This window comes from Bacillus sp. JK62 (assembly GCF_053663455.1).
Genome location: NZ_JBSJQA010000004.1, coordinates 1 through 55,877 on the forward strand (window position 1 = coordinate 1; position 55,877 = coordinate 55,877).

At 45.5% G+C, this 55,877-nt stretch carries 60 protein-coding genes and 2 pseudogenes (1 of these 62 running past the window's edge); 37 read left to right on the forward strand and 25 right to left on the reverse strand.

What is annotated here, in order from left to right; all coding sequences use genetic code 11:
- The coding region (locus ACWJJ4_RS11135) for a ribonuclease YeeF family protein (RefSeq protein WP_454021650.1) at positions 1-781 on the reverse strand (781 nt) is incomplete at its 3' end.
- Between the two features lie 519 nt (positions 782-1,300).
- Between ACWJJ4_RS11135 and ACWJJ4_RS11140 the strand changes: the two genes are divergently transcribed.
- From ACWJJ4_RS11140 to ACWJJ4_RS11170, 7 genes and pseudogenes are all read left to right on the forward strand, one after another.
- Positions 1,301-1,663: a hypothetical protein gene (locus ACWJJ4_RS11140; RefSeq protein WP_454021651.1), complete on the forward strand. Its 363-nt coding sequence runs from the start codon at positions 1,301-1,303 to the stop codon at positions 1,661-1,663.
- Between the two features lie 2 nt (positions 1,664-1,665).
- Positions 1,666-2,096: pseudogene (locus ACWJJ4_RS11145) on the forward strand (hypothetical protein).
- Positions 2,097-2,404: 308 nt separating this feature from the next.
- Entirely contained in the window at positions 2,405-3,178 is a 774-nt protein-coding gene (locus ACWJJ4_RS11150; RefSeq protein WP_172614600.1) for a hypothetical protein, read from the forward strand.
- Positions 3,179-3,464: 286 nt separating this feature from the next.
- Positions 3,465-3,836, forward strand: coding sequence for a hypothetical protein (locus ACWJJ4_RS11155; protein ID WP_326360145.1), 372 nt, complete (start codon positions 3,465-3,467; stop codon positions 3,834-3,836).
- 196 nt (positions 3,837-4,032) lie between these two features.
- Positions 4,033-5,361, forward strand: coding sequence for a Kelch repeat-containing protein (locus ACWJJ4_RS11160; RefSeq protein WP_454021652.1), 1,329 nt, complete (start codon positions 4,033-4,035; stop codon positions 5,359-5,361).
- 319 nt (positions 5,362-5,680) lie between these two features.
- On the forward strand, positions 5,681-6,601 hold the full coding sequence (gene bla / locus ACWJJ4_RS11165; RefSeq protein ID WP_454021672.1) for a class A beta-lactamase: 921 nt from the start codon (positions 5,681-5,683) through the stop codon (positions 6,599-6,601).
- A 110-nt stretch (positions 6,602-6,711) separates the two neighbouring features.
- A complete protein-coding gene (locus ACWJJ4_RS11170) occupies positions 6,712-6,993 on the forward strand; it encodes a putative quinol monooxygenase (RefSeq protein WP_077722075.1) in 282 nt (93 codons plus the stop codon).
- Positions 6,994-7,092: 99 nt separating this feature from the next.
- Here the strand turns inward: ACWJJ4_RS11170 and ACWJJ4_RS11175 are convergent, their stop codons facing one another.
- The 9 genes from ACWJJ4_RS11175 to lacG all read right to left on the reverse strand — a co-directional run bounded on the left by ACWJJ4_RS11175 (position 7,093) and on the right by lacG (position 17,738).
- Positions 7,093-8,505 carry an MDR family MFS transporter gene (locus tag ACWJJ4_RS11175; RefSeq protein WP_454021653.1) on the reverse strand — a complete coding sequence of 471 codons (1,413 nt, stop codon included), beginning with the start codon at positions 8,503-8,505 and terminating at the stop codon, positions 7,093-7,095.
- A gap of 132 nt (positions 8,506-8,637) precedes the next feature.
- The gene (locus ACWJJ4_RS11180; protein ID WP_146283625.1) at positions 8,638-9,111 is read right to left on the reverse strand and encodes a MarR family transcriptional regulator; all 474 of its coding nucleotides are present in this window, start codon (positions 9,109-9,111) and stop codon (positions 8,638-8,640) included.
- A gap of 285 nt (positions 9,112-9,396) precedes the next feature.
- On the reverse strand, positions 9,397-10,509 hold the full coding sequence (locus tag ACWJJ4_RS11185) for a glycoside hydrolase family 53 protein (RefSeq protein WP_454021654.1): 1,113 nt from the start codon (positions 10,507-10,509) through the stop codon (positions 9,397-9,399).
- A 51-nt stretch (positions 10,510-10,560) separates the two neighbouring features.
- Positions 10,561-12,060: a UDP-glucose--hexose-1-phosphate uridylyltransferase gene (galT, locus tag ACWJJ4_RS11190; RefSeq protein ID WP_454021655.1), complete on the reverse strand. Its 1,500-nt coding sequence runs from the start codon at positions 12,058-12,060 to the stop codon at positions 10,561-10,563.
- A gap of 1 nt (position 12,061) precedes the next feature.
- A complete protein-coding gene (gene galE / locus ACWJJ4_RS11195) occupies positions 12,062-13,054 on the reverse strand; it encodes a UDP-glucose 4-epimerase GalE (RefSeq protein ID WP_173612660.1) in 993 nt (330 codons plus the stop codon).
- 3 nt (positions 13,055-13,057) lie between these two features.
- Complete coding sequence (locus ACWJJ4_RS11200) at positions 13,058-14,227, reverse strand: galactokinase (protein ID WP_326243595.1); 1,170 nt, start codon at positions 14,225-14,227, stop codon at positions 13,058-13,060.
- 15 nt (positions 14,228-14,242) lie between these two features.
- Complete coding sequence (locus ACWJJ4_RS11205; RefSeq protein ID WP_454021656.1) at positions 14,243-15,949, reverse strand: PTS lactose transporter subunit IIBC; 1,707 nt, start codon at positions 15,947-15,949, stop codon at positions 14,243-14,245.
- Positions 15,950-15,960: 11 nt separating this feature from the next.
- Positions 15,961-16,275 (reverse strand): PTS lactose/cellobiose transporter subunit IIA, encoded by a 315-nt coding sequence (locus ACWJJ4_RS11210; protein WP_007407323.1) that lies wholly within the window; start codon positions 16,273-16,275, stop codon positions 15,961-15,963.
- 62 nt (positions 16,276-16,337) lie between these two features.
- Positions 16,338-17,738 (reverse strand): 6-phospho-beta-galactosidase, encoded by a 1,401-nt coding sequence (lacG, locus tag ACWJJ4_RS11215; RefSeq protein ID WP_454021657.1) that lies wholly within the window; start codon positions 17,736-17,738, stop codon positions 16,338-16,340.
- A gap of 252 nt (positions 17,739-17,990) precedes the next feature.
- Between lacG and ACWJJ4_RS11220 the strand changes: the two genes are divergently transcribed.
- Together ACWJJ4_RS11220 and ACWJJ4_RS11225 are read left to right on the forward strand one after the other, a co-directional pair.
- A complete protein-coding gene (locus tag ACWJJ4_RS11220) occupies positions 17,991-18,752 on the forward strand; it encodes a DeoR/GlpR family DNA-binding transcription regulator (protein ID WP_003154937.1) in 762 nt (253 codons plus the stop codon).
- Between the two features lie 17 nt (positions 18,753-18,769).
- On the forward strand, positions 18,770-19,453 hold the full coding sequence (locus ACWJJ4_RS11225; protein ID WP_070081657.1) for an HAD family hydrolase: 684 nt from the start codon (positions 18,770-18,772) through the stop codon (positions 19,451-19,453).
- 189 nt (positions 19,454-19,642) lie between these two features.
- Here the strand turns inward: ACWJJ4_RS11225 and ACWJJ4_RS11230 are convergent, their stop codons facing one another.
- Both ACWJJ4_RS11230 and ACWJJ4_RS11235 read right to left on the reverse strand, forming a co-directional pair.
- Positions 19,643-19,990 carry a DUF3147 family protein gene (locus tag ACWJJ4_RS11230; RefSeq protein ID WP_015388376.1) on the reverse strand — a complete coding sequence of 116 codons (348 nt, stop codon included), beginning with the start codon at positions 19,988-19,990 and terminating at the stop codon, positions 19,643-19,645.
- Positions 19,974-20,399, reverse strand: coding sequence for a MarR family winged helix-turn-helix transcriptional regulator (locus ACWJJ4_RS11235; protein ID WP_063636830.1), 426 nt, complete (start codon positions 20,397-20,399; stop codon positions 19,974-19,976). Before ACWJJ4_RS11235 ends, ACWJJ4_RS11230 begins: the two co-directional genes overlap by 17 nt.
- Before the next feature lie 359 nt (positions 20,400-20,758).
- Between ACWJJ4_RS11235 and ACWJJ4_RS11240 the strand changes: the two are divergent.
- Positions 20,759-21,155: pseudogene (locus ACWJJ4_RS11240) on the forward strand (MgtC/SapB family protein); the annotation flags it as partial.
- A 283-nt stretch (positions 21,156-21,438) separates the two neighbouring features.
- Here the strand turns inward: ACWJJ4_RS11240 and ACWJJ4_RS11245 are convergent.
- The 4 genes from ACWJJ4_RS11245 to ACWJJ4_RS11260 all read right to left on the reverse strand — a co-directional run bounded on the left by ACWJJ4_RS11245 (position 21,439) and on the right by ACWJJ4_RS11260 (position 23,020).
- On the reverse strand, positions 21,439-21,621 hold the full coding sequence (locus ACWJJ4_RS11245) for a hypothetical protein (protein ID WP_071543315.1): 183 nt from the start codon (positions 21,619-21,621) through the stop codon (positions 21,439-21,441).
- 113 nt (positions 21,622-21,734) lie between these two features.
- Entirely contained in the window at positions 21,735-21,908 is a 174-nt protein-coding gene (locus ACWJJ4_RS11250) for a YjfB family protein (protein ID WP_012117340.1), read from the reverse strand.
- A 43-nt stretch (positions 21,909-21,951) separates the two neighbouring features.
- A complete protein-coding gene (locus ACWJJ4_RS11255; protein ID WP_014304825.1) occupies positions 21,952-22,353 on the reverse strand; it encodes a ribosomal maturation YjgA family protein in 402 nt (133 codons plus the stop codon).
- Positions 22,354-22,450: 97 nt separating this feature from the next.
- Complete coding sequence (locus ACWJJ4_RS11260; protein WP_454021658.1) at positions 22,451-23,020, reverse strand: YjgB family protein; 570 nt, start codon at positions 23,018-23,020, stop codon at positions 22,451-22,453.
- 121 nt (positions 23,021-23,141) lie between these two features.
- Between ACWJJ4_RS11260 and fdhF the strand changes: the two genes are divergently transcribed.
- The 4 genes from fdhF to ACWJJ4_RS11280 all read left to right on the forward strand — a co-directional run bounded on the left by fdhF (position 23,142) and on the right by ACWJJ4_RS11280 (position 29,243).
- Positions 23,142-26,099, forward strand: a complete 2,958-nt coding sequence (fdhF, locus tag ACWJJ4_RS11265) for a formate dehydrogenase subunit alpha (protein ID WP_454021659.1) — start codon at positions 23,142-23,144, stop codon at positions 26,097-26,099.
- Entirely contained in the window at positions 26,092-26,634 is a 543-nt protein-coding gene (locus tag ACWJJ4_RS11270) for a DUF1641 domain-containing protein (protein WP_012117344.1), read from the forward strand. The genes fdhF and ACWJJ4_RS11270 overlap by 8 nt, the downstream gene beginning before the upstream one ends.
- A gap of 207 nt (positions 26,635-26,841) precedes the next feature.
- The gene (locus tag ACWJJ4_RS11275) at positions 26,842-28,062 is read left to right on the forward strand and encodes a cytochrome P450 (RefSeq protein ID WP_063636825.1); all 1,221 of its coding nucleotides are present in this window, start codon (positions 26,842-26,844) and stop codon (positions 28,060-28,062) included.
- Entirely contained in the window at positions 28,059-29,243 is a 1,185-nt protein-coding gene (locus ACWJJ4_RS11280) for a macrolide family glycosyltransferase (RefSeq protein WP_077722087.1), read from the forward strand. The genes ACWJJ4_RS11275 and ACWJJ4_RS11280 overlap by 4 nt, the downstream gene beginning before the upstream one ends.
- Before the next feature lie 38 nt (positions 29,244-29,281).
- Here the strand turns inward: ACWJJ4_RS11280 and ACWJJ4_RS11285 are convergent, their stop codons facing one another.
- Positions 29,282-29,467, reverse strand: a complete 186-nt coding sequence (locus tag ACWJJ4_RS11285; RefSeq protein WP_003154919.1) for a hypothetical protein — start codon at positions 29,465-29,467, stop codon at positions 29,282-29,284.
- A 175-nt stretch (positions 29,468-29,642) separates the two neighbouring features.
- On the opposite strand from ACWJJ4_RS11285, the gene ACWJJ4_RS11290 reads away from it, so the two are divergent.
- Positions 29,643-30,461, forward strand: coding sequence for a uroporphyrinogen-III synthase (locus tag ACWJJ4_RS11290; protein ID WP_077722088.1), 819 nt, complete (start codon positions 29,643-29,645; stop codon positions 30,459-30,461).
- A gap of 24 nt (positions 30,462-30,485) precedes the next feature.
- Here the strand turns inward: ACWJJ4_RS11290 and ACWJJ4_RS11295 are convergent, their stop codons facing one another.
- From ACWJJ4_RS11295 to ACWJJ4_RS11305, 3 genes are read right to left on the reverse strand one after another with little or no spacing between them, the layout of a single operon-like run.
- Positions 30,486-31,247, reverse strand: a complete 762-nt coding sequence (locus tag ACWJJ4_RS11295) for an ABC transporter permease (protein WP_003154915.1) — start codon at positions 31,245-31,247, stop codon at positions 30,486-30,488.
- 1 nt (position 31,248) lies between these two features.
- Positions 31,249-31,986, reverse strand: coding sequence for an ABC transporter ATP-binding protein (locus tag ACWJJ4_RS11300; protein ID WP_077722089.1), 738 nt, complete (start codon positions 31,984-31,986; stop codon positions 31,249-31,251).
- A gap of 25 nt (positions 31,987-32,011) precedes the next feature.
- Positions 32,012-32,995: a DMT family transporter gene (locus ACWJJ4_RS11305; protein ID WP_232213426.1), complete on the reverse strand. Its 984-nt coding sequence runs from the start codon at positions 32,993-32,995 to the stop codon at positions 32,012-32,014.
- 129 nt (positions 32,996-33,124) lie between these two features.
- On the opposite strand from ACWJJ4_RS11305, the gene ACWJJ4_RS11310 reads away from it, so the two are divergent.
- From ACWJJ4_RS11310 to ACWJJ4_RS11345, 8 genes are all read left to right on the forward strand, one after another.
- Complete coding sequence (locus tag ACWJJ4_RS11310) at positions 33,125-33,622, forward strand: cupin domain-containing protein (protein ID WP_024085183.1); 498 nt, start codon at positions 33,125-33,127, stop codon at positions 33,620-33,622.
- 387 nt (positions 33,623-34,009) lie between these two features.
- Positions 34,010-34,426 (forward strand): DUF1641 domain-containing protein, encoded by a 417-nt coding sequence (locus ACWJJ4_RS11315; protein WP_003154908.1) that lies wholly within the window; start codon positions 34,010-34,012, stop codon positions 34,424-34,426.
- 39 nt (positions 34,427-34,465) lie between these two features.
- The gene (locus tag ACWJJ4_RS11320) at positions 34,466-35,644 is read left to right on the forward strand and encodes an NAD(P)/FAD-dependent oxidoreductase (protein ID WP_003154907.1); all 1,179 of its coding nucleotides are present in this window, start codon (positions 34,466-34,468) and stop codon (positions 35,642-35,644) included.
- 188 nt (positions 35,645-35,832) lie between these two features.
- A complete protein-coding gene (gene uxaC, locus ACWJJ4_RS11325; protein WP_095318164.1) occupies positions 35,833-37,230 on the forward strand; it encodes a glucuronate isomerase in 1,398 nt (465 codons plus the stop codon).
- A 24-nt stretch (positions 37,231-37,254) separates the two neighbouring features.
- Positions 37,255-38,646, forward strand: coding sequence for an MFS transporter (locus ACWJJ4_RS11330; RefSeq protein ID WP_049589350.1), 1,392 nt, complete (start codon positions 37,255-37,257; stop codon positions 38,644-38,646).
- Between the two features lie 70 nt (positions 38,647-38,716).
- The gene (locus ACWJJ4_RS11335) at positions 38,717-39,715 is read left to right on the forward strand and encodes a LacI family DNA-binding transcriptional regulator (RefSeq protein WP_003154904.1); all 999 of its coding nucleotides are present in this window, start codon (positions 38,717-38,719) and stop codon (positions 39,713-39,715) included.
- Between the two features lie 75 nt (positions 39,716-39,790).
- Positions 39,791-41,236 carry a tagaturonate reductase gene (locus ACWJJ4_RS11340; protein WP_454021660.1) on the forward strand — a complete coding sequence of 482 codons (1,446 nt, stop codon included), beginning with the start codon at positions 39,791-39,793 and terminating at the stop codon, positions 41,234-41,236.
- On the forward strand, positions 41,233-42,726 hold the full coding sequence (locus tag ACWJJ4_RS11345; RefSeq protein ID WP_146283613.1) for a UxaA family hydrolase: 1,494 nt from the start codon (positions 41,233-41,235) through the stop codon (positions 42,724-42,726). Before ACWJJ4_RS11340 ends, ACWJJ4_RS11345 begins: the two co-directional genes overlap by 4 nt.
- Before the next feature lie 33 nt (positions 42,727-42,759).
- Here the strand turns inward: ACWJJ4_RS11345 and ACWJJ4_RS11350 are convergent, their stop codons facing one another.
- Together ACWJJ4_RS11350 and ACWJJ4_RS11355 are read right to left on the reverse strand one after the other, a co-directional pair.
- A complete protein-coding gene (locus ACWJJ4_RS11350) occupies positions 42,760-43,524 on the reverse strand; it encodes a sulfite exporter TauE/SafE family protein (protein WP_015388360.1) in 765 nt (254 codons plus the stop codon).
- Between the two features lie 148 nt (positions 43,525-43,672).
- Entirely contained in the window at positions 43,673-44,140 is a 468-nt protein-coding gene (locus tag ACWJJ4_RS11355; protein ID WP_017417598.1) for a DinB family protein, read from the reverse strand.
- A 204-nt stretch (positions 44,141-44,344) separates the two neighbouring features.
- On the opposite strand from ACWJJ4_RS11355, the gene ACWJJ4_RS11360 reads away from it, so the two are divergent.
- The 3 genes from ACWJJ4_RS11360 (at position 44,345) to ACWJJ4_RS11370 (ending at position 46,699) form a co-directional block, all read left to right on the forward strand.
- Positions 44,345-45,481 (forward strand): Rap family tetratricopeptide repeat protein, encoded by a 1,137-nt coding sequence (locus ACWJJ4_RS11360; protein ID WP_087920760.1) that lies wholly within the window; start codon positions 44,345-44,347, stop codon positions 45,479-45,481.
- Positions 45,471-45,605 (forward strand): PhrA family phosphatase inhibitor, encoded by a 135-nt coding sequence (locus ACWJJ4_RS11365; protein ID WP_003154881.1) that lies wholly within the window; start codon positions 45,471-45,473, stop codon positions 45,603-45,605. The genes ACWJJ4_RS11360 and ACWJJ4_RS11365 overlap by 11 nt, the downstream gene beginning before the upstream one ends.
- A 140-nt stretch (positions 45,606-45,745) precedes the next feature.
- Positions 45,746-46,699 carry an N-acetylmuramoyl-L-alanine amidase gene (locus ACWJJ4_RS11370; RefSeq protein WP_003154880.1) on the forward strand — a complete coding sequence of 318 codons (954 nt, stop codon included), beginning with the start codon at positions 45,746-45,748 and terminating at the stop codon, positions 46,697-46,699.
- A gap of 38 nt (positions 46,700-46,737) precedes the next feature.
- Here the strand turns inward: ACWJJ4_RS11370 and ACWJJ4_RS11375 are convergent, their stop codons facing one another.
- The gene (locus tag ACWJJ4_RS11375) at positions 46,738-47,115 is read right to left on the reverse strand and encodes a PH domain-containing protein (RefSeq protein ID WP_007610770.1); all 378 of its coding nucleotides are present in this window, start codon (positions 47,113-47,115) and stop codon (positions 46,738-46,740) included.
- A 109-nt stretch (positions 47,116-47,224) separates the two neighbouring features.
- Between ACWJJ4_RS11375 and ACWJJ4_RS11380 the strand changes: the two genes are divergently transcribed.
- Complete coding sequence (locus ACWJJ4_RS11380) at positions 47,225-47,830, forward strand: poly-gamma-glutamate hydrolase family protein (protein WP_146283612.1); 606 nt, start codon at positions 47,225-47,227, stop codon at positions 47,828-47,830.
- A 153-nt stretch (positions 47,831-47,983) separates the two neighbouring features.
- On the opposite strand, the gene ACWJJ4_RS11385 is transcribed toward ACWJJ4_RS11380, so the two are convergent.
- Together ACWJJ4_RS11385 and xre are read right to left on the reverse strand one after the other, a co-directional pair.
- Positions 47,984-48,574, reverse strand: coding sequence for an ImmA/IrrE family metallo-endopeptidase (locus tag ACWJJ4_RS11385; RefSeq protein ID WP_003154873.1), 591 nt, complete (start codon positions 48,572-48,574; stop codon positions 47,984-47,986).
- A 148-nt stretch (positions 48,575-48,722) separates the two neighbouring features.
- Positions 48,723-49,061, reverse strand: coding sequence for an HTH-type transcriptional regulator Xre (xre, locus tag ACWJJ4_RS11390; RefSeq protein WP_003154871.1), 339 nt, complete (start codon positions 49,059-49,061; stop codon positions 48,723-48,725).
- A 191-nt stretch (positions 49,062-49,252) separates the two neighbouring features.
- On the opposite strand from xre, the gene ACWJJ4_RS11395 reads away from it, so the two are divergent.
- From ACWJJ4_RS11395 to ACWJJ4_RS11440, 10 genes are all read left to right on the forward strand, one after another.
- Positions 49,253-49,432 (forward strand): hypothetical protein, encoded by a 180-nt coding sequence (locus ACWJJ4_RS11395; RefSeq protein ID WP_104843288.1) that lies wholly within the window; start codon positions 49,253-49,255, stop codon positions 49,430-49,432.
- The gene (locus tag ACWJJ4_RS11400) at positions 49,422-50,249 is read left to right on the forward strand and encodes a phage portal protein (RefSeq protein WP_167860068.1); all 828 of its coding nucleotides are present in this window, start codon (positions 49,422-49,424) and stop codon (positions 50,247-50,249) included. Before ACWJJ4_RS11395 ends, ACWJJ4_RS11400 begins: the two co-directional genes overlap by 11 nt.
- The gene (locus ACWJJ4_RS11405; RefSeq protein WP_167860069.1) at positions 50,149-50,949 is read left to right on the forward strand and encodes an ATP-binding protein; all 801 of its coding nucleotides are present in this window, start codon (positions 50,149-50,151) and stop codon (positions 50,947-50,949) included. Before ACWJJ4_RS11400 ends, ACWJJ4_RS11405 begins: the two co-directional genes overlap by 101 nt.
- Complete coding sequence (locus ACWJJ4_RS11410) at positions 50,949-51,116, forward strand: hypothetical protein (RefSeq protein ID WP_095836059.1); 168 nt, start codon at positions 50,949-50,951, stop codon at positions 51,114-51,116. The genes ACWJJ4_RS11405 and ACWJJ4_RS11410 overlap by 1 nt, the downstream gene beginning before the upstream one ends.
- Before the next feature lie 97 nt (positions 51,117-51,213).
- Entirely contained in the window at positions 51,214-51,555 is a 342-nt protein-coding gene (locus tag ACWJJ4_RS11415) for a hypothetical protein (RefSeq protein WP_039251797.1), read from the forward strand.
- Positions 51,545-51,748: an XtrA/YqaO family protein gene (locus tag ACWJJ4_RS11420; RefSeq protein ID WP_003154859.1), complete on the forward strand. Its 204-nt coding sequence runs from the start codon at positions 51,545-51,547 to the stop codon at positions 51,746-51,748. Before ACWJJ4_RS11415 ends, ACWJJ4_RS11420 begins: the two co-directional genes overlap by 11 nt.
- A gap of 113 nt (positions 51,749-51,861) precedes the next feature.
- Complete coding sequence (locus tag ACWJJ4_RS11425; protein WP_017417605.1) at positions 51,862-52,374, forward strand: sigma-70 family RNA polymerase sigma factor; 513 nt, start codon at positions 51,862-51,864, stop codon at positions 52,372-52,374.
- 112 nt (positions 52,375-52,486) lie between these two features.
- On the forward strand, positions 52,487-53,284 hold the full coding sequence (locus ACWJJ4_RS11430; RefSeq protein ID WP_025851819.1) for a terminase small subunit: 798 nt from the start codon (positions 52,487-52,489) through the stop codon (positions 53,282-53,284).
- Positions 53,281-54,579 (forward strand): PBSX family phage terminase large subunit, encoded by a 1,299-nt coding sequence (locus tag ACWJJ4_RS11435; RefSeq protein WP_025851817.1) that lies wholly within the window; start codon positions 53,281-53,283, stop codon positions 54,577-54,579. Before ACWJJ4_RS11430 ends, ACWJJ4_RS11435 begins: the two co-directional genes overlap by 4 nt.
- A 48-nt stretch (positions 54,580-54,627) precedes the next feature.
- Positions 54,628-55,877, forward strand: the 5' portion of a protein-coding gene (locus ACWJJ4_RS11440) for a phage portal protein (protein ID WP_454021673.1). 142 nt of this gene lie beyond the right edge of the window; only the first 1,250 of its 1,392 coding nucleotides appear in the window; its start codon is at positions 54,628-54,630; its stop codon lies off the right edge, out of view.

Here is a 55,877-nt window from a genome sequence, read left to right on the forward strand (position 1 = left end):
TTTCCAAATACTCATCCGGATCGGTGACACCATCGGCCAGCTTTTTCTTCAGATCCTTGATTTCACGCTCTTTCGCCTCTTCCTTTTTAATCGTCAAATAAGCATCCGAATGTCTTGCAATCTCGCCTTTTTTCTTATGGGTGTCGCTTTCACGGTACGCCTTGGCGTTGTAGTGAAGCGGCGTGGCGTTTTTTCCTTTGCCCGTAGCGTTTTGAAGCTGCTCAAAGTCGGCTTGGATGAACTGTTCGTTCGCTTCGGTTTCTGCGTATTCTTTCGTAAGATCGTGATCAAGTTTGCCGAGTTTATGTATCGTTTCGCTTCTTTTTTTGTCAGCTGAAGACAGCTTTTGATCCGTGCTTTCCGTTGAAAACAGATCAAGCGAGATGATGTCTTCGATCTCTCTGAGGATGGACCCCATGTCCTTTTTTTGCCCTTCCATCATCGCCTTTGATTTGCTGAGGGCGTGGGTGAGTTCATGCTCCAGGAAAGATTCCTCCACATGTGAACTGGAAAGTCCGGCATCTTCGACCTTGCCGGGAAGGCTTGTGAGAAATGCGATTTTCATGTCGATCAGATCAAGCCAGCTGTCTGTGACGCCGGCGTGGTCTTGGAAAAAGGCTTTGATGTTGTCAGCGCCCCGGCCTGAAAAGTCGCTGTCACCGAGGTCAGCCATACCTTGAAACGCTTTTTTCAGATTGACCATCTGGCCGCGCAGTTCTTTGTATTCACTCGCACGCTGTTTGGCGGCGGCGAGGAGGGTGGTTGCTTCGAAAACTCTCATGACCATATCCTTTCATACGAAATACTTTAACAAGATATTACCATGGAAGAATGAAGGAAAAGCCAAATAAGTATTTTGAAAGTGCAAAATGATTAATTTGTTCTGGGTAAATTTACTTATTTTAAGATCGGGAATTGGGGTAGAGTTAGCTTTGGGTTGAATCGGTTGTTAGAACATCATGTGACGCACCTCCTTTGAAAAGCATACACACATATTAGAGGGCTGAAATTCACCCGAATGAATTGGGATACGGCGGCCCAAACGGCTTTCCGCATGGAACCAACCTGGGCAACTGGTCAACAGCTTTAAAAACTTCATCTTAACAGGGAAGTGCGGCGGGCATTGGGAATATAAAGGAATATAGGCTTACAGCTATGTAGGACGTAGGAAAATCTGTCAGACGGCGAAGGAAAGGCAATCTCCATGTGTTGTGACAGTTCGAATGCGGGTGTATGGAACTTCCCATTCATCCGAGTTATGTCAGAGGGACGAAAAGACTTTTTTTGAGGAGGAAGCGGAATGATTGAATTTACACGGCCATCGCCTATGAAGAAAACATGCACGATGCACCCGGGAAAGGAATCTGTCAGATCGGTTTCGTTTACTGATTTTAACGGCAATTCTGTAACAGTAACCCTTTGTCAAATGTGTCTGGCTGAATTAAAAATGAAAGCCGCGACTGAATACAGGAGCATGACCGAGGAGCGGGCCAAACTGAATCGTTTCAAGATTGGTGATCATGTGTATTTAGAGCATTTGGGAGTCGTCAGCGAGATAAAAAACATGGAAGGCGCTCAAGTGGCAAACAGGACAGACACAGACGGAGTCCGAAAGGCTACCCCTAAGGAAATAGCAGAATATAAAAAGCAGGAGGAGCATTAAAATTGAAAAAACAATTCAAATCAATCATTCTATCAGCAGTATTACTTCCGGGAGCGGCGGCCGTTGCGCCGCCTGCTTCCGCCGCATGGTCCAGATGGCAAAATGAATTCGGGTGGAGCGGCCGGCCATGTATACCGCGACATACAAGGCCGGCGCCTCCACTGTGGACTGGAAAGCCGAGAAAAAAGGATCAAGAACACTTTATTACACGGCCGGCGTATACAAGAAGCGCAGTGGCAGTGGGCTGACTGATACGAATTTAGTGCAACGGGGTAGCTTCAGAACGGCAACGCCTCTGAAATCATTCAACGTGAAAACGATCCGGAATAAGACCGGGAAAGGAACCTATGTCATTCAGTTGGACTGTTATTCTGATTCCGGCAAGAGGAACTATATCGGAACATTTGAATCAGCTGAATTTCAAATCAAATAAGGGGGATTCGATGGCGCTGAGAATAGTTTTTCTGCTGATGGGGTTAGGATTCTGGTTTTTATTTTCAGTACGAATATAGGCCGGACATGAAAGCGAACATCACATTAATAGGTGCAATCATTGCATTCACGGCCCCGGCGTTTTTTCAAGATATTGATAAGTATACGGAGAAAAAGAGGTGATTATTGCTGGCTTCTAGGTTCTGTTCCCATAAGGAATAGGATATCACTAACCTTGGTCACTTCCTAAAAAAAGTGAATCTTTTTAATAATTCTCTTCGTAAGAATGTACAGAGGTGGTGTGACATTATGATAGATGTTGAAAATGAACTGTTCAAGCTTTATCAGGAAGTGAGTAGGGTTAAGAAATTTAAATACTTTTATATTGATTCACCCTTTTTAAAAGAAGAAGAAGAAAAAGTCCAAAAGAATAGGATTTTTGTTGTACTAATTTGTAAATTAATATTTTATTTAATCGCTTTAATATTATGTGTTTTTGTCTTATATCATTACCTTCAGGGAAAAACGTTCTTAATTGGATTAGTAGCTAGTTCCTGGGTTTGTTTAATTATCGCTTTTTTTAGTATAAGGAAGGCCTTAACTAAGTTTGCATTGTTATCTGGCTATAGTAAAATCTATCTTTTAAGAAGAGCAAAAATTTATGAAGCTTTTAAAGAACATCTGGAAACTCGTAAATTTAATATAAACCAAATAGAGAAGTATCTTTTACCTTATTTGAAATCAAGTAATGAAGATAGACAAGCAGGTTCTGTAACAACTTTTTTAAAAATTATCATTCCTACTATTTTTGTTTCAATGATTACCAGTTTTTTTACACTTATTATTAATAGTGCTGTTGAAGAGACATATTTTAGACAAGAAGAATTTAATCAAGCCATGTGGCTATGGGTTATATTAGGGATTAGTACAATTGTATTAGGATCTATGGTTTTTACAACAATACATTCTTTTCACAACAAATCAAGTTATAATAAAAATTACAAATTGCTGGAAACACTTTTTTATAATTATCTATTAGAAAAAGGTAAGCGATCTATAAAAAAACCAAAGAGAAGATCTTAATATCTAAGTCCAAGACGGAAAGCCTGCGTACACTGAACTTACAGCATTAGCGCTGTTTGTTTGGTGTCCGTTTTTTATTTGAGCGGAGGGATGACATGAAGCAGAAAAAGAACAAGCCCAATAATAACACGCAGAGCGCTCAGATCGTTTCTGGCAACAAATGATGAGACGAACATGCAAATACTTAAACGAGGCAAGGGCGGCGCATTTAAGCGCAAATAAGGGAGGAATCAGAATGCAGGATTTAATCATTGAGTACAAATGAGCATTAAGAGAAATAAGAAAAATGTACCGGCTCTACAAAGATACGGCTGAAGTCAATCTGACGGCTGAACAGATCAACGACAAAAAGATGATCAGTAGCATGATCAGCGATATTGCATTCACTCTTGAATGGCTGCAGAACGGAAGACAGCCCGGCGCCCGCCGAGGTGCTGACAGAAGAGACGCATATCAAAGGACGATTCTTACTGATCCTCGCTTAATTGATGCGCTGCCAGAAGAATACGCAATCGTTCAAGAAGCTGAGGGAGAGGTAAGTGTTGGGATAAGGAAAGAATTGCTGACGCCCTTTTTTAAAGTGGAAGATTGTTGGTCAGCTGTTGTCCAAACAGATGCAAGCGGGTGCGCTGGCGGCTATCTATCCCAATCCGAATAAAAAGGTAAAGAATTTGGATTGCTGGTGGTAATGTTCCGAAAAACGGAAAAATGCGTATAGAAGGTTTCAGGTCTATAAAAAGGTAGGTAGCTGAACTAATACTTTACAAAGTAAAGATCAAAGATCATTCTTTATAAATAAATTTAAAAATTTACCGATAATAGTATTGTTCTTTTCTAGATTAACTTTTCGGAGAGTGATTTTTTTGAAGAAAAACATACTTATAGTTTTGTTTCTTATTTTTTTAAGTGCGTTACTCACTACTACTGCATCAGTAGAAGCTCAAAATGCAGATCAAACTGAAGTGAAAACTTGGGAAGGTAAAGAGGATTTACCAAAGGAACTATCTCTTTTTAGTACTGCGGTTATTGACGGTAAAATCTATGTAATTGGTGGTAATAATAACGGCAAAGTTCAAAACCAAATTTATGTATATGATCCTAAACAAAATAAATGGATTGAAAAAGTTTCTATGAATGAAGGGAGAGAAGGTGCAGCTATTGCAGTTGTTGATCATAAAATCTATGTAATCGGAGGTTATGGCGAGGATAATTCTGGTTCGAAGACCTATTTAAAAACTGTTGAAGTATATGACATTAACACAGATTCATGGACAAAAGGTATAGAATTACCTAAACCTCTAACGGGATCATCTGCAACAGTTATAGGGAAGGATATTTATTTAATAGGTGGATTTAATCCTAGTGAAGGTCCAACTTCCAACACTTATATTTACAATACTGATACTAAAACCTGGTCTGAAAAAAGTTCTCTGCCGATTCCATTAAGAGCTTTAAGCACAGCAACAGTAAAAGAGAAAATTTATGCTATTGGTGGCGAAAATAAAAGTGGTTTTAGTAATAGCATTTTTGAGTATGATCCCAAAACTGATAATTGGACCTTTAAATACTCTTTGAGGGATAAATTAAGCTATATAGCTTCTACGGTTTACAATAATAAAATTTATTTAATGGGAGGATCAGATTCAAGTAAAAAAGCATCAAATAGTTCAGTAATTTATGACCCTGTTGCAAATACAGTTAACGATTTTCAAAATCTAACCAGTTCTCGAGTAGCTGCAGGTGCGGCGACAATAAAAAATAATATTTTTATTATCGGGGGAACTACTAAAGGTGGCTCTATTGCTGTAGATACATCAGGTATGGTGAAAACAGTTCAGGTGTATACAGAGAAAAACCCAGATGACAACTTGGGAGATCCGAGTTCTGGTGGCAATATTCCTGAGGAAGGGCACGCTGATCGAGCTATCCTTACTATAACAATGACAAACGGACTTGAAAAAGAATTTGATCTTTCGATGGAAGAGTTAAATAGTTTCGTTAACTGGTACGATCAAAAAGACTCGGGAACAGGCCCTTCTAGATACGAGGTGGACAAACACGACAATAATATTGGTCCGTTTGAGAACAGAAAAGATCATGTTATTTTTAAGAATATCCTTACTTTTGAAGTGAATGAGTATTCAACGAATAAAAGCAGTAATCAGAGTAACAAAACCTCTTAACAAAAAACAGATTTACATAAAATCACCTCAAATTATTTGTTAAATGGTTAATGCTCTTTTGAGCCGAGGATCTTTCCTGTTAGAGTATTATCTATTAATCTAACGTTAAATTGCGGGCTTTGACCGCCTTCGTGGGGGCAGTAAACATTTCTGCTCGATTGATTGACTCTGGTTGTTTACCGTCAGCGAGTGTTTTAATTGAAAATTTCAGCTGATTTCCTAACTGTCACGGAAAACATCTCACAGGAAATATATTGACTTTCATCCTGTTTGTAATGTTAATTAGAAGATGTATACAAAAACATTATAATGAGGAGGCCTGAGTGTGAAAAATAAAGCGAGAATACAAGTTGGACTATGCATTGGACTTTTATGTTTAAGCTTTACCGGTTTCAGCCCTTTATTCGGCTCTACGCACGCTGAAGCAAAATCCATAGAAGACACAAAAATGACAAGCTGTACAACGAACAAAAAATTTGTTCAGCTTGAGAAAAAATTTGATGCCAGGATTGGGGTTTATGCGATTGATACAGGTTCAAACAAGACAATCGCCTATCGGCCGAATGAACGGTTTGCTTACGCATCAACCTATAAAGTTTTGGCCGCAGCTGCTGTTCTGAAGAAAAGCTCAAATGAAAAACTTAATGCCATCATCCGCTACAGTAAAGACGATTTAGTTACATATTCTCCAATCACAGAAAAACACCTGGATACAGGCATGAGCCTGAAAGAAATCTCAGAAGCCGCTGTCCGTTACAGCGATAATACTGCCGGGAACCTATTGCTGCAGCAGCTTGGCGGCCCTAAAGGTTTCGAAAAATCACTGAAACAGATCGGGGATCATGTAACGAAAGCGGATCGATTCGAGACGGATCTAAACTCTGCGATTCCCGGGGATCGTCGTGACACAAGCACAGCAAAGGCACTGGCAACTGATCTTAAAGCGTTCACTTTAGGTAACACTCTCACGACTGACAAGCGCACGATCTTAACGGATTGGATGCGGGGCAACGCTACCGGCGACGAACTGATTCGGGCAGGCGCTCCTGCAGGATGGGAAGTCGGCGATAAATCCGGAGCCGGAAGTTACGGGACGCGAAACGACATTGCGATCGTGTGGCCGCCTGACAGAGCTCCAATCGTTTTGGCAATCCTGTCAAACCGATTTACGGAAGATGCCGATTATCATAATGCTCTTATCGCTGAGGCTGCAAAAGTCGCTCTTAATGATCTTAAATAAACATTGCCGTTCATTTTTTATGGACGGTTTTTTATATGTTGAGAATGCGGTATGCCGGTTTCGATGTTATAATGTAAAGCCATAAAATGATGGGAAGAGGGGGAGTTTCGATGCATTACATAACGGCATGCTTAAAAATCATCAGTGATAAAGACCTTAATGAAATAATGAAGGAATTCAAAAAACTTGAGGAAGAAACGAACAAAGAAGAAGGCTGTATTCAGTTCCATGCTCATCCGCTTGAACCATCAGAACGCAAAATTATGCTTTGGGAGATTTGGGAAAACGAAGAAGCTGTTAAAGTCCATTTTACGAAAAAACACACAAAAGACGTTCAAAAACAAGAATTAACGGAAGTAGAATGGTTAATGAAAAGCAATGTGAGTGAGTAAAAGGCTTTGTCTGTTGTTGGCCGACTCTGCCGGTAACAATCATCAGTTTCATTCATTAAAACCCTTGCTGCGCAAGGGTTTTTTTCTTTGAAAAGTTCTTTATATCACAGTCTTTTTATGGGTAAGGAACAGACTTGGAATGAAGATGGCCGCAAGGATGATGACGGATACTAAGAATCCGGCATGGTAGCCTTTTAAACTGTTCGGAATCGTTGGCTGCAATCCTTGTATGACAGTTGCGGTAACGGTTGCGATCACAGCTGACCCAAAGCTGGAACCGAGGTTTTCAATCATATGAATACCGACACCTGCTTCCGGAAGCCGTTTGCTGTCAAGACCTGTATAAGCGTCACTCATTAATGGGAGCATAATTCCTCCAAAACTGGTGCCGCGGATAAATAATACGACGGAAATCCAAATCATACTTGTGTTATCGGTGATAAAAATAAGCGGGATAGATCCGATCAGCGAAAGAACAAGACTGACCGTAACCACGTATTTCGCACCGATCTTATCAATCATTTTTCCGATCAGCGGACGAGTCACGAGCATTCCGACTCCTTGAGGGATTAAAGCGAGTGCTGCTCCGACTGCCGTGAAATGACGAATGTCTTGAAAAAACAGCGGAAGTATTAACATCGGCCCCATGATGGCAACATTCGCTAAGAACAACCCGATCGAAGATGCTAAGAAGCTCTTGTTTGCAAACAAATTCATAGGCAGCACGGTTTGGTTTTTCTTGATCATATTATATACAAGATAAATGACTGCTGAAACAAGACCGATGCCCGCCCATAAAATGGTGTCGCTATTGTTAAATGATGCATGATCCGCCGCTTTCGTAATACCGTACATCAATGCCGCGCTCATTAATGACAAATTGATAATCCCGAAAATATCGAGTTTACGATCTTTGTTGAATGGTTCAAAGTCTGGAATGGTTTTCATCATAAGCGGTGCGGCAATCAAAGTGATGAACACGTTGATGTAAAAAATCCAATGCCATGAAGCGCCTTGGACGATGAAGCCTCCGATGACAGGTCCTAAGATCGGGCCGAAGATCATAGGGGTGCTGACAATTGCCATCACTTTTCCCAGGTTTTCCGGACCTGCCGTTTTAACCAAGAGTGTTGACATAAGCGGAGTGATAATGCCGGCGCTGAATCCTTGAAGCAAACGGAAGAAGATGAAGCTGGAAACGTCACGGCTCATTCCCGCAAAAACAGAAATGACACCAAAGGCGATGACTGAGCCGATGAAGATTTTCTTACCGTTATATTTATTCATAAGCCAGCCGGATACGGGTACTGCAATCGCAAGTGCTAACATATAGCCTGTAACGGACCACTGAATGGTATCCAATGTTGTGTTGAAGTCTTTGGTCAGTTTGGCGATGGCGATGTTTACCATCGTAGAGTCAAGCATTGGAGCAATTGCTCCCAGTGCAATAGCCCAGGCGGCTGTGAGAACTTCTTTTGGCAGCCGAAGTTCCTTTCTTTTATGTGTTGACATATTATTCTCCTCTCAAAATTGCTGTATTTGTTTCCTTGTCAACAAAATAATAGAGTGATTTTGTTTCTTTGTCAACAATAAGAGGGATATAAAAAGGCAGCCCGTTTTCATGGAGCGGGGCTGCCTATGGTTTTATTCCGATTTGATGTCTGCACCAAGTTTCTTTATTTCTGAATCCAAATGCCTGCTGTATGTTTCCACGAAGCTCAGCATTGTGTCAAATTGTTCATCAGTTACTTGTTCAAACACGATTTTGTCCCGTTCTTGAAACTCTTTGTGCAATTCCTCGTGAATTTTATAAATGACTTTTCCTTGCTCGGTAAGCCTGAAATAGATTTCTTTCTTGTTAAGCGGCTTCTGATAGCTTTCGATAAGGCCTTTATTGATAAGCTTCTTCGTTAATTTACTTATAGCGCCTCTTGTCATATAAAGGGACTCCGCAAGTTTTGTCACATTGGCGTCTTCAATTTTTTCGATGAATTCGATGCAATGCACTTCAGAAGGTTTATGCCCCTTGAGGCTTTCTTCCATCTTCAGCCTATTCAGCCACACCATCTTGTTAAAAAAGTCCCTGAAATCCGTGAGGAGCTGTTCTTTTTTGTTCATGGCCCGTCCTCCTGCTCGGTGGTGCTTACACAATATTATAAAATGTTTGTTTCTTTTTCAACAATCGTAAAGTTATTATTTAGGAACTGAGAGATAGTGCGCAGAAATAAGAAGGAGGGGGAACAGAAGAAGTTTTTTATTTAAAAAGCGGTTTTTTAACCGAAACGTGGTTTTTCGGGTATGTTTCTTTCCGTATTCGTTACTTGCTCTTTTTCATAACAGGCCAACTCTGCAGCCTTACAAAAAAGCAGGCTGCGAAAAGAGCCTGCTTTAGAATTGCATCAATCATTTTCCTGTTGCGGCGTCATGAAAAGCGTCAATTGCGGTTGTGTATTTCAAGACGTTTTTAGACACTTTGGCGGTTGCGCCTAATGGATACGCGTCTGACAGAACGCTGGAGTGAGCTTCGGGTTCCCAGTAAAATACGCCGGTTCCTTTGCCGTTCGGAACGGCTTTCACCAGTTTTATGGTGTCTTTTATGGTCCAGTAGGAATCTTTCGGATTATTTTCATCTCCGCCCAGTTCAACCACCATGACTTCCTTGTTATAGCGTGAGGCGATATCATTCAAATTAGATGATAAATGGCCGGTGAGCTCCCAGTACGGCTTACCTTCCCAATAGGGATAGAACGAAACGCCGATGATGTCGGTTTTTCCTCCGTTTTTAAAGAATTGATCAAACCACCATCTGAATAGGCTGTTGTCCGTGCCGTGTGCCAAATGGCTGATGACCTTGGTGGCCGGGCTGACGGATTTCACGGCGTCATAGCCTTTGTTCAGTAAGCCGGTCAATTTGCTGAAATCTCTCGTGCTGCCGTCGGGCAGTAAAATTCCTGAATTCATTTCATTTCCTACTTGCACCCAATCAGGGGAGATGCCGTGATTTTTAAGTTCTTTCATGACATCGTACGTATGGTTATACACGGCTGCCTGCAGCTGGCTGTTTGAATAGCCGGTCCATTGGTTCGGCTTGATCTGGTGGCCGGGATCAGCGAACACGTCACTGTAATGGAAGTCAACCATTACTTTCATTCCTAACGCTTTTGCCCTTTTGGCCGCCGCAAGTACGCCCGCTTTGTCACTATAGCCGAGCATGGTCCATGTTGTGCCGTCTTTCAGCCAATAATAGCTGCTCGGCGGATTCACAAACACTCTCAGTCTCACGGCATTTATTCCGTGATCTTTAAGAATCTGCAAGGCATCTTTCTGTTTCCCGCCGTCATCCAGCCAGCGCACACCTTCATCCTCCATTTGTTTCAGCCATCCTATATCCGCGCCATAGGCAAACGAGGCATCCGCTTTTGCTTTAGGAGACTTCTCAAGAAATGTAAAAGCGGTGAAAATGAGAGAAAGACAGATTGCGTTTACAAATACACGTTTCAATCGGTTTTTGAACATCACAATACCTCCTGATAAAAAAGATTGTTGATTGATTTCACTCTGAATGTTTCAGCTGTCATTCTCCAATAACGTCGTGAAACGCTGAAACGCCTGAATTCCTTCGGGTGTCATTTTAAAAACGCCTGCATCGGTCAGCGCGCGTAAAAATACATTCGCGGTTTCTTTTTGTAAAACAGCGGCTGCATTTTCCGGTGTCACGTCTTTATCCGCTTTGATGTTTTCAGCCCACGGAAGATGAATGTCTTTGATGTCATGAGGTTCATTCAGTAAATACTTTTTCACTTCTGCCAGCTCATCTTTCAGGCGGGGAGGTAAAACGGCGAGCCCCATCACTTCAATCAGACCGATATTTTCTCTTTTGATATGATGAACGTCTTGATGCGGGTGAAAAATGCCATCCGGATATTCTTCGGAGGTGCGGTTGTTTCTGAGAGCGAGATCAATTTCAAAATCCGTTCCCCTGCGTCTGGCAATCGGGGTGACGGTATTATGGGGTTCATTTGTCTTCGCGATGATGCTGACGGTTTCGTCTGAATATTCCCGCCACTTTTCAAAAACATACGCAGCGGCATCTGTCAGCAAATCCGGATCTTTTGCGCGAAGGCGGATCACTGATACCGGCCACTTCACGGTTTCGGCCTGAACGTCTGGAAAATGACGCATATGAAAAGGGTAGAGGGAACCCGCTTTTGCCATCGGAAACTCATGGGCGCCGCCTTGATAATGATCGTGAGAAAGAATGGAACCTCCTACGATCGGCAAGTCTGCGTTTGATCCCGCGAAATAATGCGGGAAAATTTCCGTAATGGCCAGAAGCCTTCTGAAGCTGTCGCGGCTGATGTTCATCGGCTTGTGCACGCTTGAAAGAAAGATGGCATGCTCGCTGTAATACGCATAAGGAGAGTATTGAAACCCCCACTGTTCTCCCGCTAAGTCAAGCCTGATGATGCGGTGGTTTGAACGGGCGGGGTGATGCGGTGTTCCGGCATACCCCTCGTTTTCCATACAGAGCAGGCATTTCGGATACCGGTTTTCCGGACTGTTTTTTACCGCGGCGATGTCTTTGGGGTCTTTTTCGGGCTTTGATAGATTAATGGTGATGTCCAATTCCCCAAAAGGTGTTATTGAGCGGTACACGATATTTTTTCGAATGGCCCGCGTCTTAATATAGTCGTTGTTTTGGCTCAGTCGGTAAAAATAATCTGTTGCTTTTTTCGGGCAATCTGATAACAATTCGCTGAAGGCGGCATTGATCAGAGAAGGGGCCGGTGTGATCACGTCCATGATTCTGCTTCCCAGCATGTCTCTTTCAGCCGGCGTATCGTTTATGATTGACCGTTTTACCGCGTCTTTCACCATTTCGTCCACATAGTGAAGCCTGTTTTGTTTCTTGATACGTTTCGGTTCTGCATAATCCGTCAGTCCGAGCAGATCGAGAAGTCTGTTTCTTGTATAAATCACATCTGTTCCATTTATGTCGCCTAAGACAGTGCTTTCTTTCAGAAACCCTGCCACTGATTCAAAAACGTCAATGACCGCCGCCTCCATTTCATTTGTCCTTGTATCCGTTAGGATGATGCCGATGCCAATTCCATGCTGACGCAATGATTTCCGATATGTCCGTTTGTTTCGGATTCCAGCCGAGAATGTTCCGCGCTTTATCGCTGGAAGCGATGAGGGCGCTTGGATCACCGGGTCTTCTTGCGGCCGCTCTTACTTTTATGTCTCTTTCGGTCACTTGCCGGGCCGCTTCCGCCATTTCTGATACGGAAAACCCGCTGCTTGATCCTAAATTGAAAATGCCGCTGTCTCCGCCGTTTTGCAAATATTCCAGAGCGAGAATATGGGCATCGATTAAATCGGAAACATGAACATAATCGCGGATGCACGTGCCGTCTTTTGTATCATAGTCAGTGCCGAATATCAAAACCTCCTCGCGCTGACCGAGCGCGGTTTGTAAAAGGATAGGGATAAGGTGGGTTTCCGGATGATGATCTTCTCCGATGGAACCGTCCGTTTTCGCGCCGGCAACGTTAAAATACCGAAGTGAGACATATTTTATGCCGCAAGCGGTATCGCACCACTTCAGCATTTTTTCTGCCATGAGTTTTGATTCGCCGTATGCGCTTTCCGGCTTTTCCGGCATGTCTTCTGTGATGGGCACTTTTTCAGGTTCGCCGTAAACAGCGGCGGATGAAGAAAACACAATGTGTTTCACCCCGAATTCCTGCATGACCTCCAGCGTAATTTGCGTACCGTACACATTATTATTGAAATATGAAAGAGGGTCTTTCATTGATTCGCCGACAAGGGATTGAGCGGCAAAATGAAGAACGCCTGTTACGTTCTCCTTCGCAAACACAGAGCGAAGAAACGGTTTGTCACGGATATCTCCATGGTAAAAAACGACTTTTTCATGAACGGCTTTCCGGTGGCCTGTCTGGAGATTATCCACAGCTATCGTTTTAAATCCTTTGTTTACTAATTGATCAACCGCATGAGAACCGATATAGCCGGCTCCGCCGAGAACGAGAATCGCCATGGTTTATTTTTCCCTCCATTCAGCCGCGCCATCGCTTATATCCGCGATGTAGAAAGAAGCTTCAAGACCTGTCCTGCTGCGGTAGTGAGATGAAACGGCCCGGATAAAGCCGGCGGTTTCTTCACTTTCCACAATGGCTATGGCGCAGCCGCCGAACCCCGCGCCCGTCATCCGCGCTCCGAGTGCTCCTTCTTTCCAGGCTGCTTCAGCCAGCGCGTCTAATTCGTCACCGGTCACTTCGTAGTCATCACGTAAAGAACGGTGCGACGCATTCATCAGCTCCCCGAACGTTTTCAAATCATTCGATTTGAGAGCTTCCGCCGCTGAGAGGGTCCGCTCGTTTTCATTGACCGCGTGCCGGGCTCTTTTACGCAAAGTTTCACGGGAGAGAAGAGGTTCGAGTTCGTTGAATTCTTCTCCCGTCAATTCCGCAAGTGATGCGATATTCCGATATTGCCGCAGTTCCGTGAGAGCCGCGTCGCATTCGCTGCGGCGTTCATTATACTTTGAAGCCGCCAGCTCCCGGCGTTTGTTCGTATTCATAATGACGATTTTATATCCGTTAAAAGCAGCCGGAATCATTTCGTGCTCAAGCTTATCGCAGTTTAAAAGAATGGCCATGTTCTTTTTGCCTTTTTGCACTGCGAATTGATCCATAATGCCTGAATTCACGCCGATAAATTCATTTTCGACTCTTTTTCCGATAAGCGCCAGTTCAGTATCGGAAACATCCAGGCTGAATAACTTTCTTAAAATGGAACCGGTTAACATTTCAATGGAAGCAGAGGAGCTTAAACCGGCTCCGTTTGGAATCGTACCGTGAAAAAGAATATCCATTCCGCTGTCTATTTGGCCGCCGGCTTCAAGAAGATAATGGATCATCCCCTTCGGATAATTGGCCCAGCCGTCTTCTTTTTTGTATGCTGTGGCGGAAAGATCAAGGCAGACAATGCCGCTGTCAGGAAAGTTTTCTGAGTATAACCGGATCTGGTGATCTTCGCGTTTTGCGCATACGGCATATGTTCCGATCGTAATCGCGCAGGGAAGAACGTGGCCGCCTATATAATCCGTATGTTCCCCGATCAGGTTGATCCGGCCGGGTGCGAAAAACAGTTCTCCGTTACTTCTCTTGAAAATGTCTTCGAATCTTGATTTCAAAAGTTTGGCATCCATGATAAACCTCCGATTCTATTTTGAGGTATGCTCCAGTATGAACTGAATGGCTTTTTGTGAATTTCTGGTGAGGCTGATATATTCCGCTCCTTTCGTTGCGATGAGTTTCACTTGCAGGCGATCCGCATCTTCTTTAATGTCATCGTAATAAGAGCCGACCTGCGGAGCCAAAATGATCATATCGAAGTCTTTCATGATGTCGTAATGGGAACCGTAGGCGCCTGCTGAGGCGGTAATCGGCACGTTGTATTCTTCGGCTCCTTCTGTCAGTGCGTTCGCAAGCATGGCGCTCGTTCCCGCTCCGGCGCACAGCACTAGCACATTGGTGCCGTGTTCCAAGGCGGATGAGGATTCCTGAAAATTTGTGCTGATGACGGAAGCCGCGTCTTCTGAGGCGCCGGCTATTACGGGCTGTATCTCCCGGGATTTTTGCGGCGCGGTTTCAGGCTCGGTGTGTTGGGCTTCTTCCGCCGCTAATACTTTGTCATAAGCTTTACAGAATGGCAGGTATATCAGGAAATCGACAATGATTAATACAGCCGTCAGAACAAAAGCCGAGAGCCCCATGCCGGTTCCGAGAATCAAGCCGGCGGGCGCCGGGGTGGCCCACGGAAGAACATACATAAAACTGTTCATTCCGATGACATCCACGAAAAATTTAAACAGACAGACATTCACCATCGGCGTTACAACAAACGGAATGAAAAAATAAGGATTTAAAATGATCGGCGCAGCAAAGAGAAGAGGTTCGTTTACTGCGAAAGACACCGGAACTGCGGATGCTTTTCCGACTGCTTTCAATTGCTTGGATTTTGCGAAAAGCAGAAAGATAAACGGAACAACAAGGGTTGCGCCGGTTCCTCCCATTGTGCCGACGAAGTTCCCGAGTCCGACGGTCAGCACGTTGGACGCCTGCTCACCGGCATTATGAAGCTGCAGGTTCGCCTCCACATTTGCGTAAATAATAGCTGCGATGGCCGGCTCCACAATAGATGGTCCGTGAACGCCGACAAACCAGAACAGCGCCATCATTCCCCAAATGACACAAATCCCGAGATAACCGTCTGCGGCGGTAAAAAACGGCGATAAGAGAGAGGAGAGAGCCTCTGCAAAAGATACGTTCAGCGTATTCCTGATCAATAAATCAACGCTCACCATGGCCAAAACGGAAAAAGCGAACGGAAAAACATCTTTAAATGTTTGTGAAATGGTACCCGGCACTTCTTTAGGCATTTTAATCGTAATATTTTTCAGCACGCAGAATCTGTAAACGTTCACCGTTATGAAAGCGGATACAAAAGCGGCTAAAAGACCTTTTGTGCCGAGATATTCCGTGGAGAACCCGCCGTCGATTTGAGTGACGCTTAAAATGAGAAACCCGACGACTGAAGCAAGCATCGCTGAAACGGGGTTGATCCCTTTGTTTTTCGGCATTTTTCGGTTCATTGATTCACTCAGGCATTTCGCACTTGTTGCCGCAACGATCAGGCCGAGGGCGCCCATTGAATAGTTATAAACTTTCCAAAGCCATTCAGAAACACTTTTAGGCCAAGTGAAACCCAACACTTCCGGCACAGCGGCGGTGAGGATGAAAATGCTGGCGAATAAAATAACAGGCATGGCAGTTAAGAAGCCGTCGCGGATCGCGCCTAAATAAATGTTTCGTGAGATTTTTTCGAAAAACGGTTTTCCCTTTTCGATTTGCTTGATGATACCGTTCATTTTTCCACTCCTTATCGGCGGCTTCGGTAGAGTTCTATAAAATCCTGAATAAGATCACGGAGCAAAAGGGTTGTCATCAAGTGGTCCTGACCGTGAACGAAAATAAACCCTAATTCCATGTCCTTGCCGTCAGCTTCTTCAGCTAACATTTTCGTTTGCGCATTGTGGGCGAGGGTTAAATTTTCATCGGCGCTTTTCAATGCTGCTTCCGTGTTTTCGAAGTTTCCGGCACGGACTTCTTTCAGGACTTTCAATAAAGTGCTTCTGGCGTCGCCGGCATAGGCGACGATTTCAAAACCGAGCATCTGCAATTCTTCCTTTGTCATGAAAAAACCTCCTAAAGACGGCACACATGATGAAAAGAGACTCTTTTCACCATGTATGATCGTTAAATGATTGTTTTTGTTTCACTTACAAGTTTGTACCAGTAGGCCGATTCTTTCGGATACCGTTTTTGGGTGTCGAAGTCGACGTAAAAAAGACCGTAACGTTTGTTGTAGCCGTTGGTCCATGAAAATAAATCCATTAAGGACCATAAGAAGTACCCCTTTACATTGACTCCGTCGGTAATCGCTTTACTGACGGCTTCTAAATATACTTTTAAATAGTCGATTCTTGCCTTATCCATAATGATGCCGTCTTCAAACTCATCTTTATAGCCCATGCCGTTTTCGGTAATGTAAATTTTGTTATATTGCGGATAGTCCCGTTTGATGCGCATCAGCATGTCATACATGCCTTCAGGGTAAATGAGCCAGTCCCAATCGGTCCGCTTCAGGCCTTCTTTGTAAATTCGTTCGCCGATTCCTTTTACTTTATAGACCGAAGTGCCCTTATCGCCCGTTCCGTTATGGTGAATAACGGTTTCTCCGTCGTACGCTTTGACGAAATGGCATTGATAATGATTGATGCCGAGATAATCATTGCGCGTCGAGGCTTTTTTCATCACGTCAAAGTCACTGTCTGAAAACTCGTATGAAGCGCCGTTTGCCTCACAGATTTCATCCAGAGCACGCATGGTTTCCTCAGAATAATAGCCGAGGTAGGTGGCATCGAGGAGGAATCTCACTGATAACGCGTCATCCAGAAAACAGGCGTGGCGGTCTTCTTCTGTGCCGCTGGCGGGATATTTTGTTTCCAATGAATGGACGACCCCGATTTCTCCCGGATAACCGCCGTCTTTAAAAAGATTGACGGTCATCGCATGCGCTACCATCATGTGATGGAGGCATTGAATGACTTTTGTAATATCACTTTTAATAGATGGCGGGAAAACCCCGAGTAAATACTGGTTGGTGGCTGTGGGATAAATTTCGTTAAACGTGCTCCAATATCTGATTTCGCTGAATTCTTTAAAGCAAAACTCCGCATAGCTGACGAACGCTTCTATTGCAGCGCGGTTGAGGAAATCTCCCTGATCAAATAATCCTTTCGGTGTATCGAAATGATGCAGCGTGACAAAAGGGGTGACGTTGCGTTTATGGCACTCTGAGAAAATACGATGATAGTAGTCAACACCTTCCTGATTGATTTTGCCCGTGCCGTCAGGGAAAATTCTCGTCCAGGCTATAGAAAGGCGGATGCCGTTTATTCCGAATTTTTCACATAGTTTAATATCTTCCGGAAACTGGCGGTAAAAATCACTTGCCGGATCAGGGCTGAATCTTCCCTGTTTTTCAAGAAATTCATCCCAGGCCGCAGGCCCTTTGCCGCCTTCTTTTGTGGCGCCTTCCGCTTGATATGCCGCAGTCGCTCCGCCGAAAATAAAGTCATGAGGTAATTTGAGCATTACTGAATCCTCCTTCGCCAATGTGTGAATTGTAGTTTGTTAATGTTTGTAATTGTTATCTTTTGTTTAATAGTAAACGCATACATTTTTGTTGTCAATAGCTTCATAAAGAAATAACATCTGTATTTATAGGGGTTATGTAAGTTTGTCGTTGTTTTTTATGTTGATTGTGTTGTTTATTAGTGTTTGTTTTTGTTGACCGGATTGCCGCAGTATGTTAGATTGTGTGTAAAGTTGAGGGGATGATTGAACATGTTAAAAAAAGAGCGACTTTTAAAAATCATCGATATCGTAAACTCGCGGGGGTTTATTACGGTGAGTGATATTATCGATGAACTGGAAGTTTCTGATATGACAGTGAGAAGAGATCTGGACGAGCTGGATAAGGCCGGAAAAATCGTACGTATTCACGGAGGCGCACAGAGCATATCTTATTCCATTGATCACGAATTATCGCATAATGAAAAACTGGGTGTTCAAATGGAGGAGAAGGGGAAGATCGCGGAACTCGCAGCTTCCTATGTAAATGACGGCGATACCGTTTTTTTAGGGCCCGGCACGACGATTGAACTTTTAGCGAAACACCTGCTGCATAAGCGAATCAGGATTATCACAAACAACTATCCCGTATTTGATATTTTGAAACATGGCGACACTGCGGATACCATCCTGATTGGAGGCGACTTCCGAAAAAATACCGGTGCCTTCGTCGGCCCCATCGTGAACGGCAATCTGCAGAAATTCAATTTTACGAAGGCTTTCATCAGCGCCAACGGCATACATAATGATGAGATTTCTTCTTACAGCATTGAAGAAGGGGAAGCTCACCAAATCGCGCTGAATAATTCGCGGACGAAATTTTTGCTGGCGGATAATAAAAAATTCAACCGGGAAGATTTTTACGTGTTCTATAACTTGCACGATATGGACTATCTGATTACGGATGATAAAGTCATGAAAGATGTTCAAATTCATTACGAGCAATATGTAGATGTCAAAATCGCAAAAAAATAAAAAAGGCGGGCGGTTCGATGAAAGGGGTTATTTTTGATTTCAACGGCACGATGTTTCAAGATTCGCATCTGCACGAAAAAGCATGGTTTTTCATGGTGAAAAAATACGCGCCGAAAACCATTTCTGATGAAGACATTTTCGTTAACATTCACGGGAGAACAAATAGTGAAATCCTGACGTATTTTATTTCCGGCGATTTAACAAATGAAGAAATCAAGAAGCTGTCTTTTGAAAAAGAAGCCTACTACAGAGAATTATGCCTTGAAAACAAAGACGAGTTAAAGCTGACGAAGGGACTGACCGGCGTATTGAACCATCTGAAAAAATCGGAAACGCCGATGACCATCGCCACGGCTACGGTAAAGGAAAATGTCGAGTTTTACTTTGACGTCTTTCATTTGGATCAGTGGTTTGATTTTGACAAAGTCACGTTTGATGACGGGAGCTTCCCCGGAAAACCGGCGCCGGATATTTTTCTCATCGCATCGGAAAAATTAGGCCTCAAACCTGAAGAATGCTTAGTCATTGAAGATGCCTTTTCAGGGCTCACAGCGGCGAAAAAAGCAGGTGCGGGCAAGATTATGGCCATTGACCCGCTCGGAAAAAACCGCGCGCTATTTGAAGAAAAACAGCTGGCGGGTGACGGGATACTGACAGATTTCACCTCGTTTTTTGAGGTGATTGCCGGACATTCTGTTTGAGAGATCAGCCGGTTTTCATGCGGGTATGGCTGTACAGGCTGCAGACTCCGTTCGCAACACGGGATGTTTTTGTGTTTGGCGCTTCTCGTGAAGAAAGGAGTTTCGCTTTTTATTCGGAGTCACTTTTAAGACAGGGATATCCCTGTCTTTTTAATTCTTCTTATTTCTTCCAAAGAAGCGCTAAGGTGCCTATTGCTGACTGTTTATATGTTTCACGATAAAATCCTGAGCATACAAGAAAACCAGCCATCCTGTAAGTCCAAGCCCTGATGCGGCAATGAAAGACAGTGAATGGCGAAGGGCGATGCCGATAATGACCAGCATAATGACTGTAGAGGGGATGCCGGAAGCCACGCTGAATGCAAAATGACTTAATGTCTCCTTCGTTTCGCCTTGGATGTACAGCCAAATCATGCTCAGCATACTGACAATTGGTAAAGCCGCTATAATACCTCCATAACTCGGGCTTCTTCTTGATATTTCAGTGATAACCCCAATAATAGCAGCGGAGACAATGATTTTAACGATCGTAAACATCTTCAGCACGCTCCTTCATCAAACTGAATGCTTTTAAGACAAGTGTTCGTTCTTCATTATTCATGTTGTCAAAAAGAAGCTGTTTAAGCTTTTCTTCATCAAGACCGGAATGCCGGTAAAGGACATCCGCCCCCAAACTGGTAAGTTTTAAAATGACTTTCCTCTCATCTTCAACACTTCTGGTTTTATAAACATACTTTTTCTTCAGTAACCGCTTTATATGTTCCGAAGCGGTATTATGCGATACTTGAATCGCTCCGGCAATGTCTTTTATTCCGACTGCCTTCTCTTTTTGAATGACTTGCAGAATCCGTACACCTTGGTGAGTGATTTTTTCATGGTGCTGATAACGGAGCCGATAGTAAATATCTGTCCAGAGGTCATTTAATCGTATAATTTCGTTAGACATCATAAGCCACCTTTTATCGTTTATTAAGATTATATCTTATATTACGATATATTTTCGCGGATTGAAAGCAATTTTTGAGCTGAGGGAGCGGCATTCGTTCTGTTTTTAGAAGATTGGAAGAGACAAGCGGCCGCAGTTTCAACGAATAAACTTATTTAATATACTCTCAATAAGTCATTTTCCTTATTTTAAGAAACGGCAGCTTAATACCTTCCGCATATAAATAAGAGCACTGACAATATGATAAAGAACCAAAGTATATATTCAAATGCAGTTTTTTTCAGCAGGCAGTCCTGTGCTATTGAAAAAGATACGGGGGGTAAAAAGCGGGTAAGAAGATAAGGAAAGGAGAGAGACGGATGGAACTTGATTTTGTGATTCGTCTGGCGGTTGCGGGTCTGCTTGGGGCTCTTATTGGATTGGAGAGAGAATTCAGGGCGAAGGAAGCCGGTTTAAGGACGCATTTTTTAGTGGCCGTCGGCAGCGCCTTGATGATGATCGTTTCCAAATACGGCTTTTTTGATTTGTTATCCAACAGCCATACGTCCTTTGATCCGAGCCGGGTGGCGGCGCAGGTCGTCAGCGGTGTCGGATTTTTAGGAGCCGGCACGATTATTTTGCAGCGGCATGTCGTGCGGGGGCTTACGACGGCAGCGGGGATTTGGGCTACGTCGGGGATCGGGCTGACGATCGGGGCAGGTATGTATGTCATCGGCATCAGCGGCACGATTTTGGCGTTAATCGGGCTTGAACTGTTAAATTTTCTGTTTAAACCGGCGGCGCATTCTTTGTCTGTCAGTTTCAGGATTGAAGAGAAAGCCGTCATGCATGATATTTTAACTTCTCTTGAGGAAAAAGGAATTCTGATTACGTCCTATGAATTGAATAAGGCGGTGCTTGAAGTGAAGGGAAGGGTGAAAAGCAAAAGCGGGAAAGCAGCGGTAATGGAAAAAGTTCAAGCCCTCCCGTATATCCTGTCGGTCAAAGTTGAATAGCAGACAGGGGAAGCCTCCTGTCTGCAGTCATTTCTTTTCAAACATTAATACCAAGGATAGAACGGGATATACGGCCGCGGATAGTATGGGTATGGTCTGGGGTAATAATAAGGCGGCCGCGGATAGTATGGATATGGTCTGGGGTAATAATAAGGCGGCCGCGGATAATGATATGGCACCCGTTCGTGGCTCTCGGCTGTGTATTCATGATCGAAAGGATCGTACAAGAGGAAAACCTCCTTTTCAAATGTTGGTTCCGTTTACCTTATTCCTGTATGCCCGGTATGGTGTATGTACAATGGGCAAAAAAAAGACGCCGGTTATCATCCGGCATCTTTTTTTACACTTTCACATCAATTGAATGGCCGGCAGTCGGGTGCTGGGACGGCAGCATTTTCACTGTTTCTTCCGCCGCAGCCTGTGCATGCTGCATGACCGTTTTTGTTAAAGCGATATTTACATTCTGCGCCAGAGATGCCTGATGCATTGCGATTGATAACGCAGGGATATCCATAGCTTCCACCTCCTTATCCCTTCATATCGGCGGCGTGCTCCGATTATGAAGAGGGCTGGCGGTTTCTTTTTACGGCCCATTCTAAAAGTGCGGCAGCGCAAACCCCGAGGGTATAGGCGAAAATGTCACTCCAGACAAATTGCCAGCCGAGGATCAGCCCGCCGAGCGTGCTGCTTCTGACCGCGTCAATCCACGGCGCGTGATACAGCTGGCTGCATTCAATCAGACAGCAAAACGAGAGGCTCAAAATTGCGGCTGTTTCCGTCCGGATGTGCCGAAACAAAAGCCCGAATCCTGTAAAAATCATGGCCGCCCACAGGGCATCTCCTAAATAAGCGTTTATGATGCCGGGCAATAGGGCGGTGATGTATGCGGTTCTGGACAGCAAACCGAGGGCGATGATAAAAACGGTACATATTCCGTATGTCAATGGATGTCTATTCACTTCACACTGTTCCCCTTTTTTTGTACTCCCATGTATTGTAAGGAACGACGGAGAAGCTGTCTATGAAAAAAACGGCCCGGGAGGCCGCTTTTTTGCGTTATCTGGCTTTTAGGTTGACATGATCTGCTTTTTGATCACTGCCGATGACGAAGCGGAGCTCATACTGCCCCGTATGGTAGACGTAATCTGTTTCGCCCGTTTCTGGCACTGTCAGGATTTTGTCAGCGCTGCCGATTTGTTTGCTTAAGACGTCAGGTGTGACGCTGCCGAGGTTTAAGCGCCGCTCAACCCCCGTTCCAAAATAGCGTATTTCCGAGATTTTTCCGTTTTTATGATAGGAAAATCCATACCCGGGGTTTCCCATGTTCCAGCTGTATAAATCAAATGGATTGCGGCTGTCTGCTTTTTGTTCCGGCTCGCCGATTTTATTATAAACGTCCTGTCTTGTGCTTTGGTTGATTTTCAGGCCTTTCACATTTTGCGGCATTTCCCCTTTAAATGCCGATTGGTAAAGGCTGTTCACCAGTTCTTGTGCACGCTGGTTTTCCGTTTTTGAAGCGGCTGCGGCATGGATGGGCTGTGTATCCGAAAATGCTTCTGCTCCGAAAGCGCATCCCGTGAGCATCACTGCCGATAATCCCGTGACGAGTGTTTTTTTCTTCAACATGTGAACGCCTCCTTTTTACCGCTCATACCCGTATGTTTCCTGAGATAAACGAGATGTTTTAGTGAAAGGCCGGTTGGGAATCATAGAGGATGTATAGAGGGGTACAGAAAGGGGAAAGAAAATGGCTGATACAAAGAAAGTTACAATCAATGGGGTTGAAATGGAAGCGCCGGACGGCCAAACCGTTTTGCAGCTTTTGAACAATAGTTCAATTGACGTGCCGCACGTGTGTTATCACCCGAGTCTCGGGCCGATTGAAACGTGCGATACCTGTATCGTCAATGTTAACGGGGAACTGGTGCGTTCGTGTTCCGCGCAAATAAAGGACGGAGATGTCATTGATACGCTTTCGTCCGATGTAAAAAAAGCGCAGGTTATCGGCATGGACAACATTTTGCACAACCATGAATTGTACTGTACGGTCTGTGATTACAACAATGGGAGCTGCGAAATACATAATACCGTAAAGGAAATGAAAATCAATCATCAAAGCATTCCGTTCGATCAAAAACCGTATCCTAAAGATGAATCAAATCCGTTTTACCGATATGATCCCGATCAGTGCATTTTGTGCGGACGCTGCGTCGAAGCCTGTCAGGACGTACAGGTAACCGAAACGTTAAGCATTGATTGGGAGCGGAAACGCCCGCGGGTCATTTGGGATCAGGATGTGCCGATCAATGAATCATCATGTGTTTCCTGCGGACATTGTTCGACGGTATGTCCGTGCAACGCCATGATGGAAAAAGGCATGGAAGGCGAAGCTGGGTATTTAACAGGCATTAACCAAGAGACGCTTCGGCCGATGATTGACATCACAAAAGGCGTCGAAACCGGATACGGATCAATTTTAGCCATATCGGATATGGAATCGGCCATGCGGGATGAAAGAATCAAGAAAACGAAAACCGTATGCACATACTGCGGTGTCGGCTGCAGTTTTGATATATGGACGAAAGGAAGAGACATTTTAAAGGTCGAGCCTCAGGCTGAGGCGCCCGCAAATGGAATTTCGACGTGTGTGAAAGGGAAATTCGGCTGGGATTTCGTCAATAGTGAAAAGCGCCTTACCAAACCGCTTATCCGGGAAGGAGACTCGTTTCGGGAGGCGGAATGGGATGAAGCGCTGCTGCTGATCGCTGATAAATTTACCGATATAAAAGAACATTTCGGTCCGGACGCGCTTGCTTTTATCACATCTTCCAAATGCACGAATGAAGAATCATACGTGATGCAGAAGCTTGCAAGAGCCGTTATCGGAACAAATAATGTTGACAACTGCTCACGCTACTGCCAGTCTCCCGCCACGGCCGGATTGTTCAGAACGGTCGGATACGGCGGCGATTCAGGATCAATTACAGATATAGAAAAAGCTGAGCTCGTGCTGATTATCGGTTCAAATACATCTGAGTCTCACCCCGTCTTGTCCACACGCATTAAACGTTCTCATAAGCTGCACGGACAGAAGCTCGTCGTCGCTGACTTGCGAAAACATGAAATGGCCGAGCGCTCCGACGTGTTTTTCCAGCCGCGTGCCGGATCAGATATTGTCTGGCTGAATGCCGTATCGAAATATCTGCTTGATCACGATTTGGCGGATACTGCATTTCTGAAGGAGAGAGTGAACGGATTAGATGAATTCGTGAAAAGCCTTGAACCTTATACGATGGAATATGCGGAGAAACATACCGGTGTGGACAAGAATACCTTAATTAAAGTGGCCCGGATGATTCATGAAGCCGGCAGCGTATGCGCACTGTGGGCGATGGGGGTCACCCAGCATATCGGAGGAAGTGATACGAGCACGGCCATTTCCAACATGCTTCTTGTGACCGGAAATTACGGCAAGCCCGGCGCAGGCTCATATCCGCTTCGGGGCCATAATAACGTGCAGGGAGCCAGTGATTTCGGCAGTATGCCTGACAGCTTTCCCGGCTATGAAAAAGTAACGGATGAAAAAGCCCGCAAAAAGTATGAACAGGGCTGGGGAACAGACCTGCCGAAAGAAATCGGAATGACAAATCATGAAATGATCGAGGGCATCCACTCGGGAAAACTGAAGTGTATGTATGTAAAAGGGGAAGAAATGGGGCTTGTCGACTCCAATATCAACCATGTTCATGCCGCCTTTGAAAAGCTTGATTTCTTCGTTGTGCAGGATATTTTTCTCTCGCGGACGGCCGAGTTCGCCGATGTGGTGCTCCCGGCAAGCCCGAGCCTTGAAAAAGAAGGGACGTTTACGAATACGGAACGGAGGGTGCAGCGCCTTTACGAAGTGTTTGAACCGCTGGGCGATTCAAAGCCTGATTGGCAGATCATTACGGACATCGCCAACCGGCTGGGCGCTGATTGGCGCTATGAACATCCGGCAGACATTATGGAAGAAGCGGCAATGCTTTCGCCGCTCTACGCAGGCGTCACTTACGAACGTCTCGAAGGCTATAATTCACTGCAATGGCCGGTTGCAGCGGACGGAACCGATTCACCGCTTTTATTTACGGACAAGTTCCCGTTTTCAGACGGCAAAGCGATTCTATATCCCGTTCAGTGGACCGAGCCGAAAGAATTTGGTGAAGAATATGATATCCATGTGAATAACGGGCGGCTGCTCGAGCATTTTCACGAAGGGAATCTGACTTACCGATCAAAAGGAATATCCGAAAAAACACCGAGTGTGTTCCTTGAGGTCTCGCCCGAACTCGCCGAAGAAAGAGGGCTGGAAGACGGAACGCTTGTCCGTCTGACATCACCGTACGGAAATGTGAAAGTCAAATGCGTCATCACAGACAGGGTAAAAGGCAAACAAGTCTATCTCCCGATGAACGATTCAAAAGACGCCGCCATTAACCTTTTGACAAGCAGCTATGCGGATAAGGATACCGATACACCGGCTTATAAAGAAACATCAGCGAAGATGGAGATTTTGAAAAAAGAAGGCGTTAATCCGCTTCCGAAAATCAATTTCCGTTACGGAAACCCGCAGCCGCAGATCGGTGTCCGGGTTGATCGGAAATGGGCGCGTCAAGATTATGTATTTCCGGGAGACGCCGTAAAAAGGGGGAAACAGCAAAATGGCTAAAGCAATCAGCGGCATCCGAAAACAGACCGTCACAGAAGAAGACAAACGAAAAAAGGACTTAGAAGAGATCGAGACGGCTCTTTTACGAAATAAAGACGCGATTTTGGAATCTCTGCACATTCTTCAGCACATGAACGAGCGCGGCGTTTTGGCGCTTCTGCGCGGGCTCTTCGGCCAAGGAGACAAAGTGATGGATATCCTGGTGAAGAAGGCGAATACGCCGGAAACGGCCAATATGCTGAAAAATCTCCTGCTGTTAAGCGGCGTTCTCGGCATGCTCGATGTAAAACAGCTTGAGCCGTTTATCGTTAAAATCAATGCGGGCGTCACAAAGGCCGTCGAAGAAAAAGACAGCGGCAGGAAGACGGGGTATTTTGATATCGTCCGCGCTTTAAAAGACCCGGAAATCAACAAGGCCGTCACTCTGCTGTTTTCTTTTCTGAAAGGCATGGGCGCTGATACGGACGATATGGAAAGAAATACGCAGCCTCCTGAAGACCAAAAGCAGCACCAGAAACCGCAGACGAATGAGTGAGCATTTCTCCCGAGCCTGGCCGAAGGCTCGGGTTTTTTGTGCACTTCTGCTGTTTTCTTGGGAGAAATTTCACCTCCGGATTCATGACTTTTGTTGTGTTATGTTAATAGTTAAGGTTATGAATAGAAAAAAATTGAAAATATGTGCTAGGATAAAATTCAAGGTACGTCAACTATTCAAATATGAAACAATCAGGAGTGATGTAACATGAGTAAGCTGAGGAGCACGAGACAAGCCATCCAAAGAACCCTGATGAAAGGAAAAAACGGCCTGGACGTGTACAACCCTTTTCCTTGGTATGAAAAAATGAGACGGGAAAGCCCTATATACTTTGATGAAGAAACGAAGGTTTGGAGTGTGTTTTTATACGATGATGTCAAAAAAGTCATCAGTGATAAAGAGACGTTCTCAAGCCGCATGACTGATGTGAAAAGCTCGATTGCAAAGTCCATGCTGAATATGGACCCGCCGAAACATACCCAAATCAGATCTGCCGTCAATCGCGCTTTCACTCCCCGCGTCTTGAAGGAATGGGAGCCGAGAATTAAAGACATTACCGATCATCTCCTGAAACAGGCAAAGAACAAAGGGCGGATTGATATCGTTAAAGATCTCTCTTACCCTTTGCCGGTCATGGTGATTTCAGAATTATTAGGCGTTCCGTCCGAACGTATGGATCAGTTTAAAAAATGGTCGGATATTCTCGTCAGCATGCCGAAAGATGCGAGTCCTGAAGCGGCGGAGAAAAATCAGCAGGAACGTGACCAATGTGAGGCGGAGCTGGCGGCGTTTTTTGCGGGAATAATAGAAAGCAAACGAAAACAGCCCGGCCAAGATATTATTTCTATTTTGATAAAAGAGGAAGAAGAGGGAGAGAAGCTCACGCCAGAAGATCTGATCCCGTTTTGCAATCTGCTTTTAGTGGCGGGAAATGAAACAACGACTAATCTCATTTCAAATGCGGTTTACAGCATATTAGAGACGCCCGGCCTTTATGAAGAGCTGAGACAGGACCCTTCTCTCATCGCGCAAACGGTGGAAGAAACGCTGCGTTTTCGCGCTCCCGCTCCGTTTGTCAGAAGGACGGTCCGGCACGACACTGAGCTGCGCGGACGCCGCTTGAAAAGCGGGGAGATCGTTCTCTGCTACGTTGCATCTGCCAACCGTGATGAAAACAAATTTGAGAAGGCGGGCGTATTTGATATTCATCGCCAATCGAATCCGCACCTTTCCTTCGGATTCGGCGTACACTTCTGCTTAGGCGCTCCGCTTGCCAGACTTGAAGCGGAAGCCGCGCTGAAAGGAATTGTAAAAACCTTTTCACACCTTGAGCCCGTCCGGATTGAGCCGATCCGAAACAGTGTCATGTACGGGCTGGAGTCTTTAGAAGCGGAGATAAACGAAAATGAAGGAGAAGAAAAAAGATGAGAAAAACACACATCGCCATTATTAATGTGGCCGCTCACGGTCATGTCAATCCCACGCTGCCTGTGGCCGAGGAACTTGTCAATCGCGGGTATAAAGTGACATTCGCTACGACTGAGGAATTTGAAGCTTCCGTTGCCAAAACGGGTGCTATTCCCGTTTTATACCGCACAAGCATAAAGGCGGACCCGAAGACGATAAAAGAACGGGTAAATAAAAGTGACGCGTTTGTAATGTTTCTGGAAGAAGCGGTTGAAGTGCTTCCGCAGCTGGAAGAGCTGTACAAAGACGACCTTCCTGACATCGTCCTGTTTGATTTTTTAGCGCTTGCCGGAAAATTGTTTGCGGATAATGGCGGCATCCCGGCCGTAAAGTTCTGCCCAAGCTATGCAATGAATGAGTATTTTCAATTAGGAAGAGACGAAGAAACGATGGAAGCGGCCAAACAGGCGATAGAAGAATATCAGGAGAAAATTGAAAATGAACAAGTGAAACGGATGACAATGGAAGAATTTTTCATGCCTGAAAAATTGAATATCGTCTTTATGCCAAGGGCCTTTCAGCCGAAACAGGAAACCTTTGATGAACGATTCTGTTTTGCGGGTCCGTCTCTTGGAGAACGCACAAATACGGGAAGTCTGGAAATTGATGCAGCCGATGACCGTCCGCTTATGCTCATCTCACTGGGAACGGCGTTTAACGCCTGGCCTGAATTTTACCGGATGTGTATTGACGCGTTTCGGGACTCGGACTGGCGGGTTATTATGTCAGTCGGCACAACAATTGATCCGGAAAGTTTTTCGGATGTGCCCGATCACTTTATCATCCGCCAGCACGTTCCGCAGCTTGATGTGCTGGAGAAAGCAAAGCTGTTCGTATCTCACGGCGGGATGAACAGTACAATGGAGGCGATGAATGCGGGTGTTCCGCTCGTTGTCGTTCCGCAAATGCACGAACAAGAGGTTACCGCAAAGCGTGTGGATGAATTGGGGCTTGGCGTGCATCTGCCGCCGAAAGAAGTCACTGTGGCCCGTCTGCAAAAAGACGTTCAGAACGTATACAGCGATAAAAACATCCTCAGCCGCGTGAAAAGCATGCAGCAGAAAATAAAAGAAACCGGCGGCCCCAAACAGGCTGTTTGCGCCATTGAAGAATTTTTGGAAAAGGCGTCCGTCGAAAATTGATTAGGAAAACAGGCAGCACCGGACGGCTGCCTGTTTTGTTATATATTTTTCTTCATGCCGCATCTCCGGCATTCCCTCAAAAATTTTCCACCCTTCACTGAACTTTTAAACAGCGTGTAATCGCAATTGTCACATCGGCCGCTGTGAACATCAGGATATTCATTGAACTCATAAATGACCGAAGTATCGTATCCTTTTGTCTCGAACTCTTTTTTTGTTTCCATGATTGAAAGTCCCTCCGCGAATCAAATCGTTCTGCCCGGTTAATGATACAGCAACTGCACGGGGGATTCAACGGGAGCATAGCTTGATTTTCCCGGCTGATTGCGTAACAATAATAGAAATAAATGACGGCCTGCCATAGGGCGCCCGGCATCTGAAGGGAAGAAGAAAACAGCGATGGGAAAAGGATTGAACGGGAAACGGATTGCCATCGGCGGTTCGCGGAAAACAGAAGAGATCACAAAATTAATAGAAAAGCAGGGCGGAACGGCAGTCATCCGTTCCCTCCAAGGAACCGTATACCTGGCGGAGGATCAAATGGAACCCGACGTAAGAACATTTGCCGAGCAAAAAGCTGACTGGGTGATATTCACCACAGGCATCGGTACGGAAACGTTATTGTCGGTATCGGAAAAAATCGGTCTGAAAGAAGAATTTTTAGCGGCCGTTCATGAAGCGAAAATCGGCTGCAGAGGCTATAAAACATATGCGGCCTTAAAAAAGCTCGGCATCACGCCGCATGCCTCAGATGAAGACGGTACAACAAGAGGGCTGATCCGCTCCTTGGAACGATTTGACTTTAAAGATAAAAAAGTCATGATACAGCTTCATGGCGAGAAAGCGCCGGTTTTAACGGAGTTCCTTGAGAAAAACGGAGCGAAGGTATTCCCTGTTCTGCCGTATCAGCATATTCCGCCTGAAAGGGAGACGGTCGATAAACTGCTGGGAGAGCTGTTAAACGGAGAGGTCGATGCCGTATGTTTTACGACAGCCATTCAAGTGCGCTCTCTCTTTGATTATGCAAAAGAAAAAGGATCCGCAAAAGAATTGCAGCAGGCATTCGAAAAACACGTGCTTGCCGCCGCAGTCGGTAAAGTGACGGCTGAAGCGATCCGGGATGAAGGGGTAAAGAGGGTCCTTGCTCCGGACATTGAGCGGATGGGAGCGATGATTATTGAATTATCCCGTTACTATGAATCTCTGACCTTGTCATGAACCACCATTCAGCAGGGAAAAAGCTTACGCTTCCCTGCTGAATTTTTTTAATTGCCAGTGTTCCGTGAAAAGGGAAGGATATGTCAAGGCGCTGAGTATGATACATGTAAGAAGAGCGGAGGCCATCGTTGTAAAAACGATCAGCAGCTGAAAGCGCACCGCCTGTATCGGATCAGCCCCCGCTAAAATCTGCCCCGTCATCATGCCGGGAAGCTGAACGAGACCCAATGTTTTCTGGCTTTCAAGCGTCGGGATCATACTGAGCTTCATACTGGACGTCAATATCTGCCGGACGGCCTGCTTAGGCGTTCCTCCGAGAGAGAGAATCAGCTGGATTTCTTCTTTCCGCAGGTCTGCTTCCGAACTGAGCCGGCTTAAAAACAGGCTTGAGAGCACCATGGAGTTTCCGATGACCATGCCGCTTATCGGAATGACATATCTTGAAGTGAACGGAATGATGTGAAGGGTCAGTAAAAGTCCCTGCGTCACGGTTTCCGCGATTGCCAGTGTCAGAAAAACGCGCCAAAATGAGCCGATCCGCATTTTTTTCCGTTTGGCGACATTGTGCGAAGCGGCCGTGAGCATGAGAAGCACCATTAATATGATAAATATCGGGTGATCACCGCGAAAAATCAGCGACAGCACATAGCCGATGATGAGAAGCTGAATGACGGCCCTGACGGTTGCGACGATCATATCCTTTTCGACGCCGGCTTTAAAAGATTTAGACAGGAATAAAGCGATAATGACAAATATACTTGTTAGTAACAGTGAAAGATCATTCATATCAGCACCCGCTCCCTTGTAAAAGCGCCCGGGCCTTTTCGTGTTTCGGTTCCTTAAAGAACGTTTTCGTTTCCGCGGTCTCTAAAAGCCGTCCCTCAGCCATAAACCATACCGTATCGGATAATCGTTCCGCTTGTTCAAGGTTATGGGTGATCCACAGGATTGTCAGCTGTTTTTGCCGATGGAGTTTCGTAATCAGTTTCTCAATGGTGAGAACGGATGAGGGGTCGAGCGCCGAGGTGATTTCATCCAGCAGCAGGATGGAAGGCAGTCCGGCGAGAGTTCGCGCTAATGAGAGCTTCTGCCGCTGACCTCCGGATAATTCTTTTGCATTCCGATCCAGAAGCCCGCGCGGAAGGTCTGTAAAATCTGCGAGCTCTTCAGGGGTATAGTGCTGCGCCCCGTGGAGTTTTTCTGCGAGCAGAAGGTTGTCCCGCACCGTGCCCTCCGTGACGGGAGCTGATTGAAATGCAAGGCCCGCGGTTTTTCTGAGCTCCCTGATATCCCAGCGCCTTATTTCTTTTCCGAATACAAGCACTTCCCCTTCATCAGGTGTATTCATCAGATTGCAAAGTGACAGCAATGTGCTTTTTCCCGCGCCGGAAGGCCCTATCAAGGCCGTGATAGAACCTTTTTGAATATGTCCGGTTACACGGCTCAGGACATCAAAGGACGTATTGTTTTGTTCAAGGCGTTTGCCGGCTGACAGAAAAGATATTGCCGGAATTTCTTCTTTCATTTGGGATGACACCTTTCGTAAAAAATCAGGAACCAGTGAGATTGGCTGACGTTTGCTCCGCCGTTTTCTGGTCTATCTGCCGGGAAGCGAATGTATGCATGACCATTCCCCCAATAATAATGAACAGTCCGGCAAATGAAAGAAGTGACGGAAACGCTGCGGATAAAAAGACGATTTCGCCGATCAGTGCAAAAAGAACCTCTCCGGACTGTGTCGCTTCAACAGCAGCGAGCTTCTGCGGCTCATTCCTCACCATATCGGTGGCGCGGAAAAATAATACTGTTGCGATAACGCCCGAGCTGAGTGCGACGATAAAGGATTGGAATGTCTGTCCCATTGAGGGAAGCCCGTCTCTATGCCAGCCGAAAGCGGCGATCAAAAGCCAAAACGGAAGGCTTGCGAGCGTCATGCCGAGCACCCGCTGAAACGTATCGAGTTTTCCGCCGTATTGTTCCAGCATTTTGCGGTTGCCGAGCGGATAGGCAAACGCCGCGATGACGACCGGCGCCACGCTGAATAGTATCGTGCGGCCGGACAGAGAACCCGCATGCTGAAGCTGAATCAGCCCGGCTCCGATCAGGATGATGACGGAAGTAACCAGCGAAATCAGCGGGATCTTTTGTCTGACGGAAACCGGGCCCGCCGGTGAATTTTTTGTTTCGTAGAAAAACGGCGACAGAAGCACACCCGCGACAATTGTAATCTGCCACGTGCCGGCGATCAGCCAGCCAGGCCCATATGCCGCCGCAAACGTAATCGGGGCATAAAAAAGCACGAACCCGGTAAAACTCCACTTCAGCCAAAAAAACGGTTTTTTCCGGATTTCATGCCAGAGCGGCGCCCATTTTCCTTTCGCATAAACGATCAAAAATAAAAACGGAATCATAAAAAGAAAACGCAGGGAAGAGCTCCACATCCAGCTTCCGCCGGAAAGCTCCATCGCCCTGTTTAAAATAAATGTGACTGCAAAAAACAGAGATGCCAATATTCCGATCACGATGGCTTTCATTAAATCCCTCATTTTGACACATATTTTTTTATACTATACTATTCACCGGCAGGCTTCGCAATGGAATATGAGAAAATAGCGTTTTAATAAATGATGAATGGGAAACAGACATATACGGAGGTGAACACAATGCAGAAAGAGGATATTCAAGTGCTTTATTTCGAAGATGACGGCCGCATTCCGAATAACCCGAATCTTCCGCTTGTTATTTATAAAGCGGTATTTAATGAAGAAACGGTACAGAAAGCAGAGTCCGTCCTCAGCCGGCACGATTGGTCGAACAGCTGGACGGGCGGAGTATTTCCGTATCATCATTTTCACAGCACCACGCACGAAGTTCTTGTCGCGGTAAAAGGAACCGCGGTTTTGAGGTTCGGCGGGGAACAAGGGGCGGACGCCGTTCTTCAAACGGGAGACGCAGCGGTCATTCCGGCCGGCACCGGACATAAAAAACTGTCGGGCAGTTCTGATTTTACCGTGATCGGGGCTTATCCGGGCGGCCGGCAGTACGATACAAAAACGGAGAAAAATGATAGAACTTCAGAAGAAATCAGCCGCGTCCCGCTCCCGGAATGTGACCCCTTTACGGGAAAAACGGGCCCGCTTTTAAAATTGTGGGAAAAATGACAGGGGAAAAGCGGACGGTCTGTAAAAAAATAGCCTAAAAGAAACGTTATTACACCCCCGCCATATAAATAATTTCATAAACGAAACAATTCACGTTCAAATTTTGTTCAAAAAGTGTTATTATATAAGAGTAAATCAAATTGGGGTTTTTTATGTTTGCTATTTTCAGAGAGGAAAAAGAAATTTTGACTTATTCAATTGTTTTTGTTGATATAAAAATAATACTGGATATGGCAAAGTGAAAAACTGGGTAGTAAACATTTATTTTTGTAAATGATTGTGCATGAATTCACAATCTTGCTTTTTCATGCTTTTCTGCATGAAGGGGGAAAGGCTACCCTTTCCAAAAAAAATCAGCATACTGCTTATAGTAAAGGAGAATCGGATATGCCAGAAACAATCGATCAAACAAATGCATCTGTCAGCCAAGGCCAACGCGATCTTATTGATCAGCTGCTAAAACCTGAAGTTCAAGAATCACTGACTGTTTTAGTGGATCAGCTTCCAAAACTGACTGAGTTAGTAAATATTTTAACGAAGTCTTATGATTTTGCACAGTCTGTAGCGACAGACGAAGTATTGAAGAGCGATACAGTGGGTGCGCTTACAGAAATTCTTGAGCCGGTGAAAGAAACAGCGAAAGAAGTGGCGGCTACTGCGATCGAAGCAAAAGACCGCGCGGATGCAAGCAATGAAACGATCGGACTTTTCGGCCTGCTGCGCATGCTGAAAGATCCTCAAGCTCAAAAGCTGTTCCGTTTTGCTAACAGCTATCTTGAAATCATGAACGAAAAACAAAAATAATCTCAGATTCAAATTGATATAAAGGACGGAGGATATACGATGTCAAAACATATTGTCATTTTAGGCGCTGGTTACGGCGGAGTTCTTTCTGCTTTAACCGTTCGCAAACATTACAGTAAAGATGAAGCACGCGTAACCGTTGTGAACAAATACCCGACTCACCAAATCATTACGGAACTGCACCGCCTTGCAGCCGGCAACGTGTCTGAACAGGCTGTTGCTATGCCGCTTGAAAAACTTCTGAAAGGAAAAGACGTCGACATTAAAATCGCAGAAGTCAATTCTTTCTCAGTTGATAAGAAAGAAGTTGCCCTTTCTGACGGTTCTAAGCTGACTTATGACGCGCTTGTTGTCGGACTTGGTTCTGTTACGGCTTATTTCGGCATTCCTGGACTTGAAGAAAACAGCATGGTGCTGAAATCTGCTGCTGATGCCAACAAAGTATACAAACACGTGGAAGACCGTGTGCGTGAATACTCTAAAACGAAAAACGAAGCTGATGCAACAATCCTTATCGGCGGCGGCGGCTTAACAGGCGTCGAGCTTGTCGGTGAGCTTGCTGACATCATGCCGAACCTTACGAAAAAATACGGCGTAGATCCGAAAGAAATCAAACTGAAATTAGTAGAAGCAGGTCCGAAAATTCTTCCTGTTCTTCCTGATGACCTTATCGAACGCGCGACAAAAAGCCTTGAAAAACGCGGCGTTGAGTTCTTAACAGGTCTTCCTGTTACAAATGTTGAAGGAAACGTTATTGATCTGAAAGACGGTTCAAAAGTCGTTGCCAACACATTTGTATGGACAGGCGGCGTACAAGGCAACCCGTTAGTCGGCGAATCCGGCCTTGAAGTGAACCGCGGCCGTGCGACGGTTAACGATTTCTTACAATCTACTTCTCACGAAGATGTATTCGTTGTCGGAGACAGCGCTGTATACTTTGCGCCGGACGGCCGTCCGTACCCGCCGACAGCGCAAATCGCTTGGCAGATGGGTGAACTTGTCGGTTACAACCTGTTCGCTTACTTAGAAGGAAAAACGCTTGAAACATTCAAGCCTGTAAACTCTGGTACGCTTGCAAGCCTTGGACGTAAAGACGCGGTTGCCATCATCGGAGCGAACTCTACTCCGCTGAAAGGCCTTCCGGCATCTTTAATGAAAGAAGCAAGTAACGTACGTTATTTAACACATATCAAAGGATTATTCAGCCTCGCTTACTAATCCTTAAGATCATACAGAAGACATTGCCGGACTTTTCTCGGCAATGTCTTTTTTTTGCATAAAAATGTTAATGAATACAATTTTCTGAAAAATAAAATAAAAATGATTGATATGTGAGAAAGAGGAAGCTAAAATAAAAAAGAACCATTTTGTTAACGTTAACATTTTTTAAGAGGGAGGATGAGAGTGTGAAAGCTTTTATGGGTGATGACTTTTTACTGGATAGTAAAACGGCCGTAAAGCTGTACCGGGAATACGCTGAAAACATGCCGATCATTGATTATCACTGTCACTTAAGCCCAAAGGAAATCTATGAAAATAAAACCTTCGCAACCATTACGGAGGCATGGCTTTACGGTGACCACTACAAGTGGCGGATCATGAGGGCCAACGGCATTGAAGAGCGCTGCATTACCGGAAACGCTTCAGATGAAGAGAAGTTTTTCGCCTGGGCAAAAACGGTGCCGATGGCGATAGGCAATCCGCTGTACAGCTGGACGCATTTAGAGCTGCAGCGCTGGTTCGGCATTTATGACGTATTGAATGAAAAAACGGCCGCGGCAATTTGGAAAAAAACGAATGAGCTCCTGCAGGGAGACGGGTTTGGCGCAAGGGATCTCATACTGAAATCAAATGTCAAAGTCATTTGCACAACCGATGATCCTGCCGATGCGCTGACATACCATGAACTGTTAAAAGAAAGTGATTTTCCGGTTCAAGTGCTGCCCGGATTTCGGCCTGACAAAGGACTGGACATCAGCAGCCCGGGTTTTGCCGATTGGGTCCGGTCGCTGGAGAGCGCTTCCGGAATGGCTGTCACCACCTACCAATCGTATTTGGATGCGTTGGAATCCCGCGTCCGCTTCTTTCACAGTGCCGGGGGAAGAGTGTCGGATCACGCATTAGATCAAATGGTTTATGCCGAGACGACCGAAGAGGAAGCGGCCCGGATTTTTGCCGCCGGATTAAGCGGAGAGCATGTGTCTTTTGAAGATGAAAAGAAATTCAAAACACGGACGCTGCAATATCTTTGCGGTCTTTACGCCGAACTGGACTGGGCGATGCAGTTCCATATTAACGCGTTAAGAAATACCAATACAAATAAGTTCAGCAGCCTCGGTCCTGATACGGGATATGACTCGATTAATGATGAATGTATCGCAAAACCGCTTGCCCGGCTGTTAGATTCCGCCGAAAAAAAGCGGCAATTGCCTAAAACGATTTTGTATTCTCTGAATCCGAATGACAACTATATTATCGCCAGCATGATCAACAGCTTTCAGGATGGGAAAACACCGGGGAAAATTCAATTCGGCACAGCCTGGTGGTTTAATGACACGAAAGATGGAATGCTCCAACAAATGAAAGCGTTATCAAACGCAGGTCTGTTCAGCCGTTTTATCGGGATGCTGACGGATTCAAGAAGTTTCCTGTCCTATCCCCGCCATGAATACTTCAGGCGGCTTGTCTGCACGCTGATCGGCGGCTGGGCGGAACAAGGCGAAGCGCCCTGTGATATGGAGCTTTTAGGGAGGATTGTCGAGGGAATTTGTTACCGGAATGCTGAGGAATATTTCCGCTTTTAAAAAATGGAATGAAAGAGGTGGCCTATGAGTAATGTGCCTGTCGTGACAGCACCTGCCGCAAAAGTGAAGGAGCATAAGCTGAGTCTGAAAGAAAAAGTATCCTATGGTTTCGGAGATTTTGGGAACGGATTTATGTTTGATCTCGGGCAGATCTATTTGCTGAAGTTTTTCACAGATGTCGCAGGCATTCCGGCAGCGTTCGCCGGCAGTATTTTTTTGGTCAGCAAGCTGTTTGCGGCTTTGACTGATCCGATTGTCGGCTCGGCCATTGACTACAGAAAAAAGATCGGACCCCGGGGGAAATTCAGGCCGTACTTATTATTCGGAAGTATTATTCTTGCGGTCATGACCGTATTGATTTTTGTGTCACCGGACGTGAGCGTCACCTGGAAACTTGTGTACGCCTATGCTTCTTACATGCTGTGGGGGGTCGCTTATTCTTTTGTCAATATTCCGTACGGCTCCCTCGGCGCAGCCATTACACAGGATGCGGAGGACAGAACGGCGCTTTCCGCATTCCGCCAGATCGGCTCTCTCGGCGCGCTACTCATTACAAGTGTCATCGTCATCCCGATTCTCGTTCATTTTGATAACGTTCACATCGGCTACCCGGCAGTCATGGGAATGATGGCCGTAATCGGAATCGCGGGATTTATGATCTGCTACCGAAACTGCAAAGAAAGAATTATCGTCCGTGAAGCGCCGAAAGAAAAGCTGTCCGTCATGTCGGTTTTCAAATGCTTTATCGGCAACAAACCGCTTCTGACTGTCGTTTTCATGACGATTTTCTCAATATCGGCATACAACATTAAATCCGCTATGCTTGTTTACTTCGCCCAATACAATCTCAACAATGCGGAGCTGATGTCCTACATGAGTTTTATCATCATCGGCTCTTCATTTTTAGGTGTGTTGTTTATGCCGAAACTCGTCAAACGCTTCGGAAAAAAGCAAACGGTGATGATCGGTTTTGCCGTCAGCGCCGCGGCTGATGCGCTGAATTTCTGTCTCCCGTCAAATGTATATATCTTTACGGCGTTAGCGAGCATTGCTTTTATCGGGATCAGTATACCAAACGGCATTACGTGGGCGCTTGTGTCGGACATTATTGATTACGGAGAGTGGAAGACGGGTGAACGGAAGGAGGCGACGACATATTCGCTTTTCAACTTCTCCAGAAAACTCGCCCAATCTTTATCAGGTTTTCTTTCAGGCATCGGGCTGAGCGTTATCGGCTATATCCCGAATGCGTCTCAGACAAAAGGCACGTTAATCGGGATTAAAGGGCTTCTGCTGCTGTACCCGGCTTTCGCTTTAGCGTGCGCCATGCTGATTATCGGTTTAATGTATAAACTGACGGACCGGCAGCATGCTGAGCTCGTTCAGGACTTACATCATGCAAAACCTCAACTTTAGTGATTTTATGGACTGTCCGTTAATGATACAATAGAAATAAATGACAGCATACAGAAAGAAAGGAAAAACGATGGTAACCATAAAAGATATCGCAAAACTCGCCAACGTATCCCACACAACCGTATCCCGGGCACTTAACGGCAGCCCCTACATTAAAGAGCATACAAAACAGAAAATATTAGAGCTCGCTTCACAGCTGAATTACACACCGAATGTAAATGCAAAAAGCCTTGCCATGCAAAAGTCCCATACGATCGGACTGTTTTTTACAAGCATCACAAACGGAACCTCACACAGCTTTTTTTCCGATACCATCAAAGGTGTAAACCGCACAATCAGTGAGGAATACAATTTGTTCGTCCGCGCGATTGACGATCTGAAAAGCTTTGAAACCATTACGCCCATGAGATATGACGGAATCATTTTAATGAGCCAAAGCGACAGTGATAATTCATTTATTTATCATATCCGCGAGAAAAACATCCCGCTCGTCGTGCTGAACCGGGACATTGATGACCGGAGCATCACGAATATCCTGTCAAACGATAAAGAAGGCTCCAGACAGGCGGTCGACTGCCTGATCGCAAACGGACACAGAGATATCGCGATCATTGAGGGAAAGGAAGGATTCAGGTCAGCTTCTCAGCGGAAAGAAGGCTATTTGACATCTTTAATTGATCATTCTATCCCGATTAAGCATGAATACAGTGTAAAAGGCCGCTATGATATGGAAAGCGGCAGTCAGGCGATGGAAAAACTTTTGGCGCTTCAATCACCGCCTACGGCTGTTTTTTGTTCAAACGATGATATGGCGATCGGGGCGATGAATACCATTTTCGCCAAAGGCCTGAACGTTCCGGAAGATATATCCGTTATCGGGTTTGATGACATCGGCATTTCCCAATACATGACGCCGAGGCTTTCGACAGTAAAACGCCCGGTTGAAAAAATCAGCATACTCGGCGCAGAGAAAATTTTGGCGCTTATCACCGACCCGGATACGGCGGCGGAAAAAATATACGAAAACACCGAGGTGATGATAAGAGATTCAATTAAAAAACTCACATAACGGCCCGTCTGACTATCCGGGTTTTCGTACGGAAAAATGTTAACGTGTGCATAAATGCAGAAGGAGGCGGACAGCTTGCGGCAGCTGAATAAAAAGATGTGCGGTGAATACATTCAATATCCTGAAAAAGTCCTTCAGTTCGGCGAAGGCAACTTTTTGCGGGCCTTTGCAGATTGGCAGATCGATCAATTGAATCAATTGACGGATTTTAACGGAAGCGTTGTCGCCGTACAGCCGAGAGGCTCTGAGAAAATAAAACGTTTAAACGAACAGGACGGTTTGTTTACGCTTTTTTTGCAGGGGATAAAGGACGGAAAACCGGCTGAAGAACACACGATTGTCAAATCCATCAGCCGCGGCATTGATCTTTTTTCTGACTATGATTCCTTTAAACGGCTGGCAGCACAAGAGGATCTTCGTTTTATCATCTCCAATACGACAGAAGCGGGAATTACGTTTGAGAAAGGCGACCGGCTTGAGGATAGGCCTCAAAAAACATTCCCCGGGAAATTAGCGGCGTTCCTTTATTTCCGCTATAAGGCATTTGCGGGTGACGCCGAGAAAGGGTGCATTGTGCTTCCATGTGAACTGGTCGAAGAAAACGGACGGAAACTGAAGGCTGCCGTGCTTCAATATGCCGGGCTGTGGAAGCTGGAGCCTGATTTTACTCAATGGATTCATGATGCGAACATCTTCTGCAATACCCTCGTGGATCGGATTGTTCCGGGATTTCCTGTTGATACCGCGGAAGAACTTACCGATTTTCTCGGATACGAAGACCGTCTGCTTGTGGTCGGAGAGCATTATTATTTGTGGGTGATAGAAGGGCCGGAACAGCTACAGAATGAGCTTCCTTTTGCTGATGCCGGGCTGAACGCACTGATCACGTCTGATCTTACGCCTTACAGGACAAAAAAGGTGAGAATCTTAAACGGCGCTCATACGGCATTGGCGCCAGTGGCTTTATTATACGGACTCCAAACCGTCCGGGAAGCGGCTGAGCACGAGGTGACGGGCAGATTCATCGAAGAACTGATCAATGAAGAAATCCTTCCCGTGCTGCAAATGGAGGGTGTCACCCAGTATGCGGCAGATGTGTTACAGCGGTTTAAAAACCCTTATATCCAACATTATCTGCAAAGCATCACCCTTAACGCCGCCGCGAAATTCAAAACAAGAAACCTGCCGACGCTGAATGCTTATATCGAACAGGAGGGCCGGCTTCCTGAGAGACTGGTGTTTTCATTCAGCGCCATGATCTATTCATACTGGAACGGGCCGAACAAACCGGCAGACGGCGAGGAGGTTCTGAACCGTTTTCAAATGGCGCGGTCCCGTTGCAAAGATGATATGTTTCAAGCGGCATTTTCTATATTAGGAGAAGAGCGATTGTGGGGAAAGAATCTGAACCATCTTCCGGGGCTGACTGAACGAACGGCTTTTTTTCTCTCTGTCATTCATAAGCGGGGGATGAAGCATGCGTTACATGAATGCTGCGGCAATAAGGGGGAAGTGAAATGAAAGAGGTCATAAAAATCCATAAAAACGATAACGTGCTTCTCGCTATGCGCCATTTTAACAAAGGGGAGCGGCTGCATACAGACGGACTGACGATTGAAGTGAAGGACCTTGTAAAGCGGGGGCATAAAATCGCGCTGCAAACCATTGAAGAAAACGGCAGCATCATTAAATACGGTTTTTCGATCGGGTGTGCGACAAGGCGGATTTCGGCCGGCGAGCATATTCATACCCATAATCTGCAAACGAATTTATCCGATGTGCAAGAATACACGTATTCACCGCGCTTCGAGGACAATCCTTTTACAAATGAGAACCGGACATTTAAAGGCTACAAAAGAGAAAACGGTACATCCGGCGTCCGGAATGAACTGTGGATCGTGCCTACAGTCGGCTGCGTAAACGGCGTCGCTGAGAAAATCCTGCAGCGCTTCGTAAAAGAGGCGAAAGACATTGCCCCCTTTGACAATGTGTTGGTTTTAAAGCACCAATACGGCTGCTCCCAGCTTGGCGATGATCATGAGAATACGAAACAAATGCTGATTAACGCCATTCGCCATCCAAATGCGGGCGGTGTGCTGGTTTTAGGGCTGGGCTGTGAAAATAATGAGCTGGCGGCAATTAAGGAAACGCTTTCTGAAGTGAACGGAGATCGGGTGAAATTTCTCGAATCACAGGCTGTCACAGATGAAATTGAAGCGGGGACAGCGCTTCTTAAAGAGATACACCTTGCGGCAAAGGGAGATAAACGTGAGGAGATTCCGCTGTCAGAATTGAGCATCGGATTGAAATGCGGCGGGTCGGACGGTTTTTCCGGCATCACCGCAAACCCTTTATTAGGGAGATTTTCAGATTACTTGATTGCACAGGGAGGGAGCACGGTCTTAACGGAGGTGCCTGAGATGTTCGGCGCTGAGACGATTCTCATGCAGCGTGCGGCGAGTGAAGAAGTGTTTCATAAAACAGTCCGATTGATCAATGATTTCAAGCAATATTTTATGAAGCACGAGCAGCCGATTTATGAAAACCCGTCACCAGGGAATAAGGAAGGCGGCATTTCAACGCTCGAAGACAAGTCGCTCGGCTGCACCCAAAAAGCCGGTCTTGCACCGGTTTCTGATGTGCTGACATACGGTGAAACACTGAAAACAAAGGGATTGACACTGCTCAGTGCGCCCGGCAATGATTTAATCGCTTCTTCAGCGCTCGCCGCGGCTGGCTGTCACATCGTGTTGTTTACAACCGGAAGAGGCACGCCGTTTGGCACATTTGTCCCGACTGTGAAAGTATCAACAAATACCGATTTATTTCAATCAAAACCGCATTGGATTGATTACAACGCGGGGAGATTGGCGGAAGACGAAACAACAGAAGATCACATTGTAAGAGATTTTATTCAATACATTATTAACGTTGCAAGCGGACAATTCGTCAATAACGAAAAAAACGATTTTCGGGAGCTTGCAATCTTTAAGTCCGGTGTGACGTTATAAGAGAAAAGGCGATCTGACAACAGACCGCCTTTTTTAGATTAATTTTATCCCGCTGATTAAAATAATCGCCGCCATCACAAACTGCAGCGGGCGCGGTGAGAATTTCGGCGAAAAGAAGCTGCCGAGAAGCACACCCGGCACAGAGCCGATCAACAGATTCAATACAAGCAGGTAATCGACGCTTCCGAAGCTTGCGTTTAACAGACCGGCAACAGTTACGAGCAGAAAGGCATGTGCGATATCCGTTCCCACCACTTCTGCCGTTTTCATTCTGAACAGGTATAACATGGCGATCGCAAATAATGAGCCGGACCCAATAGATGTCAGGCCGACGATGAAGCCGAAAATGACGCCGATCAGTATCATGAGTGTCCGCTTTTCTTCAAGTGTTTTTTGCTGCCAGCGGTTCGGCCGCAGTTTTTTATCGAAAAAAAGGCGGGCGATAATGGAAATAGCGACAAGGGTCAGCACGTAGCCGAGCGCCTGTTTGATAATCTGCTCCTGATGCTGGTGAAAAGCGGGAAACAAGTGAAGAATACCGATGGCGGCTGTTGCGCTGGGAATGCTCCCGAGCGCCAAGTAGCCGACAAGTTTAAATTGAACGGTGCGCTGCTTCCAATGAGAAACGACACCGAACAGTTTGGTGATGGAATTATATAAAAGGTCAGTGCCGACGGCGATTGAGGGGTTGATCCCCAAAACGATCAGTAAAGGAGTCAAAAGCGCCGCTCCTCCCACACCCGTCAATCCGACCAGCGTTCCGACAAAGAAACCCATAAACACAATGCTTACAGTCATCTGTGTGCCTCCTGAATAATCCTACTATTTTTATCAGATTATATATGATTAAGAGGCGGTAATCAATTAAATTTTCGGAAAATTTTATACAGAACGAAAAAATCCGCCAGCCTGCTGTTATTTCGCAGATCGGCGGATGATGGCCGGATTATGATTTTTGCTGATAAAACGGAAGTTCCGTGTGGCCCATTTCTCTGACATACACGAAAAGATTGCCTTTATGATGAATTTCATGCTCCATGGCAAGCTGAAGGAGAGCCGCGCCGGTTATTTTTCTGCCGAAAGAGGCAGTCAGGTCAATTTCGCGGTTCAGCTGCTCTTCAGTCAGCTGTGACAGGATGTTTGTCGTTTTTTCAGTACATGCTTCAGCCAGTTTGACGAGGTCTGTTTCCGCTTCTTCTTTCGGTTTGTTCTGGATAGCTGATCCGTTTCCGTCGTTAATGACGTTTGCAAACATAAGAAAAGAATAAACGATGTGTTTTACAAGTTCCTGAGCGGACATTGATGTCTCTGCCGGCTTGTAGTCGTAATGCTCGCGGCTGATTTTTTCCGCCAGCTCAATCGTCACGTTTCGATGTGACAGAAAGTGGCTGACCAATTGATTTTGTGCTGTCATGTGAAAACCCCCATTTAATACAGAATAAAAGCTGCAAGGATATGCTATATCAACGGCACGGAAGAAACAAGCAATAAGCCTGTGATGGAGATAAATCGTTGCGGATATCCGAAATTCGACAATTGCGGTCTTTTTGCGTTCTTCTTTTTCTAGCAAATATGATAAAATATGACATATCTCGGTCATTCCAAAAGGGGGGATTTATTGAGGATGAAGCAGACTATTCCGTCCTCTTTTGTCGGGCTCAAAATTAATGAATGGTATACCCATATCCGGCAGTTTCACGTCCTTGAGGCGGAGCGCGTCAAACGTGAAGTAGAGAGAGAGATTGAGGATATGGAAGAAGATCAGGATCTGCTGCTGTATTATTCATTAATGGAATTCAGACACCGCGTCATGCTGGATTACATCAAGCCCTTAAAGGAGGACCCTTCTCAGCCTGAGTTTTCAGAATTATTGGAAGACATTGAAGGCAACCAGTATAAACTGACAGGACTGCTTGATTACTACTTTAATTTTTTTCGAGGAATGTACGAATTTAAACAGAAAATGTTCCTAAACGCCATGATGTATTACAAACGGGCTGAAAAAAACCTTGCACTCGTTTCTGATGACATCGAGAAAGCTGAGTTTGCTTTTAAAATGGCCGAGATTTTTTACAACCTGAAACAAACCTACGTCTCCATGAGTTATGCCGTTCAAGCCCTTGAAACGTACCAATCGTATGAGACGTACAACGTCCGCAGAATCCAATGTGAATTCGTTATTGCAGGGAATTATGATGACATGCAGTATCCAGAAAGAGCATTGCCCCACTTAGAACTTGCTTTAGATCTTGCAAAACAAGAAGGCAATCCCCGTCTTATCAGTTCAGCCTTATATAATCTCGGAAACTGTTACGAAAAAATGGGAGACCTCTCTAAAGCAGCCGAATATTTTGAGACATCCGTTTCCATTTGCAGGTCAGAAAAGTTCGATAATCTTCCGCATTCTATTTACTCATTAACACAGGTTCTTTATAAACAGAACACTACAGCCGAAGCAGAGAAGCAATATCGCCTCGGGCTCAGTATCGCCCGCGAATACAATGATGAATTGTTTGTCAATCTGTTCCAATTTTTGCATGCGTTATACGGCAAGGAAATGGATAACGCATCCGTCAGGCACACGTTTGATTTTCTGGAAGAACACATGCTGTATCCGTATGTGGAAGAATTGGCGCATGACGCTGCCAAATTTTACATGAAACACGGACAGCCTGAAAAAGCGCTCACGTTTTATGAAAAAATGGTGCACGCCCAAAAACAAATCCAGAGAGGAGATTGTCTATATGAAATCTAAACTGTTGTCAGGATTGCTGCTTGTTGCTGTCGGGTTCAGCTTTACACAGGTGATCGGCCATGAAAGCCATTTGGAAAACCAAGCGGACGGCACATTCCATATTGCCGCGCGCAACCAAACATAACATAAGACCCTTCTTTGGAAGGGTCTTATTTTTTGCATGCGTATCCATTCCATTTTTATCCGAATGCAGGGTCTATATACTCAGTTATCTGTCCTACGAATGCCACCTATTGATGAAAAAGGCATAAGGAGAGATGAAGAGTGGGGATTGAAGTGAAAAAACGGCTCGTATCGGCTGATAAATATGCGTTAAAATGTCCGAATCCGATGACGCCGGAGTATATTACCATTCATAACACGGCAAACGACGCATCCGCCGCTAATGAAATCAGCTATATGACGGGAAACAGCGAATCAACGAGCTATCATTTTGCGGTTGATGACAAAGAAGTGATCCAGGGAATTCCGTTGGACCGGAATGCCTGGCATTCGGGAGACGGCACGAACGGTACCGGAAACCGAAAGTCGATTGCTATAGAAATCTGTTACAGCAAGTCAGGCGGCGAACGGTACAGAGCCGCAGAAGAACTGGCGATTGCGTTTGCGGCGCAGCTTTTGAAAGAACGGGGCTGGGGGATTGACAGAATCAGAAAGCATCAGGACTGGAACGGAAAGTACTGCCCGCACCGCATTTTGTCTGAAGGCCGCTGGGATGAAGTGAAGGCGAAGATTGAAAAGAAATTAAGCGGAAGTATGCCGGCGAAAAAAGCCTCTATTTCTTCTTCTGCGTCTGAATACCATGTGAAAAAAGGCGACACCTTATCGGAAATCGCCGCATCGCACGGTGTCAGCGTAAAATCGCTGCAAAGCATCAACCATATCACCGATCCGAATCACATTACAGTCGGACAAGTGATCAAGCTCGCTCAGACGGGTTCTTCTTCAAAAAGTCAGGCTGTGTCTTCCTATCCGCTTCCATCCGGTGTGATCAAAGTGACGAAACCGCTGACGAAAGGGACAAACGTAAAACAAGTGCAAAACGCTTTATCCGCTCTTTATTTTTATCCCGATAAAGGAGCAAAAAATCATGGGGCGGACGGCGTTTACGGCCCGAAAACGGCAAATGCCGTAAAACGTTTTCAATCCGTCAGCGGATTAACGGCAGACGGAATTTACGGCCCGAAAACGAAGGCGAAAATTGAAGAAAAACTGTAATCAATAAAACGGAAGCTCCCCGGGCTTCCGTTTTATTCTTACATACAAACTGCGGCAAGGGCCTTTTGAATATCATAAATGCTTTCATCTTTTTTAAACTGCTTTGAGACAGCGGGAAGTTCCGCGCCTGAAATCCAAATTTTCAGCTCTGAATCAAGGTCGAAGCGGCCGGCGGTTTCTACGCTGAATCTGGAAATGCTCTTGTACGGAATGGATTGAATCTCCGTTTTCTTCCCCGTGAGTCCCTGTTTATCAACAAGAATAAGACGCTTATCCGTAAAGACAATGATATCTCGGACAAGCTTAAATGCGGCGTTGACATTCTCACCTTCCAGCAAAATACGGGCCAGTTCTGCTTTTGCTTCAGCCGTCGATATTGTCGACGCATTGCCCAGCAATCCGTTGATGAACCCCATAATATCTCCCCCCTGATACGTATTCTATCAAATCATACTATAAAAAGGTTTCCATTCCCAGATGAGTAGAGTAAACTGGTGCTGACTGGAAAAGGAGAGCATGTTACACATGAAAGATAGATATGACAGCTTCGCAGCTCTTTCCGCTGCTGAATCGGAATACAGAATTATTTATGAAGAAAAAGAGGGAAGTAAATGTATCGTCCTCGCACCCCACGGCGGCAGGATTGAGCCGGGTGTCAGTGAGCTGGTGCAGGCATTTTCTGACCAAAGCTCAATTTATTTATTTGAAGGGACGAAGCGGTGCGATAACCGTTCTCTCCACTTGACAAGCACACGCTTTGACGAGCCTCTGGCTTTAGAAAAAGTGACCGCCCATCATTACGCATTGGCTTTTCACGGGTATCATGATCTGAAAAAGGCAAATACACTCGTCGGGGGCGCGGATCTGGCAAAAGCAAGACTGATTTGTGATCTGTTGCGTGAAGCGGGGTTTGATGCCGAGCTGACAGAGAAGAATGATCGGCTGGCAGGTGTAAATCCCGGCAACATTGTCAATCGGACAAAAAGGAAAATGGGACTGCAATTGGAAGTGAGCACGGCGCAGAGACACGCGCTGTTCAGCAATTTTGGCTGCCGGGGAGAAAAATATACGCCAACCGATCTGTTTTTTCGGTATGTAGAAACCGTGAAGGCCGGTTTTTATGATAAATGAACAGGGGCCCGTTCTTACATTCACTGGAGCTAGGCGGCGCATGAAGTGCTTGGCGGGCAGCACGGTGATTACAGCGTCATGATGCAAAAACCTTTCCTCCGATGTCAAAATGATGACATTCTGCCGGCTGCGTTTTAAGCCGGCGGAGAATCGCTAATTTTCAATAAAATACGGCGTTTTTTCTTCAGCGGCATGCAAGTGTGTCTGTCCGCTTCCATAATACACATTCGGCCGTTTGTCGGATAACAGACAAGCGAGCCGCTTCTGAAATTGAATACCTGCTTTACGCCGTTCAAACAGCTCCAGCCTTTTTTCCGCAAATGATGCCGTCACCCGGAAAGCGGCTGCGATTAAAATAACGGCGTGGCTCCTCCGCTGGGGCAGCTCCATGTTTAACAGCATAAAGGTCGGCACACAGAAGTGGTACATAAAATGGTTGGCCTGAAATTCCTGCAGTTCCCTGAACAGCTTGTTCATATGAAAATGGTTCCCGGTATGCTTCAGCACATGGCACAGTTCGTGCGCAAAATCCTGCCATTGCTCTTCGGGTGACTTTTTTTGATTCAGGACGATGCTGTACATGCCGTCCCGCTTCAGCATCATACTGTGCGTATCTTCAAAATGAATCCAAATGTCAAGCTCCTTGGCAATCATCTGCATATCAATATGGAGAGGGGCGGTCATTCCCATGCGGCAATATAAGTTTTTGACGTATTCCTCAAGATGTGTTAAAAAATCGCCCAATTGAATACACCCTTTCGAACATATGTTCTTTTTTAAGCGAGAAAGAAAAGCCCTGATCGGACTTTGAATCAATTCCCTTTTCTTTTAAAAATAAACATTCAGCTTTTATATCGGCTGAACGTTAAGCAGTTTAAAGGAAAAGAGCGGATTATTTATGTTTCGGCCTGCGGTTTTTCTCTTTTTCTTTTAAATAATTAATGAATTCAATGGCCTGCTGCTTGCTTTCCGGGGAAAAGTCCTGCATGTCCCGATATGCGATCTGCAGGTCGGGATCGGCAAACATGTCTTCATCTGAAGGTTCTTTTCCGGTTAACAAATAATCAGTCGACACTTTGAAATAATCCGCAAGCTTTTGCAGCGTGTCGTAATCGGGTTCAGATCGGCCGTTTTCATAATGAGAATATCTGGCGCGCGAGACACCGATATGATTTGCGACTTCTTCCTGCGTTTTCTTACCTCTGAGACTCTTTAATCTTCCGCCTATCATCCGAAATGACCTCTCTTTTTTCAACACCCTAAGTTACTTATGATTATAGATACAAAATGTATCAAAAGAAAGGGATGATAAAAAAAGTATCAAAAAGGTCTTGATGATACGAAATGTATCGTATATAATCAACATCATAGGGATACAAAATGTATCAAAATACGATAAGAAATTGATCAGGAGGGTGAGAGATGCAGGCGATAATCATCCGTTTCAGCAGCAATCCGGCTGACCAGAGATGTTTAGGAAAAGCAGGCGGTTCGATATCTTTTACCGCTTGCGGACTACCGGTATTCCGATTTGATAACCGATTGCAGTATGAACGCTATATAGGTCTGAAGAAAAATGGAGATGTCCCTTATGAATCGTAAAAGCTGCCCGTTTTTCATCTATTCCGGATTATTGAATTCAGAACATTATGACAAAATAGGGTCCGCCATTTGGCTGTTTTTATGGTTCATCAGCTCAACGACAAAGGAACATGTAAAAGACGGCGTAAAGTGGGGGATCGTCCTCGGACATAAGCCCGTAAAAGCAAGAGAAATGGCCGATGTATTCGCGGTCAGCGAAAAAACCGTCAGGCGGTGGCTCGAGAGCTTGGAACAGCATGATTATATCAAAACCGTCCGCGCCCCTTACGGACTCATCGTCTCCGTAAAGCACTCGAAAAGATTCACGCCGAAAAAGACATTGACCCGTCCGGAAGTTACAGACCGGACAATATCGGCGGATCACCGGGACAAAAATGTCCGGAGAGAAATAGATATAACAAAAAATCATACTGCTGAAGAAGCGATTAACGAAATTGCCGCCCATTTTATCAGATTAAGGTCTGCGCAGGAGGGGCGGAGCGTATACCCGTCGCCCCGGGATTATCAGGCCATCGCCCGTATTGTTTCCCTCGGTGCGTCAGCACAAGAAGCAATCAAATGGCTCGGCGAATGCTTTACCGCTTTTGAACAGCGGCGCACCTCTTCAGCTGAAACGATCAAGGCTTTCAGCTATTGCGCCAAGTTTATGGAAGACCGCTTGAATGCACGAATTGCGGGAAGGACAATCACAACAAAAAAAGAGAGGAATACGATACATGACAAAACGAACGATCGAGCAGATACTGGCCGACCTGAAAAACGGAAAACGTCCATTACTGGCGGACAGACCGGAAGAATCAGACGAAAGCCGCTTTGACTGCCCGCTCTGTAAAGATCAGGGCGGTTATCTCAAAAACCAGCTGGGCATGGAAGTGTGGGTGAAGTGCCGCTGCGCCGCCGAACGAAAAGTAGAACGCATTCTCGGCGCAAGTGAAATTACAGATGCCTTTCGGAAGCTGGATTTCAAAGGATTTATCACGCGGGGCAAGCCTCAGGCAGTCGTCGACGCATATGAGTGCGCCCTTGAATATGTTGAGAACTTCGACAAGGTGAAAAACTGCCGGAAAAACAGCATTGCCCTTTTAGGGCGTCCGGGATCGGGAAAAACCCATCTTTTGACCGCTCTCAGCAATTATGTCATGAGACAGAAGCAGACACCGGTGCTGTATTTTCCTTTTGTTGAGGGCTTTACGGATTTAAAAAATGATTTTGATCTGCTTGATGCAAAGCTTGGCCGTATGAAACAGGCGGATGTGCTTTTTATTGACGATCTGTTCAAACCGCTGAACGGAAAACCCCGGGCGACCGATTGGCAGATTGAACAAATGTACGCCGTCGTGAATTACCGCTATTTAAATCATAAGCCGGTTCTTATCTCGAGCGAGCTGGCCTGTGACGGATTGGTGCAGGTTGATGAAGCCTTGGGCACAAGAATTTATGAGATGTGCAGCGATTATTTAGTCATCATTAACGGCAATTCATTTGACGTAAACCACAGATTAGAGGGGGCGAGATAATGTGTAAGCTGTGCGGACCGAAGAAGGTCATTGTGATGGAAACGGGTTTCGGCGCTGTCTTTCACCCTTGCCCGAACTGCAAAACAGGCACTGATTTAACGCCGGTCATTAAACGGCTTGAACGAATGGTTCAAGACGCAAAAGCGAGGCTTGATGCACGTGTGTAAATATATCAAATGGCTTTTTTGCCTGCTGTTCAGGGCAAAACGGATAGAAAAGCAAATTGAAGCATGGCATGAGGCTGATGGAAAGTGAGGATCACCATTGCAAGAAAAACACAGCCCCGCTCCATGGCGGGCCGTACACAGCGGAGAAGAAAAACCCATTTACATTTATTCCGCTTACAGCGAAGCGGATAAAGAGAAGTTCCCTTATTCAAACGGAAGGCTCATCGCGGCCGTTTTCAACTTAAGTTCATACTCACAGCAGATCAACGCGGCATTGATGGCGAAAGCCCCGGAACTCTTTGAGGCGGCCGAAACGGCTCTCCGCCTGCTCCGGGGAGAAAGTTCTGAAGAAAAAGAAGCGTTCATAAATAAGCTCGGAAGCCTCATACATGAAGTGAACATTTTGAAAAAGACGGAGGACGTAAAACATGAATCCTAAAAAACTGACTGACATTGAACATACAACATTAAAAAGCCAGCTGGAAGAAGGCAAGGTTCGGGTGATTATAGTAGACGGACTGAAGAAGGAAGCATGGCTCGCCGAAGCGCCGGAGCACGGCAAAACGCTTGTCGAAACGCGAAAAGGGGATCTGGCCCGGGTCGAATATGAAATCGGCTTTAAATTGAATTAATCGAAAAAAACAGAATACGTCCAAGACGGAAAGCCTGCGGACACTGATCAATCGCGCACATGCTGCGCATTGGTTGGTGTCCTTTTTTTGTTCCGAAAAAGAGGAGGATCTACATGGAAGACTTACTATTTGAATATAAACGCACGCTGAAAGAGACGAAAAAGTGGTACAAGCAGCTGGAGGCAGCCGATGAAACGGTGCTTACTTCAGAAGAACTGAAAGATAAAAAAATCATCAGAACGATTATTACAGATTTGGAGTATGTCATCGAATGGCTTGAAAAAGGCCGGCAGCCCGGCATAAGAAGAGCGATAGACCGCAGAGACGCTTATCAGAGAATGCTCATTAAAGATCCGAGAATCATAGAAACCTATTCGCAGGCGCTGATGTTTGAACCGTCCGCAAATGTGACTGAAGAAGACAGAATCAGACTGCGGGACGCATTAGCCGTTTTAACGGATAGAGAAAAAGAAATGCTGCTGCTCCACAAAGCGGAATGCTTTTCGTATGAACGGATCGCCGCCTTGCTGAATGTAAAGAAATCAACCGTACAAACGACGGTCAAACGGGCGCTTCTAAAAATTCAAAAACAGCAGGAACAAAGAAATCAATCGCCTGCTTCATAAGTTGTCATACGTTTGCCACCTAGAAGTGAATAGTAGATCACAAAAAGCGGCCCGATTAGAAGCCGCTTTTTATTATAGACAATCATGTCGGAGGTGGCGGTGATGCCGTAGCATGAAAAACGCAAAAAGAGAACAGGCATTTACAATCTATCAGTCTCATAAAGGCCGCATCACAAATCGCGCCCTTGCCGGCAAATCAGGCGTATCCGCAAGAACGATCGGCAGATGGAAAAAAGAAGGGCGCTGGGACGAGGCGCTTAATAAGAACGCGGAAAGCGGCGGAAAAAACACCCCGGGCGAAGGTGATGAGTTAAACGAACGCCAGCGGCTGTTTTGTCTTTATTATGTGAAAAGCTTTAACGCCACCCAATCTGCGATAAAAGCCGGGTATTCACCGGAAAGCGCGCATGTGACGGGAAGCAGGCTGTTAAAAAACGAAAAAGTCGCTAAAGAAATCAGCCGCATGAAAAAGGAAATGGTCAATAAAGTGTTTGTCGAAGCGATGGACGTTCTTCAAGTCTATGTGAAAATCGCTTTCGCTGACATTACCGATTATGTAACCTTCGGAAAAAAAGAGGTTCAGGCCTTCGGAAAATCAGGGCCGCTCTTTGACGAAAATGATAATCCGATTATGCAGGAGATCAGCTACGTTGACGTTAAAGATTCGCACCTTCTGGACGGAACCATCGTCACGGAAGCAAAACTCGGGAAAGAAGGCATTGCAATAAAGCTTGCCGACAAGATGAAGGCTCTTGAAAAGCTGTCCTTGTACTTTGACCTTTTCCCCGATCAATTTAAACAAAAAATCGAAAATGAAAAATTAAAGCTGGCTCAGCAGAAGATGGAAAAAACAGAAGACAGCCAAAAGCCGATTGACATTGTCATTACGCGGAAAGAGGAACGGTCATGATTGAAAAAGCGGTCAACCCGCGCTTTGAAGATTATTTGTTCAATTGGAATGAAACGTACCAATTTCTCGTTGGAGGCTACGGCTCGTCAAAAAGCTATCATACCGCGCTGAAAATCATCCTGAAGCTGCTTCGTGAAAAGCGGACGGCCCTTGTCGTGCGGGAAGTATTCGATACGCACAGGGATTCTACTTTTGCCTTGTTTGAAGACATTATCGGGGAGCTTGAGCTGGGACATGCCGTAAAGGCCGTTTCTTCGCCGATGCAGCTGAGATTTTCAAACGGAAGCCGGATTATGTTTAAAGGGATGGACAACCCGGCCAAATTGAAATCCATTCATCATATTTCACTGATTTGGATTGAAGAATGCTCTGAAGTGAAGTATGAAGGCTTTAAGGAGCTGATCGGCCGTCTGCGTCATCCCGAGCTTTCGCTGCATATGATATGCACCACAAATCCCGTCGGCACCTCCAATTGGACGTATCGGCATTTTTTTCGTGATGAGCAAAAAAAACGGTTCGTATTGGATGATCAGACGCTGTATGAAAAAGGCACCGTCGTTAAGGGAGATACGTATTACCACCATTCCACAGCGTGCGATAATCTGTTTTTGCCGAAAAGCTATATTAAGCAGCTGGACAGCTTACGGCATTACGATCCCGATTTATACCGGATCGCCCGCAAAGGACAGTTCGGCGTCAACGGCATCCGCGTGTTTCCGCAGTTTCAGGTCATGGAGCACAACGAAGTAACGGAGCGGATTGCTTCCATCAGGCGCCCCCTGTTTCGGACGGGCATGGATTTCGGTTTTGAAGAGTCATACAATGCGGTCATCCGGCTTGCCGTCGATCCGGATCAAAAAGAGCTTTATATTTTCTGGGAGTATTACAAAAACAAAATGACCGATGATCAGACAGCTGAGGAGCTTCAAGAATTGGCGGATCAAAAAGAGCTGATCAAAGCGGATTCGGCTGAGCCGAAAAGCATCCAATATTTCCGCAGGCAGGGATTTTGCATGGTTGCGGCCAAAAAGTTTCCGGGCTCAAGACTTCAGTATACAAAAAAGCTGAAACGGTTCAGACACATCTATTGCTCAGACAGCTGTGAAAATACGATCCGCGAATTGCAGAACTTAACGTACGCAAAAAACAAAAACGGTGCTCTGCCGGAAGATGAGTTTTCAATTGATCCCCACACACTTTCAGCCATTTGGTATGCGCTGGATGACTATGACGCGGCGGATCTGAAAGATGCATCACAAAAACGGAGACGTCCGAATCGGGAAAGGAGGAGATAGGCGTTGCCTAACTATCAAAACGTTAGAGCCACCGTCTTTAAATCAAAAATGGCCGCGCCGCAGGCAAGGCAGATGAACGAAGATCAATTTGCCGATCTGTACGGCGAAGACATCATTTCACCGCCCTATAATCTCATTGAACTGAAAACAATCGCCGAATACTCGACGATTCTTCAGCAGTGCATTGACGCGTATCGGGTCAATATTACGGGTTTTGGGTTCGATGTGGAATATACATTTGATGTAAATAGCCCAGATTGCTCCCCGTCAAAAAAGGCCCGGGCCGAAAAAAACTGGATGAAGCTGGAGAGCTTTTACAAATGTCTTCATTTTGATGAATCGGCCGAGACGGTCCTCGGATATGCGATAGAAGACCGCGAAAAAACGGGCAACGGTTTCCTCGAAGTGCTTCGGGACGGCGCGGGAAAACCGGCGGGGATTGAATATCTGGATGTGAAACATATGCGCGTCTGCGGTGTGACTGATCCCGTTGAAGTTACATTTTCATATGAAGAAAACGGCGCATCCAAAACGATTAAAAGGCAAAAACGGTTCCGTAAATATGTTCAGATGCTGAACGGACGGAAAGTGTTTTTTAAGGAATACGGCGATCCCCGCATGATGGACATGAGAACCGGTGAATACGTAAAGACCCTGTCTGAAGAATACCGGGCAAATGAAGTCATTCACTTAAAAATCGGCAGCGGCACTTACGGCATTCCGCGCTGGGTCGGCAATATCGTCAATCTGTACGGCGCCCGGAAAGCGGAAGAACTGAATTTTATGTATTTCAAGCAGGGCCGTCACGTGCCGGCCGCCATTACGGTTGAAAACGGCATGCTGTCAGAAACCTCGTACAAAGAGCTTCAGGATTATATGAATGACCTGGAAGGGGTGGAAAACGCCCACAAATTTCTGCTGATTGAGGCGGAAGGCATTGCGAAGGAAAAAGACCTACACGGAGGCGAAGACATTACGCCCGTGTCTGTGGAAATTAAATCACTTGCGGAAATTCTGCAGGATGATGCGCTGTTTCTTGAATATGACGACAGAAGCAGAAATAAACTCCGTTCCGCTTTCCGTCTCCCGCCGCTTTATACGGGCGAGGCGCAGGAATACAACAAAGCCACAGCCGATACGGCACGGAAAATCACGGAGGAGCAGGTGTTTCAGCCGGAGCGGAAAACGCTGATTAATAAGCTCAACACGTTATTTTTGCCTGAACTGGGTCTCCACGATGTACAGCTCACATTAAAAGGGCCTGATTTTCGCGATCCGCTTGAAATTGCGAAGGTGCT

Excerpts from the sequence above, each read along its gene's own strand:
- ACWJJ4_RS11140 (WP_454021651.1), top strand. The coding sequence starts at position 1,301 with ATGATTGAATTTACACGGCCATCGCCTATGAAGAAAACATGCACGATG.
- ACWJJ4_RS11150 (WP_172614600.1), top strand. The coding sequence starts at position 2,405 with ATGATAGATGTTGAAAATGAACTGTTCAAGCTTTATCAGGAAGTGAGT.
- ACWJJ4_RS11155 (WP_326360145.1), top strand. The coding sequence starts at position 3,465 with ATGTACCGGCTCTACAAAGATACGGCTGAAGTCAATCTGACGGCTGAA.
- ACWJJ4_RS11170 (WP_077722075.1), top strand. The coding sequence starts at position 6,712 with ATGCATTACATAACGGCATGCTTAAAAATCATCAGTGATAAAGACCTT.
- ACWJJ4_RS11175 (WP_454021653.1), bottom strand. The coding sequence starts at position 8,505 with ATGTCAACACATAAAAGAAAGGAACTTCGGCTGCCAAAAGAAGTTCTC.
- ACWJJ4_RS11180 (WP_146283625.1), bottom strand. The coding sequence starts at position 9,111 with ATGAACAAAAAAGAACAGCTCCTCACGGATTTCAGGGACTTTTTTAAC.
- ACWJJ4_RS11185 (WP_454021654.1), bottom strand. The coding sequence starts at position 10,509 with ATGTTCAAAAACCGATTGAAACGTGTATTTGTAAACGCAATCTGTCTT.
- galT (WP_454021655.1), bottom strand. The coding sequence starts at position 12,060 with ATGGAGGCGGCGGTCATTGACGTTTTTGAATCAGTGGCAGGGTTTCTG.
- galE (WP_173612660.1), bottom strand. The coding sequence starts at position 13,054 with ATGGCGATTCTCGTTCTCGGCGGAGCCGGCTATATCGGTTCTCATGCG.
- ACWJJ4_RS11200 (WP_326243595.1), bottom strand. The coding sequence starts at position 14,227 with ATGGATGCCAAACTTTTGAAATCAAGATTCGAAGACATTTTCAAGAGA.
- ACWJJ4_RS11205 (WP_454021656.1), bottom strand. The coding sequence starts at position 15,949 with ATGAACGGTATCATCAAGCAAATCGAAAAGGGAAAACCGTTTTTCGAA.
- ACWJJ4_RS11210 (WP_007407323.1), bottom strand. The coding sequence starts at position 16,275 with ATGACAAAGGAAGAATTGCAGATGCTCGGTTTTGAAATCGTCGCCTAT.
- lacG (WP_454021657.1), bottom strand. The coding sequence starts at position 17,738 with ATGCTCAAATTACCTCATGACTTTATTTTCGGCGGAGCGACTGCGGCA.
- ACWJJ4_RS11220 (WP_003154937.1), top strand. The coding sequence starts at position 17,991 with ATGTTAAAAAAAGAGCGACTTTTAAAAATCATCGATATCGTAAACTCG.
- ACWJJ4_RS11225 (WP_070081657.1), top strand. The coding sequence starts at position 18,770 with ATGAAAGGGGTTATTTTTGATTTCAACGGCACGATGTTTCAAGATTCG.
- ACWJJ4_RS11230 (WP_015388376.1), bottom strand. The coding sequence starts at position 19,990 with ATGTTTACGATCGTTAAAATCATTGTCTCCGCTGCTATTATTGGGGTT.
- ACWJJ4_RS11235 (WP_063636830.1), bottom strand. The coding sequence starts at position 20,399 with ATGTCTAACGAAATTATACGATTAAATGACCTCTGGACAGATATTTAC.
- ACWJJ4_RS11250 (WP_012117340.1), bottom strand. The coding sequence starts at position 21,908 with ATGGATATCCCTGCGTTATCAATCGCAATGCATCAGGCATCTCTGGCG.
- ACWJJ4_RS11260 (WP_454021658.1), bottom strand. The coding sequence starts at position 23,020 with ATGTTGAAGAAAAAAACACTCGTCACGGGATTATCGGCAGTGATGCTC.
- fdhF (WP_454021659.1), top strand. The coding sequence starts at position 23,142 with ATGGCTGATACAAAGAAAGTTACAATCAATGGGGTTGAAATGGAAGCG.
- ACWJJ4_RS11270 (WP_012117344.1), top strand. The coding sequence starts at position 26,092 with ATGGCTAAAGCAATCAGCGGCATCCGAAAACAGACCGTCACAGAAGAA.
- ACWJJ4_RS11275 (WP_063636825.1), top strand. The coding sequence starts at position 26,842 with ATGAGTAAGCTGAGGAGCACGAGACAAGCCATCCAAAGAACCCTGATG.
- ACWJJ4_RS11280 (WP_077722087.1), top strand. The coding sequence starts at position 28,059 with ATGAGAAAAACACACATCGCCATTATTAATGTGGCCGCTCACGGTCAT.
- ACWJJ4_RS11285 (WP_003154919.1), bottom strand. The coding sequence starts at position 29,467 with ATGGAAACAAAAAAAGAGTTCGAGACAAAAGGATACGATACTTCGGTC.
- ACWJJ4_RS11290 (WP_077722088.1), top strand. The coding sequence starts at position 29,643 with ATGGGAAAAGGATTGAACGGGAAACGGATTGCCATCGGCGGTTCGCGG.
- ACWJJ4_RS11295 (WP_003154915.1), bottom strand. The coding sequence starts at position 31,247 with ATGAATGATCTTTCACTGTTACTAACAAGTATATTTGTCATTATCGCT.
- ACWJJ4_RS11300 (WP_077722089.1), bottom strand. The coding sequence starts at position 31,986 with ATGAAAGAAGAAATTCCGGCAATATCTTTTCTGTCAGCCGGCAAACGC.
- ACWJJ4_RS11305 (WP_232213426.1), bottom strand. The coding sequence starts at position 32,995 with ATGAAAGCCATCGTGATCGGAATATTGGCATCTCTGTTTTTTGCAGTC.
- ACWJJ4_RS11310 (WP_024085183.1), top strand. The coding sequence starts at position 33,125 with ATGCAGAAAGAGGATATTCAAGTGCTTTATTTCGAAGATGACGGCCGC.
- ACWJJ4_RS11315 (WP_003154908.1), top strand. The coding sequence starts at position 34,010 with ATGCCAGAAACAATCGATCAAACAAATGCATCTGTCAGCCAAGGCCAA.
- ACWJJ4_RS11320 (WP_003154907.1), top strand. The coding sequence starts at position 34,466 with ATGTCAAAACATATTGTCATTTTAGGCGCTGGTTACGGCGGAGTTCTT.
- ACWJJ4_RS11330 (WP_049589350.1), top strand. The coding sequence starts at position 37,255 with ATGAGTAATGTGCCTGTCGTGACAGCACCTGCCGCAAAAGTGAAGGAG.
- ACWJJ4_RS11335 (WP_003154904.1), top strand. The coding sequence starts at position 38,717 with ATGGTAACCATAAAAGATATCGCAAAACTCGCCAACGTATCCCACACA.
- ACWJJ4_RS11345 (WP_146283613.1), top strand. The coding sequence starts at position 41,233 with ATGAAAGAGGTCATAAAAATCCATAAAAACGATAACGTGCTTCTCGCT.
- ACWJJ4_RS11350 (WP_015388360.1), bottom strand. The coding sequence starts at position 43,524 with ATGACTGTAAGCATTGTGTTTATGGGTTTCTTTGTCGGAACGCTGGTC.
- ACWJJ4_RS11355 (WP_017417598.1), bottom strand. The coding sequence starts at position 44,140 with ATGACAGCACAAAATCAATTGGTCAGCCACTTTCTGTCACATCGAAAC.
- ACWJJ4_RS11365 (WP_003154881.1), top strand. The coding sequence starts at position 45,471 with ATGAAATCTAAACTGTTGTCAGGATTGCTGCTTGTTGCTGTCGGGTTC.
- ACWJJ4_RS11375 (WP_007610770.1), bottom strand. The coding sequence starts at position 47,115 with ATGGGGTTCATCAACGGATTGCTGGGCAATGCGTCGACAATATCGACG.
- ACWJJ4_RS11380 (WP_146283612.1), top strand. The coding sequence starts at position 47,225 with ATGAAAGATAGATATGACAGCTTCGCAGCTCTTTCCGCTGCTGAATCG.
- xre (WP_003154871.1), bottom strand. The coding sequence starts at position 49,061 with ATGATAGGCGGAAGATTAAAGAGTCTCAGAGGTAAGAAAACGCAGGAA.
- ACWJJ4_RS11395 (WP_104843288.1), top strand. The coding sequence starts at position 49,253 with ATGCAGGCGATAATCATCCGTTTCAGCAGCAATCCGGCTGACCAGAGA.
- ACWJJ4_RS11400 (WP_167860068.1), top strand. The coding sequence starts at position 49,422 with ATGAATCGTAAAAGCTGCCCGTTTTTCATCTATTCCGGATTATTGAAT.
- ACWJJ4_RS11405 (WP_167860069.1), top strand. The coding sequence starts at position 50,149 with ATGACAAAACGAACGATCGAGCAGATACTGGCCGACCTGAAAAACGGA.
- ACWJJ4_RS11410 (WP_095836059.1), top strand. The coding sequence starts at position 50,949 with ATGTGTAAGCTGTGCGGACCGAAGAAGGTCATTGTGATGGAAACGGGT.
- ACWJJ4_RS11420 (WP_003154859.1), top strand. The coding sequence starts at position 51,545 with ATGAATCCTAAAAAACTGACTGACATTGAACATACAACATTAAAAAGC.
- ACWJJ4_RS11425 (WP_017417605.1), top strand. The coding sequence starts at position 51,862 with ATGGAAGACTTACTATTTGAATATAAACGCACGCTGAAAGAGACGAAA.
- ACWJJ4_RS11430 (WP_025851819.1), top strand. The coding sequence starts at position 52,487 with ATGAAAAACGCAAAAAGAGAACAGGCATTTACAATCTATCAGTCTCAT.
- ACWJJ4_RS11435 (WP_025851817.1), top strand. The coding sequence starts at position 53,281 with ATGATTGAAAAAGCGGTCAACCCGCGCTTTGAAGATTATTTGTTCAAT.